This window comes from Streptomyces sp. NPDC093568 (assembly GCF_044764945.1).
Taxonomy (GTDB): domain Bacteria; phylum Actinomycetota; class Actinomycetes; order Streptomycetales; family Streptomycetaceae; genus Streptomyces.
Genome location: NZ_JBIWJD010000001.1, coordinates 1,597,070 through 1,654,740, shown reverse-complemented (window position 1 = coordinate 1,654,740; position 57,671 = coordinate 1,597,070). Strand labels below are relative to the sequence as shown.

12 protein-coding genes (2 of these 12 running past the window's edge) are annotated in these 57,671 nt (G+C 74.7%); all 12 read right to left on the bottom strand.

What is annotated here, in order from left to right:
• A protein-coding gene (locus ACIRD7_RS06490) for an SDR family NAD(P)-dependent oxidoreductase (protein ID WP_403450515.1) crosses the window boundary here: on the bottom strand, positions 1-7,116 show its 5' portion. 10,530 nt of this gene lie to the left of the window's left edge; 7,116 of the gene's 17,646 nt are visible here — the first part of the coding sequence; its start codon is at positions 7,114-7,116; its stop codon lies beyond the left edge, outside the window.
• Between the two features lie 64 nt (positions 7,117-7,180).
• A complete protein-coding gene (locus ACIRD7_RS06485) occupies positions 7,181-29,206 on the bottom strand; it encodes a type I polyketide synthase (RefSeq protein WP_403450512.1) in 22,026 nt (7,341 codons plus the stop codon).
• A gap of 238 nt (positions 29,207-29,444) precedes the next feature.
• Positions 29,445-30,653, bottom strand: a complete 1,209-nt coding sequence (locus tag ACIRD7_RS06480; RefSeq protein WP_403450510.1) for a glycosyltransferase — start codon at positions 30,651-30,653, stop codon at positions 29,445-29,447.
• A gap of 40 nt (positions 30,654-30,693) precedes the next feature.
• Positions 30,694-32,022, bottom strand: a complete 1,329-nt coding sequence (locus ACIRD7_RS06475; RefSeq protein ID WP_403450507.1) for a UDP-glucose dehydrogenase family protein — start codon at positions 32,020-32,022, stop codon at positions 30,694-30,696.
• A gap of 36 nt (positions 32,023-32,058) precedes the next feature.
• Entirely contained in the window at positions 32,059-33,597 is a 1,539-nt protein-coding gene (locus tag ACIRD7_RS06470) for a GMC oxidoreductase (RefSeq protein ID WP_403450504.1), read from the bottom strand.
• A 55-nt stretch (positions 33,598-33,652) separates the two neighbouring features.
• Positions 33,653-35,116, bottom strand: a complete 1,464-nt coding sequence (locus ACIRD7_RS06465) for an NAD(P)/FAD-dependent oxidoreductase (RefSeq protein WP_403450501.1) — start codon at positions 35,114-35,116, stop codon at positions 33,653-33,655.
• Between the two features lie 83 nt (positions 35,117-35,199).
• Positions 35,200-36,408: a DegT/DnrJ/EryC1/StrS family aminotransferase gene (locus tag ACIRD7_RS06460; protein WP_403450498.1), complete on the bottom strand. Its 1,209-nt coding sequence runs from the start codon at positions 36,406-36,408 to the stop codon at positions 35,200-35,202.
• 40 nt (positions 36,409-36,448) lie between these two features.
• Positions 36,449-37,111, bottom strand: a complete 663-nt coding sequence (locus ACIRD7_RS06455) for a class I SAM-dependent methyltransferase (protein ID WP_403450495.1) — start codon at positions 37,109-37,111, stop codon at positions 36,449-36,451.
• Between the two features lie 26 nt (positions 37,112-37,137).
• On the bottom strand, positions 37,138-38,412 hold the full coding sequence (locus tag ACIRD7_RS06450; protein ID WP_403450492.1) for a glycosyltransferase: 1,275 nt from the start codon (positions 38,410-38,412) through the stop codon (positions 37,138-37,140).
• 183 nt (positions 38,413-38,595) lie between these two features.
• A complete protein-coding gene (locus ACIRD7_RS06445; RefSeq protein ID WP_403450490.1) occupies positions 38,596-41,259 on the bottom strand; it encodes a BTAD domain-containing putative transcriptional regulator in 2,664 nt (887 codons plus the stop codon).
• Positions 41,260-41,499: 240 nt separating this feature from the next.
• On the bottom strand, positions 41,500-43,440 hold the full coding sequence (locus ACIRD7_RS06440) for an ABC transporter ATP-binding protein/permease (protein WP_403450487.1): 1,941 nt from the start codon (positions 43,438-43,440) through the stop codon (positions 41,500-41,502).
• A 127-nt stretch (positions 43,441-43,567) separates the two neighbouring features.
• Positions 43,568-57,671 carry the 3' portion of an SDR family NAD(P)-dependent oxidoreductase gene (locus ACIRD7_RS06435; RefSeq protein ID WP_403450485.1) on the bottom strand. 6,380 nt of this gene lie beyond the right edge of the window, so only the last 14,104 of its 20,484 coding nucleotides appear in the window; the start codon falls outside the window, past its right edge — the gene reads right to left on this strand; its stop codon occupies positions 43,568-43,570.

Here is a 57,671-nt window from a genome sequence, read left to right as displayed (position 1 = left end):
GGCGCGTGCCGCCACCAGCTCTACCGCGTCCGGCAGTTCGAAGACGCCGGCGGTGTGCGCGGCGGCGAACTCACCCACCGAGTGGCCCAGTACGGTCTCCGGGGTCATCCCCCACGACCGCAGCAGCGCGACCAGTGCCACCTGCACCGCGAACAGCGCCGGCTGCGCGTATCCGGTGGTGTCGAGCAGAGGGGCGGTGTCGTCCGCGAACAGCACGTCCTTGAGGGGCCGTTCGAAGCCGAGCCGGGCGTCCAGCAGGCCGCACACCTCGTCCAGGGCGGCGGCGAAGACGGGGTGCGCGTCGTACAACTCGCGGCCCATGCCGTGCCGTTGGCTGCCTTGCCCGGTGAACATCCAGGCCGTACGGCCCTCGGTGGCGGACCCGGTGATCGCGGGCTCGGCGAGTTGCGCGCGCAGGGCGTCCAGGTCGGGGCCCAGCAGGACGGCACGGTGTTCCAGTGTCGCGCGGGTCCTGGCCAGCGACAGGCCGGTGTCCAGCGGGTCGGCGTCCACGGTGGCGAGTCGCGCGAGTTGGGCGCGCAGTGCCGCGGCGGAGCGTGCGGTGACCGGCCACGGCACCGTCGGCAGCCCGCGCTCCGCTCGGGTCGCGGGGGCGGGGCGTGCGGCCGGGGCCTCTTCGATGACGACGTGGGCGTTGGTGCCGCTGATGCCGAAGGACGACACGCCCGCCCGGCGCGGCCGCTCGCCCTGCGGCCAGGCGCGCTCCTCGGTCAGCAGGCGCACCGCGCCGGACTCCCAGTCCACGTGGGAGGACGGCTGGTCGGCGTGCAGGGTGCGGGGCAGGGTTTCCGCGCGGAGCGCCAGCACCATCTTGATGACGCCGGCCGCGCCCGCGGCGGCCTGGGTGTGCCCGATGTTGGACTTCACGGCGCCCAGCCAGAGCGGTTCGTCGCGGTCCTGGCCGTAGGTGGCGAGGAGGGCCTGCGCCTCGATGGGGTCGCCGAGCCGGGTGCCGGTGCCGTGCGCCTCGACCGCGTCCACCTCGGCCGCCGTCACACCGGCGTTCGCCAGCGCCTGACGGATCACCCGCTGCTGGGACGGACCATTGGGGGCGGTGAGGCCGTTGGAGGCGCCGTCCTGGTTGACCGCGCTGCCCCGTACGACGGCGAGCACCGGACGGCCCTGGCGGCGGGCCTCGCTGAGCCGCATCAGTACGAGTACACCGGCCCCTTCGGCCCAGCCCGTGCCGTCGGCGGTGTCGGCGAAGGCCTTGCAGCGTCCGTCGGCGGCGAGTCCGCCCTGGCGGGAGAACTCCACGAAGGTGGTCGGCGAGGCCATGACGGTCACGCCGCCCGCGAGGGCCGTGTCGCACTCGCCGGACCTGAGCGACTGGCACGCCAGGTGCAGGGCGACGAGGGAGGAGGAACACGCGGTGTCCACCGTGACGGCCGGTCCCTCGAAGCCGTAGACGTAGGAGACCCGGCCGGAGAAGACGCTGCCCGCGTTGCCGTTGGCGAGGAGCCCCTCGACCTCGCTGGGGACGGTGTGCAGACGGGCGTGGTAGTCGTGGTACATCAGGCCCGCGAAGACGCCCGTGCGTGAGCCGCGCAGCGACAGCGGGTCGATGCCCGCCCGCTCCAGCGCCTCCCAGGACGTCTCCAGCAGCAGGCGCTGCTGCGGGTCCATCGCGAGGGCCTCGCGCGGGCTGATACCGAACAGTTCGGCGTCGAAGTCGGCGGCGTCGTGCAGGAATCCGCCCTCGCGGGTGGCGGAGCTGCCGGGGCCGTCGCCGTGCAGGGCGGTCAGGTCCCAGCCGCGGTCCGCCGGGAACCCGGACACTCCGTCGCCGCCGGACGCGACCAGGTCCCACAGTGCCTCGGGCGAGTCCACCCCGCCCGGGAAGCGGCACCCCATGCCGACGATCGCGACGGGTTCGTCGGTGCCGGTCGTGGTGCGGGCGGCGGTGGCCGGGTGGTCCGCCGTGCCGAGGAGTTCGGTGTGCAGGCGGGTGGCGAGGGCGAGGGGGCTGGGGTGGTCGAAGACGAGGGTGGCGGGGAGTTGGAGGCCGGTGACGGTCTTGAGGCGGTTGCGCAGGTCGACGGCGGTCAGGGAGTCGAAGCCGAGGTCCTTGAAGGCGCGGGCGGGTTCGACGGCCGCGGTGGCGCTGTGGCCGAGGACCGCGGCGACCGCCGTCTGGACGAGGTCGAGCAGGAGCCGGTGCTGTTCGTCGTCGGGGAGGGTGCGCAGGCGGCGGGCGAGGGCGTTGCCGGCGGCGGTGGCGGCGGTGGCCTGGCGGCGGGCGGGGGGCAGCAGGCCGTGCAGGAGCGCGGGGGCGGTGTCGCGGTGGGCGGCGAGGGCGGTGGTGTCGAGGGCGAAGGGCAGGGCGACGGGGTGCTCGGTGCGCAGCGCCGTGTCGAAGAGGGCGAGGGCTTCGTCGGTGGGCAGGGGCGGGAAGCCGTGGCGGCGCAGGCGTGCCAGGTCGGCGTCGGCCGTGCGGCCGCCCATGCCGTCGGCCGTCTCCCACAGGCCCCATGCCAGTGACAGGGCGGGCAGGCCCTGGGCGTGGCGGGCGGTGGCGAGGGTGTCCAGCACGGTGTTGGCGGCGGCGTAGGCGGCCTGGCCGGGGTTGCCGAAGACACCGGCGACGGAGGAGAACAGCACGAAGGCGTGCAGTTCCTGATCGGCGGTCAGCTCGTGCAGGTGCAGGGCGGCGGTGGCCTTGGCGGCGACGACGCGGGTGAGCCGGTCGGGGGTGAGGTCGGTGAGGAGTGCGTCGTCGAGGACGCCGGCGGCGTGGATCACCGCGCTGAGCCGTTCCCCGTCCAGGGCCGCGGCCAGAGCGGTGCGGTCGGCGGCGTCGCAGGCGACGGCCCAGACGCGGGCACCTGCCGCGGTGAGGTCGGCCAGGAGGTCGTCGGCTCCCGGTGCCTCGGGGCCGCGCCGGGACATGAGCAGCAGGTCGCGCACGCCGTGCGTGGTGACCAGGTGCCGGGCGATCAGGGCGCCTAGGCCGCCGGTGCCGCCCGTGACGAGGACTGTCCCGGTCTCCGGCCAGGCGGTGGGCTCGGTGGCCGTCGGTTCGGCGGTGCGGACGACGCGCGGCAGCAACACCTGCTCGCCGCGCACCACGAGTTGGCCGGTGTCGAGGCCGGGCAGGGTGGTGACGAGGGTGCGCAGGGCTTCGGGCGTGCCGTCGGTGTCGGCGACGCCGAAGCGGCCGGGGTGCTCGTTGGCGGCGGTGCGCAGCAGACCCCAGACGGCGGCGCCGGCGGGGTCGGTGGCGTCGTCGCCGGCCGCTTTGGTGGTGACCGGCACCAGGCGGGCCCGCGCGAAGCGTTCGTCGGCGAGCCACGCGTGCGCGGCCGCCAGGACGTCGGCGGCCGTGCCGGGCCCGACCGGGAGGAGAACCGTCGCCGGGTCTGTGGCGGCGAGGGCGTCGAGGGTGGTGCCGTGCGGGAGCGCCGGGTCGGCGGCGGTCCACGGCGCCGGGTCGTCGGTCAGTACGGCCAGGGCGCCGTCGCCGGACGGCCGGCCGCTCACCGGCGTCCACTCCAGCCGGAAGAGGGACCCGGCGCGCGGGGTGTCGTCGCTCAGGGCCGCCAAGGGCCGCAGGACAAGACCCTCGACGTCGGCGACGGGTGCGCCGGTCTCGTCGGCCGCGTACAGGGCGAGGGTGTCGTCGGTGTGCCGGGTGAGCCGGACGCGCAGGGCGGATGCTCCGACGGCGTGCAGGCGTACGCCGCTCCACAGGAACGGCAGCCGGGCCCGGTCGTCGGTGTCCTGGGGCAGGGCGAGGGCGTGCAGGGCGGCGTCGAGGAGGGCGGGGTGCAGGCCGAAGGCGGTGGGGTCGCCGGCGCCGTCCGGCAGGGCGGCCTCGACGAGGACGTCGTCGCCGTCCCGCCAGGCGGCGCGCAGGCCCCGGAAGGCGGGGCCGTACTGGAGACCGGCGGCGGCGAGGCGGTCGTACAGGTCCTCCAGCGGGAGCGGTTCGGCTCCGGCGGGGGGCCAGGCCCGCAGGTCCCAGGAAGGGGCGGGACCCGCGGGGGCGAGGGTGCCGGCGGCGTGCAGCGTCCAGGGCGCGTCGGCGGGCGCGCCGCCGGGACGGGCGTGGACGCGGACGGCCCGGGTGCCGTCGGCCGCGGCGGATTCGACGGCGATCTGGAGGTGTGCGGTGTCGTGCTCGGGCAGCACCAGCGGGGTGTGCAGGGCGAGTTCGGTGAGGGTGCCGCAGCCGGCCTGGTCGCCCGCCTGGACGGCGAGTTCGACGAGGGCGGTGCCGGGGACGACGACCCGGCCGGCGACGGTGTGGTCGGCGAGCCAGGGGTGGGCGTCGGCGGACAGGGCGGCGGTGAGCAGGACGGTGTCGGTGCCGGCGGGGCGCACGGTGGCGCCGAGCAGGGGGTGGCCGACGCTGCCGAGGCCGAGTCCGCCGACGTCGGTGACGGTGCGGGTGGGCCGTAGCCAGAACCGGCGGTGGTGGAAGGCGTAGGTGGGCAGGTCGACGCGGCCGGCGCCGGTGCCCTCGAACAGGGTGGCCCAGCCCACCGCGGCGCCGTGGACGTACATCTCGGCCAGTGCGGTCAGCAGCGACTCGGGCTCGTGGGTGCCTTTGCGCAGGACGGACGCGGCGGGGGTGCCGGCGCTCGCGTGGGCGAGGCCGGTGAGGACGGGGTCGGGGCCGATCTCCAGCAGTCGGCTCGCGGACTGGCGGCCGGTGGCCGTGGTGAGGGCGTCGTGGAAGCGGACGTGGCGGACGATCTGGTCGGCCCAGTAGGCGGGGCTGGCCCAGTCGGCGGCGGTGACGGGGGCCCCGGTGACGGTGCTGACGGCGGCGAGGGCCGGCGGGCGGAAGGTGACGGTCTCGGCGACGCGGGTGAACTCGGCCGCGGCGGGGGCCATGTGGGGCGAGTGGAAGGCGTGCGAGACGCGCAGCCGGGTGACGCGCCGGCCACGCTCGCGGGCCGCGTCCATCACGTGTGCGACGGCGTCCTCGGTGCCCGAGACGACGACGGCCCGGGGGCCGTTGACGGCGGCGATCGTGGCTTCGCCGCCCTGGAGGAACTCTCCCGCTTCGGCCTCGCCGGCCTCCACCGCGGCCATGGCGCCGCCCTCGGGCAGCGCCTGCATGGCGGCGGCGCGTGCGGCGACGAGGCGTGCCGCGTCGGCGAGGTCGAACACCCCGGCGACGTAGGCGGCGGCGTACTCGCCGATGGAGTGGCCGAGGACGATGTCGGGCCGGGTGTCCCAGGAGCGGAGCAGTTCCGCGGTGGCGGTCTGCAGGGCGAACAGGGTGGTCTGGGCGTAGCCGGTGCGGTCGAGGAAGGCCGCCTCGGGCGTGCCCTCGGCGGCGAACATGACGTCGCGGACGGGGAGTTCGAAGCCTGGGGCGTCCGCTAGGGCGGTGTCCAGGGCTTCGCAGACGACGTCCAGGACGGCCGCGAACATCGGGTGGGCGTCGTACAACTCCCGTCCCATGCCGGGGCGTTGGCTGCCCTGGCCGGTGAACATCCAGGCCGTACGGCCGTCGGCGGCGGTTCCTTCGACGACCCCGGGGCCGGAGTCGCCGGCGGCGAGGGCGGCGGTGCGCTCGCGCAGGACGGCGGGGTCGGTGCCGAGGACGACGGCGCGGTGTTCGAGGCGGGCGCGGGCGGTGGCGAGGGAGAGGCCGGTCGCGGTGTGGTCGGCGTCGTGGGCGGCGAGGCGGGCGGCCTGGCCGGTCAGTGCCTCGTGGCTGCGGGCGGACAGCACCCAGGGCACGACGGGCGGCGCGGTCACGGCGCGCGGCTCGGGCGCTTCGACCGCGGGGGCCTCCTCGACGATCACGTGGGCGTTGGTGCCGCTGATGCCGAAGGCGGAGACACCGGCCCGGCGGGGGCGTTCGCCGCGCGGCCAGGGGCGGGCCTCGGTGAGCAGGCGGACGTTGCCCTCGGTCCAGTCGACGCGGGTGGAGCGGGTCTCGGAGTGCAGGGAGCGGGGCAGCAGTTCGGCGCGCAGCGACAGGATCGTCTTGATGATCCCGGCGACGCCCGCGGCGGACTGGGTGTGGCCGATGTTCGACTTCACGGAGCCGAGCCACAGGGGTTCGGTGCGGTCCTGCCCGTAGGTGGCCATGAGGGCCTGGGCCTCGATGGGGTCGCCGAGCCGGGTGCCGGTGCCGTGTGCCTCGACGGCGTCGATGTCGGCGGTGGTGAGCGCGGCGGCGTCGAGGGCGGCGCGGATGACGCGTTGCTGGGAGGGGCCGTTGGGCGCGGTGAGGCCGTTGGAGGCGCCGTCCTGGTTGACGGCGCTGCCGCGGACGACGGCGAGCACGGGGTGGCCGAGCCGCTGGGCGTCGGAGAGGCGTTCGAGGACGAGGACGCCGGCGCCCTCGGACCAGCCGGTGCCGTCGGCGTCGTCGGCGAAGGACTTGCAGCGCCCGTCGCCGGCGAGGCCGCCCTGGCGGGCGAACTCCAGGAACATGCCCGGGTTGGCCATGACGGTGGCGCCGCCGGCGAGGGCCGTGTCGCACTCGCCGGAGCGCAGCGCCTGGCAGGCGAGGTGCAGGGCGACCAGGGCGGAGGAGCAGGCGGTGTCGACGGTGACGGCGGGGCCTTCGAGGCCGAGGGTGTAGGCGACGCGTCCGGAGGCGACGCTGGGGATGCTGCCGGTGAGCAGGTAGCCCTCGGTCTCGGGGGTCGCCTCGTGGAGGTGGCCGCCGTAGCCGTTGCCGGAGACGCCGGTGAAGACGCCGGTGCGGGTGCCGCGCAGCGAGGTGGGGTCGAGGCCCGCCCGTTCCAGCGCCTCCCAGGACGTCTCCAGCAGCAGCCGCTGCTGCGGGTCCATGGCCAGTGCCTCGCGTGGGCTGATGCCGAACAGGTCCGGGTCGAACTGGGGTGCGTCGTGGAGGAATCCGCCGTTGGCGGTGGTGTCGCCGAGGGCGCTCAGGTCCCAGCCGCGGTCCTCGGGGACGGGGGTGATGCCGTCCCGTTCACCGGTGACGAGCTCCCACAGGGCCTCGGGCGTGGCGGCGCCGCCGGGGAAGCGGCAGCCCATGCCGACGACGGCGACGGGTTCCCGGGACGCCGTGACGAGGTCCTGGTAGCGCTGCCAGAGCCGGTCGTTCTCCTTGAGGGACTCCCTCAGGGCTTCGACGAGCTCTTCGGACGATGCAGTCATGTCGTTCTCCACGGTCGCGGTGAGCGAGTTGCGCGGTCCTGGGGTGCCGTCGGGCACGGGCGGGTCACGCCGGCCGCTGCACGCGCTTCAGGGCCAGCTGGATGAGGCTGTCGGCGCCCATCGCGTCCAGGGATTCGGGCTGTCGGGGCGGCGCGGCGGGGGTGACGGGCCGCGGGTCCTCGGGGCCGGCGGGGCGGTCGGCGAGCCGGCGCAGCAGGTCCAGGACGCCGGACTCGCGGAGCCGGGCCGCCGGGATCGCGGTGAGCAGGTCCCGGACCTGTGGGTCGATGCCGTCGTCGGCGACGGCCGGTGCGGGCGCGGCGGTGCCGGCGAGGAGCCGGTCCCGCAGCAGCCGTACCAGGTCCTCGGGGGTGGGGTGGTCGAAGACGAGGGTGGCCGGGAGGGTGAGCGCGGTGGCGGCGCCGATCCGGTTGCGCAGGTCGACTGCGGTGAGCGAGTCGAAGCCGATGTCCTTGAAGGCACGGGTGGCCTCGACGGAGGCGGGTGAGGAGTGGCCGAGTACGGCGGCCACCTGGGTGCGGACCAGGTCCAGCAGGAGCTGGTCCTGCTCGGGGGCGGTCAGTGCGGCGAGCCGCGCGGTGAGGTTCTCGGCCGTGCCGGCCGCGTCCCGTGCGGCGGCCCGTCGCCTGCGGGTCGCGGGGACGAGGTCGCGCAGGACACCGGCCAGGTGGTCGGCGTGCTCGGCGAGGCCGGCCGGGCGCAGCGCGACGGGGACCGCGACGGGCTCGTTGACGCGCAGGGCGGCGTCGAGCAGAGCGAGAGCCTTCTCGCCGGGCAGGGCGGGGAAGCCCTGTCGGCGCATGCGGGCGAGTTCGGCCCGCGACAGGGTGCCGCCCATGCCCGCCTCGGTCTCCCACATGCCCCAGGCGAGGGACACGGCGGGCAGGCCCTGGGCGCGGCGGGCGGCGGCCAGCGCGTCGAGGGAGGCGTTGGCTGCGGCGTAGGCGGCCTGTCCGGCGGAGCCGATGACTCCGGCGACGGACGAGTACAGCACGAAGGCGTCCAGGAGGTGACCGGCGGTCAGTTCGTGCAGATGCCGGGCCGCGTCGGTCTTGGCGGCCAGGACCCGGGCGAGGCGCTCGCCGGTGAGGCCGGTGAGGACGCCGTCGTCGAGGACGCCGGCGGTGTGCACGACGGCGCTCAGCGGGACCCCGTCGAGGGCGGCGGCGAGCTGCTCGCGGTCGCTCACGTCGCAGGCGACGACGTCGACCCGGGCGCCCGACTCGGTGAGCGCGGCGCGCAGTTCGGCGGCGCCGGGTGCCTCGGGTCCCCGGCGGGAGAGCAGCAGCAGGTCGCGGACGCCGTGCCGTTCGACGAGGTGGCGGGCGAGCAGCGCGCCGAGGCCGCCGGTGCCGCCGGTGATCAGCACGGTGCCCGGCCGCGACCAGGGCGCGGGCACGGTCAGGACGACCTTGCCGATGTGCTTGGCCTGCTGCAGCAGCCGTAGCGCCTCGGGCGAGCGGGCGATGTCGAAAGCGGTCACCGGAACAGGCCGCAGCACACCCCGCTCGAACAGCTCCAGCAGTGCCGCGAGCATCTCACCGATGCGGTCGGGCCCGGCCTCGACGAGGTCGAACGCCCGGTACGACAGCCCGTGCTCGGCGGCGACCACGCCCGCGTCCCGGATGTCGGTCTTGCCCATCTCGACGAACCGTCCGCCGGGTCCGAGCAGACGCAGCGAGGCGTCGACGAACTCGCCGGCCAGCGAGTCGAGCACCACGTCCACCCCCGGCCGGAACCGGTCCTCGAACTCGGTCGTGCGGGACGAGGCGAGGTGGTCGGCGGGCACGCCGAGTGCGCGTACGGCGGGCCACTTGGCCTCGCTCGCCGTCGCGTACACCTCGGCCCCGAGATGCCGGGCGAGCTGTACGGCGGCCATGCCCACGCCACCGGCGGCGGCGTGGATCAGCACGGACTCGCCCTCCTGGAGCCCCGCGAGGTCGACCAGCGCGTAGTAGGCGGTGAGGAACACGATCGGCACGGACGCGGCCTGCTCGTACGTCCAGCTCCGCGGGATCGGCGCGAGCTGCCGGGCGTCGGCCACGGCGGTCGGGCCGAACGCCGCGTCGAGCATGCCCATCACGCGGTCACCGACGGCCAGGCGGTCCACGCCGGGGCCGGTCTCCACGACGATCCCCGCGCCCTCCAGGCCCATCCGGCCGGCGTCCCCGGGGTACATGCCCAGCACGTTCAGCACGTCTCGGAAGTTGACGCCGGCCGCGCGCATCGCGACCCGGACCTCGCCGGGGCCGAGCGGGCGGCGTTCCTCGGGGACGAGCGCGACACCGTCGAGGCGGCCCTGGTCGACGATGTCCAGCCGCCAGGCGTCACCGGCACCCGCCGGCGGGGCCAGCACCCCGTCACCGGCCATCCGGGCGAGACGTGGCAGCCACACCCGGCCCGCGCGTACCGCGAACTGCGTTTCACCGGTGTCTCGCAGGACGGCGGCGAGCGCGTCCGGTGAGGCGGGTTCGGCGTCGACGTCGGCGAGGGCGAACCGGCCGGGGTTCTCACTGATCGCGGTGCGGACCAGGCCCCACACACCGGCCGCGGCGACGTCCGGAGCCCCCTCGTCAGCGCCGACCTGTACGGCTCCAGCGGTCAGGACGACGAGACGGGATCCGGCGAACCGCTCGTCGGCCAGCCACTCCTGGAGCCGGGTGAGGACGCCGGTGACCGTGGCGGCCACGTCCTCGCCGTCGTGCGGGACGACCGGCAGCAGCACCGTCCCGGGTACGTCGCCCGCAGCGGCCAGCGTGTCGAGGTCCGGGTGCACGGTGGCGGGGACACTGGCCGGCGCGGTCCCCACGGCCGTCCACACGGTCCGGTCCGACACCGCCGCGAGCTCGGGGGCCGGGGTCCACCGCAGCCGGTACAGGTCATCGGGCCCGTTCGCGGCGGCGGTGAGCCGGTCCGGGGACAGCACGCGCAGCACGAGCGAGTGGATCTCCGCGACCGGCTCGCCCGCCGCGTCCGCGATGCGCAGGGCGACGTCCCCGCCGCCACGCGGGGTCAGCCGGGCCCGGACGGTGCCCGCGCCCACGGCGGTCAGCCGCACCCCGGACCACAGGAAGGGCAGCGAGCCGTCGGTGGTCTCAGTGTGCAGGCCGAGGCCGTGCAGGACGGTGTCCAGCAGGGCCGGGTGCAGCCCGTACGCCGCGGCGTCACCCGCGACGGGCTCCGGCAGCTCGGCCTCCACGAACAGATCGCCCTCGTGCCGCCACACCCTGCGCAGCCCGCGGAATGCGGGCCCGTAGCGGAGGCCGGCCGCGGTGAGCCGGTCGTACAGGTCGCCGAACTCCACGGGCTCGGCTCCGGCGGGTGGCCAAGCCGTCAAGTCCCAGTCGGGCGCGGCCGGTTCGGCGGCCTCCAGGGTGCCGGAGGCATGCAGCGTCCAGGGCTCGTCGGGCCCGGCCTCCTGCGCGCGGGCGTAGACGTGGAGCGTACGGCCGCCGTCCGGGGCGTCCTCGGCGTCCTCCGTCCCCACGGCGATCTGAAGCTGCACGGCACCGTGCTCGGGCAGCACGATCGGCGTCCGCAGCGCCAGCTCGGCCAGCTGCCCGGCACCGACGCGCTCGGCGGCCTGCAGCGCCAGTTCCACGAGGACCGTCCCCGGCACCACGACGGAGCCTGCCACGGCGTGGTCGCCCAGCCACGGATGCGTCCGCACCGACAGACTCGACGCGAGCAGCACCGCGTCCGAACCGGCCACCGGCACGGCGGCACCCAGCAGCGGATGGTCGGCCCTGACCAGTCCGAGCCCGTCGGCGTCGGAGAGCACGGGCGGGGCGTCGAGCCAGTACCGCCGGCGCTGGAAGGGGTAGGTGGGCAGGTCGACGCGGTGGGCGCCGGTGCCTTCGAAGAGGGCGGCCCAGTCGATGTCGCCGCCCTGGACGAAGAGTTCCGCACACGCGGTGAGCAGGGTCTCCGCTTCCGGGCGGTCCTTGCGGAGCGTCGAGACGGCCGAGACGTCACCGGCCAGCGCGGTCAGCACCGGATCCGGACCGATCTCCAGGAAGCGGGAAGCGCCAAGGTCGCGGGCGACGGTCAACGCGTCGTGGAAACGGACCGGCTTGACGATCTGATCGGCCCAATACTCAGCTGTCGTCCAGTCATTCTCACCGACAGTCGCGCCCGTCAGCGTGCTGACCGCCGCCACCGCCGGTCGGCGATACGTCACCTGCTCCGCCACGGCCGTGAACCCGGCCAGTATCGGCTCCATCAACGGCGAATGGAACGCATGCGACACACGCAGCCGCGTCGCCCGCCGACCCGCATCCCGAGCCCGCTCGGCAACGGCCTGAACAGCGGCCTCGGTCCCCGACACCACCACGGCCGTAGGCGAGTTGACCGCCCCCAGCACGGCACCGTCGACCAGCCACTCAGCAACCTCGGCCTCGGATGCCTCGACGGCGGCCATCGCACCGCCGGCCGGAAGCCCCTGCATCAGACGCGCACGAGCCGCCACCAGCCTTACGGCATCGGCGAGTTCGAACACTCCGCTCGCATACGCGGCGGCGAACTCACCCACCGAATGCCCCAGGACGACTCCCGGAGCCATCCCCCACGACCGCAGCAACGCGATCAACGCCACCTGCAACGCGAACAACCCCGACTGCGCATACCCCGTCGAGTCCTCCGCCTCCTCCGCGAACAACACCTCACGCAAAGACCGGTCAAACCCCAGCTCGCCGTCCAGCAGCCCACACACCTCGTCCAACGCCCCCGCGAACACCGGAAACGCCTCATACAACTCCCGGCCCATACCAGGCCGTTGACTCCCCTGGCCGGTGAACATCCACCCCGTACGGCCCTCCACGGTCGCCCCGGCGACGACCGGCTCGGCGAGTGCGGCGCGCAGGGTCTCGTGGTCGGGGCCCAGGACGACGGCTCGGTGTTCGAGCTTGGCCCGTGTCGTCGCCAGGGAGAGGCCGATGTCGAGCGGAGTGCCGGTCGCGGAGGCCAGGCGTTCGGCCTGGGCGTGCAGGGCGTCGGCCGTGCGGGCGGAGACGATCCAGGGGATGAGCGGGAGCCCGGTGGACGGGGTGAGGTCGGGCGCCCGGTGGGCGATCGGAGGTTCCTCGACCAGGACGTGGGCGTTGGTGCCGCTGATGCCGAAGGAGGAGACGCCGGCCCGGCGCGGACGTGCGGTGCGCGGCCACGGGCGTTCCTCGGTCAGGAGTTCAACGGCGCCGGCCTCCCAGTCGACGTGCGAGGAGGGGCCGTCGACGTGCAGGGTGCGCGGGAGGGTCTCGGCGTGCAGCGCCATGACCATCTTCATGACGCCGGCGACACCGGCGGCCGCCTGGGTGTGCCCGATGTTCGACTTGATGGAGCCGAGCCACAGGGGTTCCTCGCGGTCCTGGCCGTACGTGGCGAGCAGGGCCTGCGCCTCGATCGGGTCGCCGAGCCGCGTACCGGTGCCGTGCGCCTCCACGGCGTCCACGTCACCCGGCCGCAGACCCGCGGCGGCCAGGGCCTGCCGGATCACCCGCTGCTGCGAGGGACCGTTGGGAGCGGTGAGGCCGTTGGAGGCGCCGTCCTGATTGACGGCGGTGCCGCGGATCACGCCCAGCACCCGGTGGCCCCGGCGGCGGGCCTCGGACAGGCGCATGAGCACCAGCACGCCCGCGCCCTCGGCCCAGCCCGTGCCGTCGGCGCCCTCGGCGAAGGACTTGCACCGGCCGTCGGCGGCCAGGCCGCGCTGGCGGGAGAACTCCACGAAGGTCTGCGGGCTGGCCATCACGGTCACGCCGCCGGCCAGCGCGGTGCCGCACTCGCCGGACCGCAGGGCCTGGCAGGCCAGGTGCAGGGCGACGAGGGAGGAGGAGCAGGCGGTGTCGACGGTGACGGCCGGTCCCTCGAAGCCGAAGACGTAGGCGATCCGGCCGGAGAAGACGCTGCCCGCGTTGCCGTTGCCGAGGTAGCCCTCGACCTCGTCGGGGACGGTGTGCAGCCGGGCCGCGTAGTCGTGGTACATCAGGCCCGCGTAGACGCCGGTGTCCGAGCCGCGCAGCGAGGTCGGGTCGATGCCCGCCCGCTCCAGCGCCTCCCAGGACGTCTCCAGCAGCAGCCGCTGCTGCGGGTCCATCGCGAGGGCCTCGCGCGGGGAGATGCCGAACAGCTCGGCGTCGAAGTCGGCGGCGTCGTGCAGGAATCCGCCTTCCCGGACGTACGCGGTGCCCGGCCGGTCGGGGTCGGGGTCGTAGAGGCCGTCGAGGTCCCAGCCGCGGTCGGCCGGGAAGCCGGTGATGCCGTCGCCGCCGTCGGCGACCAGCCGCCACAGCTCCTCCGGGGAGGTGATGCCGCCGGGGTAGCGGCAGCCCATACCCACGATCGCGATGGGTTCGTCGCTGCCGGCCGGCCGTGCGGTGACGGCGGCGGCCTCGTGGGCCGGGTCCTCGCCCAGGAGCTCGCGGTGCACGAACGCGGCGAGGGCCGCCGGGCTGGGATGGTCGAAGACGAGGGTGGCCGGGAGGCGCAGGCCGGTCACCTTCCCGAGGTGGTTGCGCAGGTCCACGGCGGTCAGCGAGTCGAAGCCGATGTCCTTGAAGGCGCGGGTGGGGTCCACGGCGGCGGCGTCGACGTGGCCGAGCACTGCGGCGACCTGCGTCTGCACCAGGTCCAGCAGGGTCCGGTCCTGCTCTGCGCGGGGCAGGCCGCGCAGCCGGGCGGCGAGCGGCATGTCCGCACCGCCCGCGGTGCGCCGCGCCGGGCGCCTGCGGCGGGCGGCGGGCACCAGGCCGTGCAGTACGGCGGGCAGTGCGTCACCGCGTGCCGCCAGCGCGGCGGTGTCCAGGGCGGCCGGTACGAGGGCCGGTTCACCGATGCGGAGGGCGTCGTCGAGGAGGGCGAGCGCGTCGTCGGTGGCCAGCGCCGGGTAGCCGAGGCGGCGCATGCGCGCCACGTCCGTGTCGGTCAGGCGGCCGCCCATGCCGGCCGTGTGCTCCCACATGCCCCAGGCCAGGGAGGTCGCCGGCAGACCGCGCGCGTGGCGGCGGGCGGCGAGGGCGTCGAGTGCGGCGTTGGCGGCGGCGTAGGCGGCCTGGCCGGAGGAGCCGACGACTCCGGCGACGGCGGAGAACAGCACGAACGCGCTCAGGTCGCGGTCGGCGGTCAACGCGTCGAGGTGCAGGGCGGATTCGGTCTTCGCGGCGAGCACACGGGCCAGCCGGTCGGGGGTGAGGTCGGTGAGCACGCCGTCGTCGAGGACGCCGGCCGTGTGCACCACGGCCCTCAACGGCACGCCGGACAGGGCGGATTCGAGCGCGGTGCGGTCGGAGACGTCGCAGGCGGTGACGGTGACCCGGGCTCCGTGGGCCGTGAGGTGCCGGACCAGTTCGCCGGCGCCGGGCGCCTCGCCCCCGCTGCGCGAGAGCAGCAGCAGATCGCGTACGCCGTGCGCGGTGACGAGATGGCGGGCGACCAGGGCGCCGAGGCCTCCGGTGCCGCCGGTGATCAGTACGGTCCCCTCGCCGGTCCGGCCCGCCTCGCCGTCCGCCGCATCGGTCACCCGGGCGAGCCGGGGCTGGAGCACCTGCCCGTCGTGGAAGGCGAGCTGGGTCGCTCCGCCGTCGACGAGCGCGGCGACCCGCTCGGTGAGCGCCTGCCACGACTCCGGCGTTCCCTCGGTGTCAGCGAGGGCGAACCGGTCGGGGTGCTCGCTGATCGCCGTACGGACCAGACCCCATACGGCGCCGCCGGCCGGGTCGGTGAGGGCGCCCGTGGTGACGACGACCAGTCGGCTGTCGGCGAGTTCGGGTTCGGCCAGCCAGCCCTGGAGCACGTCGAGAACCCCGGAGGCGGCTTCGGCGGGAGCCTGCCCGGCGGCGACGGGCAGCAGGACGGCGGCCGGAGGAGTCGTCTCGGCGCCGGTCAGCGCCTGGAGGTCGGCGAACACGGTGACGCCGGCCGGCAGGGGATCGGTGTCCCCGAGCGCGGCCAGGTCCGTGGCCGACCCCGCAGGCACGGCCGGGACCGGGGTCCACCGCAGCCGGTACAGCTGACGGGCGTCACCGGCGCCCACCTCACCCGCCGCCACCGGACGCAGCACCAACTGGGCGATCTCGGCGACCGGTTCACCGACGGCGTCGGCGATGCGCACGGCCACCGCGCCCGGGGCGCCGACGCTCAGCCGGGCTCGTACGGCGGACGCGCCGACGGCGGCCGGGAAGACACCGGACCACAGGAAGGGCAGCAGCGCCTTACGACGCCCCTCCCCCGCCTCCACATCGGCCTCGGTGTCGTCGATGCCGAGCGCGTGCAGCACGGCGTCGAGGAGGGCGGGGTGCAACGCGAAGGCGGACGCGTCGTCGGCCGTGGGCTCGGGCAGCTCCGCCTCGACATACAGGTCGTCGCCGTCCCGCCACAGGGAACGCAGCCCCTGGAAGGCCGGGCCGTACACCATGCCGGTCTCGGCGAGGCGCGCGTACAGACCGTCGACCGCCACGGGCTCGGCGCCGGCCGGCGGCCAGGCGCGCAGGTCCCAGTCGTGCCCGGCGGACGGCGCCACGGCGAGGGTGCCGGTGGCGTGCAGCGTCCACGGCTCGTCGTCGGGCACCCCGTCCGGCCGGGCGTGGATGAGCACGGCACGGCTGCCGTCGGCCCCGGCCGGCTCGACCGACGTCTGCACCTGTACGGCACCGTCGTGAGCCACCACCAGCGGGGCGCGCAGCGTCAGCTCGTCCACGCCGTGGAGACCGGCGTGATCGGCGGCCTGGACGGCGAGTTCGAGCAGCGCGGCACCGGGGACGACGACCGTGCCGTCAACCGTGTGGTCGCCGAGCCAGGGGTGCGTGCGCACGGACAGCCGCGAGGTCAGGACGGCCGTGTCGGAACCGGCCAGCCGTACGGCAGCGCCGAGCATCGGATGCCGGGTCGCGCCGAGTCCGAGCCCGCCGGCGTCCATGACCGGCCGGGCGGGTTCGAGCCAGTAGCGGCGGTGCTCGAAGGGGTAGGTGGGCAGGTCGACGCGGTGGGCGCCGGTGCCTTCGAAGAGGGCGGCCCAGTCGATGTCGGCGCCCTGGACGAAGAGTTCCGCGCAGGCGGTGAGCAGGGTCTCCGCTTCCGGGCGGTCCTTGCGGAGCGTCGAGACGGCCGAGACGTCACCGGCCAGCGCGGTCAGGACCGGATCCGGACCGATCTCCAGGAAGCGCGAGGCGCCAAGGTCGCGGGCGGCGGTCAACGCGTCGTGGAAACGGACCGGCTTGACGATCTGATCGGCCCAATACTCAGCTGTCGTCCAGTCATTCTCACCGACAGTCGCGCCCGTCAGCGTGCTGACCGCCGCCACCGCCGGTCGGCGATACGTCACCTGCTCCGCCACCGCCGTGAACTCGGCCAGCACCGGCTCCATCAACGGCGAATGGAACGCATGCGACACACGCAGCCGCGTCGCCCGCCGACCCGCATCCCGAGCCCGCTCGGCAACGGCCTCAACTGCCGTCTCCGTACCGGATATCACCACGGCCGTAGGAGAGTTGACGCCCGCGATCACGGCGCCCTCCGCCAGCCAGCCGTCGACCTCGGCCTCGGACGCCTCGACGGCGGCCATGGCGCCACCCTCGGGCAGCGCCTGCATCAGACGCGCGCGAGCCGCCACCAGCCGTACCGCATCAGCGAGGTCGAACACCCCACCCGCATACGCGGCGGCGAACTCCCCCACCGAATGCCCCAGCACCACCCCAGGAGCCATCCCCCACGACCGCAGCAACGCGATCAACGCCACCTGCAACGCGAACAACCCCGACTGCGCATACCCCGTCGAGTCCTCCGCCTCCTCCGCGAACAACACCTCCCGCAAAGGCCGGTCAAAACCGAGCTCGCCGTCCAGCAGCCCACACACCTCGTCCAACGCCCCCGCGAACACCGGGAACCCCTCATACAACTCCCGGCCCATACCGGGCCGTTGACTCCCCTGGCCGGTGAACATCCACCCCGTACGGCCTTCGCCGACCGATCCGGTGATCGCCCCCTCGGTCACGCCGAGGACGGCTCGGTGGTCGAGCGTGGCTCGGCCGCCGGCCAGGGAGAGGCCGATGTCGAGGGGGTTCGCGTCGAGCGAGGTGAGGCGTTCGATCTGGGCTCGCAGGGCGGTGGCGGTGCGGGCGGAGACCGCCCAAGGGACCGGTCCCCGGTGAAGTCGCCGCGGTTCCGGCAGGGAGGAGGCCGCCGGGGCCTCTTCGAGGATGACGTGGGCGTTGGTGCCGCTGATGCCGAAGGAGGAGACGCCGGCCCGGCGCGGTCGCTCGCCGCGCGGCCAGTCGTGCTCGTCGGTGAGCAGGCTCACCGCGCCGGCGGTCCAGTCGACGTGCGAGGACGGGGCGTCGACGTGCAGGGTGCGCGGGAGGGTCTCGGCGTGCAGCGCCATGACCATCTTGATGACGCCCGCGACGCCGGCGGCGGACTGGGTGTGGCCGATGTTGGACTTCACGGAGCCGAGCAGCAGGGGCTGGTCGCGGTCCTGGCCGTAGGTCGCGAGGAGGGCCTGCGCCTCGATCGGGTCACCCAGGCGCGTGCCCGTGCCGTGCGCCTCGACGGCGTCCACGTCACCCGGCCGCAGACCCGCGGCGGCCAGGGCCTGCCGGATCACCCGCTGCTGCGAGGGACCGTTGGGAGCGGTCAGGCCGTTGGAGGCGCCGTCCTGGTTGACGGCGGATCCTCGGACGACTGCCAGCACCCGGTGCCCGCGCCGTTCGGCCTCGGACAGGCGCATGAGCACGAGCACGCCGGCGCCCTCGGACCAGCCGGTGCCGTCGGCCGCCTCGGCGAAGGGCTTGCAGTGGCCGTCGGGGGCGAGGCCGCGCTGGCGGGAGAACTCGACGAACGCCGTGGGGTTGGCCATGACGGTGGCGCCGCCCGCGAGGGCCGTGTCGCACTCGCCGGAGCGCAGCGCCTGGCAGGCCAGGTGCAGGGCGACCAGGGCGGAGGAGCAGGCGGTGTCGACGGAGACAGCCGGGCCTTCGAGGCCGAGGACGTAGGAGAGGCGGCCCGAGGCGACGCTGGGGGTGCTGCCGGTGAGGAGGTAGCCGGCGGACTCCCCGTCGGCCTCGTGCACGGAGCCGCCGTAGCCGTTGGCGGAGACGCCCGCGTAGACGCCGGTCGCGGTGCCGCGCAGGGAGGTCGGGTCGAGGCCGGCGCGCTCCAGTGCCTCCCAGGCCGTCTCCAGCAGCAGGCGCTGCTGCGGGTCCATCGCGAGGGCCTCGCGCGGGCTGATGCCGAACAGCTCCGCGTCGAAGCCCGCGACGTCCGGGATGAAGCCGCCGCGTCCGGCGAACGGGGTACCGAGGGCGGTGGAGGTGGACTCCAGGAGGCCGGGGATGTCCCAGCCGCGGTCGTCGGGGAACGGCGACATGCGGTCCTCGCCGGCCGTGAGGACGTCCCAGAGGTCCTCCGGGGAGCTGATGCCGCCGGGGAAGCGGCAGCCCATGCCGATGACGGCGACGGGTTCGTCGTCGGCGGTGCGGGCGGCTGCCGTGACGGCGGTGCCCGTGCCGAGGAGGCGGTCGCGCAGGTGGGTGGTGAGGGCCGCCGGGGTGGGGTGGTCGAAGACGAGGGTGGTGGGCAGGGCCAGTTCGGTGCGTGTGGCGAGCCGGTCGCGCAGGTCGACGGCCGTGAGGGAGTCGAACCCGAGGTCCTTGAAGGCGCGTTCGGGGTCGATGCCGGCCGGGGAGCCGTGGCCGAGGACGGCGGCGACCTGGGACCGTACGACGTCGAGGAGAGTGCGGTCCTGTTCGGCGGGGGGCAAGGCGCGCAGGCCGCGGGCGAGTTCGCCGTCGGGTGTGTCGGGTGTCGTTGCCTGGGCGGCGGTGACCTCGGGCAGGTCGGCGATGAGCGGGCTGGGCCGGGTGAAGGTGAAGGTGGGGGCGAAGCGCTCCCAGTCCACGTCGGCGACGGTGACGCAGGTGCGGTCCGCGAGGAGTGCCTGCTCCAGCGCGGTGAGGGCGCTGTCCGGCGCGAGGAGGGCGAGGCCCCGTTCGGTGAGGTGTTCGGCGACGCCTTCGTCGGCCGCCATGCCGCCGCCGTTCCACGGCCCCCAGGCGACGGATGTGGCGGGCAGACCGGTGGCGCGGCGGTGCTGGGCGAGGGCGTCGAGGTAGGCGTTGCCGGCGGCGTAGGCGGCCTGGCCGCCGCTGCCCCAGACGGCGGCCACGGAGGAGAACAGCACGAACAGGTCGAGGTCGAGGTCCGCGGTCAGTTCGTGGAGGTGCCTCGCCCCGGTGACCTTGGCGGCGACCACCTGGGCGAGGCTGTTCTGGGTGGTGTCGGCGAGCGGTGTGTTCTGCGGGAGCCCGGCCGTGTGGACGACGCCGGTCAGGGGCGTCTCGGCGGGGATCGAGGCGATCAGATCGGCCAGTGCGTCACGGTCGCCGACGTCGCAGGCGGCGAGGGTGACGCGGGTGCCGTGCGCGGTGAGTTCCGCGCGCAGGGTGTCGGCGCCGGGGGCGTGGGCGCCGTTGCGGGAGACCAGGAGCAGGTGTTCGGCGCCCCGGGCGGCGAGGTGCCGGGCGACATGGGCGCCGAGCGCGCCCGTGCCGCCGGTGATCAGTACGGTGCCGGGGCGTGCCGGGAGCGCGCCGGTGGTGTCGCCGCGCGGGTCGCGGGCGAGGCGGGCGGCATGGACGCCGGAGGCGCGGACGGCCAGCTGGTCCTCCGTGCCGGGGGCGGCGAGGACGGCCGCGAGGCGCTGCCAGGCGTCGGGGCCGGCCTCGTCGGGGAGGTCGACGAGGCCGCCCCACAGGTGGGGCAGTTCGAGGGCGGCGGTGCGGCCGAAGCCCCAGATCTGCGCCTGGTCGGGGCGGGTGAGCGGTTCGCCGGAGGTGACGGCGACGGCGGAGCGGGTGACGGACCAGACGGGGCTTTGCGGTCCGGCGGCGGTCAAGGCTTGAAGGAAGTGCAGGTGAAGCGTGGGGAGGCCGTCGTCCGCGGGCAGCAGGACGATGCCGTCCGGGGCGTATTCGCGGATGCGGGCGGTGAGTTCGCCGGCCTCGGGCGAGCCGGGCACAGTGAGGAGCTCGGCGTCGGCGCCCGCCGCGCGCAAGGCGTCGAGGCAGGCCCCGCTGTCCTGGTTGCCGGCGGGGGCGGCGATCAGCCAGCGGCCGGTCAGGCGGGCCGTGCGGGGTATCGGTACCGGCTTCCACACCACGCGGTAGCGCAGGCGGTCCAGCGCGGTGCGTTCCTCGTGCCGTCGCCGCCACCGCGTCAGGGCCGGGAGCAGCGCGTCGAGTGAGGCGCCCTCGGGCAGGCCCAGTTCGCCGGCCACGGTGGCGGGGTCGGCGGTGTCGAGCAGGTGCCAGAAGACGTCCTCGGAGCCCTCGCCGGTGGGGTGGTGGGCGGTGCGGTCGGCGAGCCAGAAGCGTTCGTGCTGGAAGGCGTACGTGGGCAGGTCGGTGAGGTGGGCGCCTGTGCCGCGGAAGATCTGCGTCCAGTCGACGTGGGTGCCGCGTGCGAAGAGTTCGCCCACGGCGGTGAGCAGGGTCTGCGGCTCGGCGCGGCCCGCGCGCAGGGCGGCGACGGCCGCGGTCAGGTCGGGGGCGGTGCGCTGGGCGAGGGCGGCGAGGACCGGATCGGGGCCGAGTTCCAGCAGGCGGGTGACGCCGAGTTCGCCGGTCGCGGTGCGCACGGCGTCGTGGAAGAGCACGGGCCGCTGTACCTGGCGTACCCAGTAGTCGGCGCTCGCCCAGTCGTCGTCGCCGAGGGGCCGGCCGGTGACGGTGCTGACGGCCGGTATGCGGGGCCGCCGGTAGGTGAGTTCGCCGGCGACGGCGGCGAACTCGGCCAGCATGGGCTCCATCAGCGGCGAGTGGAAGGCGTGCGACACCTTGAGCCGGGTGACGCGCCGGCCCTGCTCGCGCGCGAGGGTGAGGACGGCCTCCACGGCGGCTTCGGTGCCGGAGACGACCACGGCCGATGGTGCGTTGACGGCGGCGACGACCACGTCGTCGGTCAGCCAGGGCGCGATCTCGTCGGGGTCCGCCTCGATCGCCGCCATGGCGCCGCCTTCGGGCAGCCCCTGCATCAGCCGGGCTCGGGCGGCCACCAGCCGTACGGCGTCGGTCAGTTCGAGGACGCCCGCGGTGTGGGCGGCGGCCAGCTCGCCGATGGAGTGGCCGACGAGCGCGTCGGGGGCGAGTCCCCATGAGCGCAGCAGCTCGGCGAGGGCGACTTGCAGAGCGAACAGGGCTGCCTGCGCGTAGCCGGTGCGGCCCAGCAGCGCGGACTCGGGGCCGTCCTCCGGGGCGAACATCACGGTGCGCAGGGGCGTGTCGAAGCCCAGCTCGGCGTCCAGCAGCGCGCACACCTCGTCCAGCACGGCCGCGAACTCCGGGAACGCCTCGTACAACTCCTGTCCCATACCGAGGCGTTGGCTGCCCTGACCGGTGAACGCCCACACCGTGCGCCCCTCGCCCGCCACCGAGGTGACCAGCGCGGTCGTGTCGCCGTCGGCGAGGGCGGCGGCGGCCGCGGTCAGGGTGTCGGTGTCGGCGCCGACGAGGACGGCTCGGTGGTCGAGGGCGGCTCGGGCGGTGGCGAGCGTGCGGCCGACGTCGGCGGGGGCGAGGCCGGGCCGGTCGGCGAGGTGGGTGACGAGGCGGGCGGCCTGGGCGCGCAGGGCCTGGCGGGTGCGGCCGGAGAGGATCCAGGGCACGGTGCCGGCCGCGCGGGCCGGGGCCGCGGTCTCGGCTCGCGGCGGCTCCTCCAGGATGAGGTGGGCGTTGGTGCCGCTGATGCCGAAGGCGGAGACACCGGCCCGACGGGGACGCCCGCCGGGCGCCCAGGGCTGGGTCTCGGTGAGCAGGCGCACGGCGCCGGAGTCCCAGTCGACGCGGCTGGAGGGGGCGTCGACGTGCAGGGTGGGCGGGAGCTGGCCGGCGCGCAGGGCCAGCACCATCTTCATCACGCCGGCCGCGCCCGCCGCCGCCTGGGTGTGGCCGATGTTGGACTTCACCGAGCCGAGCCACAGAGGCTCGTCGCGGTCCTGGCCGTAGGTGGCGAGCAGGGCCTGCGCCTCGATCGGGTCGCCGAGGCCGGTGCCGGTGCCGTGCGCCTCGACCGCGTCGACGTCGCCGGGCCGCAGTCCGGCCGCGGCCAGCGCCTGCCTGATCACCCGCTGCTGGGAGGGCCCGTTGGGGGCGGTGAGGCCGTTGGAGGCGCCGTCCTGGTTGACGGCGGAGCCGCGCAGCACGGCGAGCACGGGGTGGCCGGCGCGGCGCGCGTCGGAGAGGCGTTCCAGTACGAGGACGGCGGCGCCCTCGGACCAGCCGGTGCCGTCGGCGCCCTCTGCGAAGGCCTTGCAGCGGCCGTCGGCGGACAGGGCGCGCTGCCGGGAGAACTCGACGAAGATGCCCGGCGTGGCCATCACGGTCACCCCGCCGGCGAGGGCGGTGCGGCACTCGCCCTGGCGGATGGCCTGGGCGGCGAGGTGCAGGGCCACCAGCGCGGAGGAGCAGGCGGTGTCGACGGTGAGGGCGGGGCCCTCCAGGCCGAGGGTGTAACTGACGCGGCCGGACAGGACGCTGGCGGCGGAGCCGGTGGCGACGTAGCCCTCGACGTCCTCGCCCGGGGTGTGGGCGGTCTCGCGGTAGTCCTGTCCGTTGGTTCCGGCGAACACGCCGGTGGCCGAGCCGCGCAGGGACAGCGGGTCGATGCCCGCCCGCTCCAGGGCCTCCCAGGACGTCTCCAGCAGCAGGCGCTGCTGCGGGTCCATCGCGAGGGCCTCGCGCGGGGAGATGCCGAACAGTTCGGCGTCGAAGTCGGCGGCGTCGTGCAGGAATCCGCCGACGCGGGCGTAGGTGGTGCCGGTGTGGCCGGGGTCCGGGTGGTAGAGGCGCTCGACGTCCCAGCCGCGGTCCTCGGGGAACGGCGTGAGGCCGTCCGCGCCGGAGGCGAGCAGGTCCCACAGCTGGTCGGGGGTGGTGACGCCGCCGGGGAAGCGGCAGCCCATGCCGACGATCACGACCGGGTCGTCGTCGGCGCCGACGGGGGCGAGGGCGGGGCCGCCGCGCTCGATCTCGTCGGTCGTGACACCGAGGAGCTGGGTGCGCAGGAACGCCGCGAGCGCGGTGGGGGTGGGGTGGTCGAAGACGAGGGTGGCGGGCAGGGACAGGGCGGTGGCGGCGGCGACCCGGTGGCGCAGGGCGACGCCGGTGAGCGAGTCGAAGCCGAGGTCCTTGAAGGCGCGTCCGGCGTCGACGGCGGTCCGGTCGGCGTGCCCGAGGACGGCGGCGACCTGGTCGAGGACGAGGTCGAGCAGCAGCCGGTCCTGTTCCGCGGGGGTACGGCTGGAGAGTTCGGCGCCGAGGGCGCTCGCTGCCGGTGCGGCCGGTCCGCCGTCGGCGGCGGGCCGGCCGGCTTCCGGCAGGTCGGCTTCCGGCAGGTCGGCGAGGAGCGGTCGAGGGGTGTACGCGGCGGCGGCGAACCGCTGCCAGTCGACATCGGCGACGGTCGTGCGGGTGACGTCCTCGTCGAGGGCGCACTGGAGCACGTCGAGGGCACGGGACGGCTCCAGGGGTCGTATGCCCTGGCGGCGGAAGTGCTCGGCGACGGTCTCGTCGGCCGCCATGCCGCCCCCGCCCCAGGGGCCCCAGGCGATCGAGGTCGCCGGCAGTCCGGCGGCGCGGCGGTGTTCGGCGAGCGCGTCGAGGCGGGCGTTGGCGGCGGCGTAGGCGGCCTGGCCCGCGTTGCCCAGTACCGCGGTGATGGAGGAGAACAGGACGAAGGCGTCCAGTTCCCTCTCCCGCGTCAGCTCGTGCAGGTGCTCGGCGGCCTCGGCCTTCACGGCGAGGACGCGGGCCAGCCGCTCGGGGGTGAGGTCGGCGGCGAGCCCGTCGTCGAGGACGCCCGCGGCGTGGACGACGGCGGTCGGCTCGTGGGCGGCCACGACGGCCGCGAGGGCGTCGCGGTCGGCGACGTCACCCGCGACCCAGGTGACGGCGGTGCCGCACTGGCGGAGTTCCGCGGTGAGTTCGGCGGCTCCCGGGGCGTCGGGTCCGCGCCGTGACATCAGGACGAGGTGCCGCGCGCCGCCGGTCGCGAGCCACCGGGCGAGGTGGCCGCCCAGGGCGCCGGTGGCGCCGGTGAGCAGGACGGTGCCGCGCGGGCGCCAGGCGCGCGCGGGAGGTGCCGGGCGGTCGGGCACCAGCCGGGCGGCGTGGACGCCTGTGGCCCGCACGGCGAGCTGGTCCTCCCCCGCTCCCCCGGCGGCGAGCACGGCCACGACCCGCTGCCAGAGCCGGGGTCGCGGCTGGTCCGGCAGGTCGATCAGGCCGCCCCAGCGGTCGGGCTGCTCCAGCGCCAGGACCCGGCCCAGTCCCCATACGGCGGCCTGCTCGGGATGCGCGGGACCCGTACCGCCGGACACGGCCACGGCGCCGAAGGTCACGCACCACAGCCGGGTCTGCGCAAGCGCCTGCGTCAGCGCGAGCACCTGTACGGGGTCGGTGAGCAGGGACAGCACGCCCGCGTACGACGTCTGCGCCCCGGCGGGGCCGGTCGCGACCGTCACGTCGGCGCCGGCCGCGCGCAGCGCCTCTTCGGCCGCGTCGACCAGTTCGGCGGGCGCGTCCTCGTCGACCGCGAGCAGCCAGGCTCCGTGCAGGGCGCCCGACGCGGGCGTACGGACCGGCCGCCAGGTGACGCGGTAGCGCAGGCCGGCGAGCAGCGACTCCTCGCGGCGCTTGCGGCGCCAGTCGGCGAGCACCGGCAGCACGGCGTCCAGCGGGGCGCCGCTGTCCACGCCCAGCTCTCCGGCGAGCGAGTCGGCGTCGCCCTGGTCGACCAGGTCCCAGAACCCGCCGTCGGCGACGCCGTCGCTGCCGGCCGGGCGTGCGGCCCGGACGTGGTCGGGCAGCCAGTACCGCTGTCGCTGGAAGGCGTAGGTGGGCAGGTCGACGCGGCGGGCGCCGGTGCCTGCGAACAGCGCGGACCAGTCGACCGCGGCGCCCCGGACGAAGAGTTCGGCGACGCAGGTGAGCAGCGTCTCGGCCTCCGGGCGGTCCCTGCGCAGGGTCGCGGCGGCCGGTACGCCGTCGGCCAGCGCGGTGAGCACGGGATCGGGACCGATCTCCAGGAAGCGCCCGGCGCCGAGGTTTCGGGCCGCGGTCAACGCGTCGTGGAAGCGCACCGGCTTGACGATCTGCTCCGCCCAGTAGGCGGGGGTCGTCCAGTCGCCGTCGGACAATGGGGCGCCGGTGGCCGTGCTGACCGCCGCGACGGACGGCCGGTGATAGGTGACCCGCTCGGCGGCCGCCGTGAACCCGGCCAGTGCCGGCTCCATCAGCGGCGAGTGGAACGCGTGCGACACGCGCAGTCGCGTGGCACGCCGGCCGGCGTCCCCGGCTCGCTCGGCGACGGCGTCGACCGCCTCCTTCGTACCGGAGACCACCACGGCCGACGGCGAGTTGACGGCGGCGATCACCGCGCCGTCGGCCAGCCAGCCGGTGACCTCCGACTCCCCGGCTTCGATCGCCGCCATCGCACCGCCCTCGGGCAGCGCCTGCATCAGCCGTGCCCGGGCGGCCACCAGCCGTACGGCGTCGGAGAGTGCGAACACCCCGGCCGCGTACGCGGCGGCGAACTCGCCCACCGAGTGGCCCAGCAGCAGCTCCGGCCGCATGCCCCAGGAGCGCAGCAACTCCACCAGCGCGACCTGAAGGGCGAACAGGGCGGACTGCGCGTATCCGGTGCCGTGCTCCGGTTCCTCGGCGAACAGGACGTCCTTCAGGGGCCGTTCGAAGCCGAGTTCGGCGTCGAGCAGCTCGCACACCTCGTCCAGTGCCGCCGCGAACACGGGGAAGGCAGCGGCGAGTTCGCGGCCCATGCCGGGCCGCTGGCTGCCCTGGCCCGTGAACATCCACGCCGTACGGCCCTCCGCCACCGCCCCGGTGACGACGGGGCCGGGGTGGAGGGCGACGGCGCGGTGTTCGAGGGTGGCGCGGGTGGTGGCGAGGGACAGGCCGATGTCGAGGGGGTCCGCGTCGAGTGCGCTCAGGCGCTCCAGTTGGTCACGCAGCGCCTGCTCGCCGCGCGCCGAGACGGCCCACGGGACCACGGGCGGCCGGGTGACCGGCTCCTTTGCGGACTCCTCGGTGGCGGGGGCCTCTTCGAGGACCAGGTGGGCGTTGGTGCCGCTGATGCCGAAGGAGGAGACGCCGGCCCGGCGCGGGCTTGTGCCGCGCGGCCAGGGGCGTTCCCGCTGGAGCAGCCGCAGCGAGCCGTGCGACCAGTCGATGTGCGGGGAGGGCTCGTCGGCGTGCAGGGTGCGCGGCAGCCGCTCCTCGCGCAGGGCCATGACCATCTTGATGACGCCGGCGACACCCGCGGCGGCCTGGGTGTGGCCGATGTTGGACTTCAGCGAGCCCAGCCACAGGGGTTCGTCGCGGTCCTGGCCGTAGGTCGCCAGCAGCGCGTGCGCCTCGATGGGGTCGCCCAGGCGCGTGCCGGTGCCGTGTGCCTCGACGGCGTCGACGTCCGCCGGGGACAGGCCGGCGGCCGCGAGGGCCTGGCGGACGACGCGCTGCTGGGCGGGGCCGCTGGGGGCGGTCAGGCCGTTGGAGGCGCCGTCCTGGTTGACGGCGCTGCCACGGATCACCGCGAGCACTTCGCGGCCCTGGCGTCGCGCCTCGGACAGCGGCATCAGGACGAGCATCCCGGCGCCCTCGCTGAGCGAGAACCCGTCGGCCCGCGCGGAGAAGGCCTTGCAGCGACCGTCAGGGGCGAGAGCGCGCTGGCGGGAGAACTCGGCGAACATCTCCAGGCTCGGCAGGACGGTCGCGCCCCCGGCGAGGGCGGTCGTCGCGGCGCCGCCGCGCAGGGCCTCGCAGGCGAGGTGGAGGGCGACCAGGGAGGAGGAGCAGGCGGTGTCGACGGTGAGGGCGGGGCCCTCCAGGCCGAGGGTGTAGGAGATGCGGCCGGAGGCGACGCTGACGGAGTTGCCGGTGAGGACGTGCCCGGCCACGTCGGTGGAAGCGGTGGCGGCCGCCCGGTCGTAGTCGACCGTCATCAGGCCGAGGTAGACGCCGGTGGCGGTGCCGCGCAGTGTCTGCGGGTCGATGCCCGCGCGTTCCAGGGCCTCCCAGGCCGTCTCCAGCAGCAGCCGCTGCTGCGGGTCCATCGCGAGGGCCTCGCGCGGGCTGATGCCGAAGAAGGCGGCGTCGAAGTCGGCGGCGTCGCGCAGGAACCCGCCTTCGCGCTGGAGGAACCCGCCGGGTGCGGTGCCGCTGGGGTCGTAGCGTCCCTCGATGTCCCAGCCGCGGTCGTCGGGCAGCGGGGTGACGGCGTCGGTGCCGTCCAGCAGGAGCTGCCACAGGGCCTCGGGCGAGTCGGCGTCACCGGCGAAGCGGCAGGCCATGCCGACGACGGCGATGGGTTCGCCGGCGTGCGTGTGCGCGGCAGGGGTGGCCGGGGCGGTGGTGCCGTGGAGCTGGTCGTGGAGGTGATGGCCGAGGGCGGCGGGGGTCGGGTAGTCGAAGGCGACGGTGGGGGCGAGGGACAGTCCGGTCGCGGCGCGCAGCCGGTCGCGGATCGCGACGGCGGTGGCGGACTCGACGCCCTGGTCGCGGAAGGAGATGTGGGCGGGCGCGGTGCCGGTCAGTTCGAGCAGCTCGGCGACCTGGGTGCGGACGAGTTCGACGAGGGCGGTGCGCCGGTCGGGTTCGGGCAGGCCGGCGAGGCGGTCGCGGAGGGCGGCGGCCTGGACGCCGAGGGGTGTCCCGGCGGTGTCGGGGTCCTCGACGGCGGCGGCGTCGGCGAGTTCGGTGGGCAGGTCGGCCGGGTCGGTGGCCGGGTCGTGCAGGGCGGCCCAGTCGGGTTCGCCGCCGTCGGCCCAGTATGCGGCGACGGCTCGGTGGAAGCGGTCGGCGTGCCCCGCGTCCCGGCGCAGCGTGCTGTGGACGGTGCCGGTGACGCCCGCGCGGGTGAGGAGGGTTTCGAGGCCGGGGGCGAGCAGGGGATGCGGGCTGACCTCCAGGAAGTGGCGGTGGCCCGCGTCGAGGGCGGTGCGGACGGCGGCGACGAACTCGACCGTGTCGCGCAGGCAGGCGGCCCAGTGGTCGCCGTCGAGGGTGACGCCGTCGACGGCCGTGCCGGCGGAGGCCGCGTAGAAGGGGACGCGGGCCGGGCGCGGGGTGAGGCCGGTGAGGTCGGCGCGGATACGGTCGGTGATCGCGTCGATGTGCGGCGAGTGGGCGGCGACGCCGTAGTCGACGGTGCGGGCGCGGATGCCGTCGGCGGTCAGCTCGGCGAGGAGTTCGGCCGCCGCGTCGGCGTCGCCGGAGACGACCCCGTTGTCGGGGCCGTTGACAGCGGCGAGGACGAGCCGGCCCCGCCAGGGCGCGAGGCGTTCCCGCAGCCGTTCGACGGGCAGCAGCACGGACACCATGTCGCCGCGGCCGTGCAGGGCGCGCTGCGCGGTGCCCCAGCTCGCGGCGACGCGGGCCGCGTCGTCCAGGGTCAGGGCGCCCGCGACACAGGCGGCGGCGATCTCGCCGAGGCTGTGCCCGACGACCGCCGAGGGCCCCACCCCGACGCTCTCCCAGAGGGCGGCCAGCGACACCATGACGGCGAACAGGGCGGGCTGGGTGAGCTCGGGCGTGTCCAGGTCGGTGGCCCCACGCAGGACTTCCACGACGTCGTGGTCGAGGTGCGGGGCGAGAGCGTCGGCGCACTCGGCCATGCGGCGGGCGAACACCGGCGAGGTGTCGAGGAGTTCGCGGGCCATACCGGGCCACTGGGAGCCGTGGCCGGGGAAGACGAGGACGGGTCCGCTGTCCCGGGCGAGGGGCCGGCCCTCGGTGACGTGGTCGCTGGGGCTGCCGTCGGCGAGCGCGTCCAGGGCCGCGGTGAGGTCCTCGGGGGTGGTCGCGGTGAGCGCGGCACGGCAGGGGTGAGCGGGGTCGGCGCTGTTCAGCAGGGCCGCCGCGACGCGGTCCGGCGGCGCTCCGTCACGGACGAGGGTCCGCAGGACGTGGGCCTGCTCCCGAACGGCCCGGGTGCCGCGTCCGGTCAGGAGCCAGGGGCGTGGGGTGCCCGCGAACGGACGGGTGGCCGAGGTGGAGCGAGCTTGTTCGGACACGTTCTCTCCCGCGGATGACTCGTCGCCACGTTTTCGGAATCTGGACCGGACCTGTGGGGGGGCGTCGGGCGCACGGCGGCCGGGAATGTGGGGGTGTGGCCTGATCCGTTCGCGCTTCGGGTTCGATTATTCGGACGGTCGACTGGGGGAAACACAAGGACTGGACCGCGCTGCCGGCATCATGACTGCGCCGACGGGCCGCTGGGGCCGCGTCGGCGGTGTCCGGGAGAGGGGCCTGTCACAAGGCGGCGAGGCCCTCCAGGTGGGCGACGGCCGCGTCGACGCCCGGCAGGGCGAGCATCTCCTTGCGGGCGCGCCGCGCCTCGTCGGCGACGGCTTCGTCGGCCAGCAGCCGGCGGCAGGTGTCCAGCATGGGTTCGGCGCCGCGGGAGGCGATGTGCTCGCCGAGTCCGAGGCCGGCGACGCGCAGCGCGTTGTACTGCTGGTCGCCGAACATGGGCCGCACCGCCATGGGGACGCCGGCCCGCACGGACTCGCGGATGCTGTTGTAGCCGCCGTGGGTGACGAACAGATCGGCGTGTTCGAGCAGGAGTTGCTGCGGGAAGCGGTCCACGACCCGGACGTGAGGCGCGGCCTTGGTGGTGTCGACGGGCATGCCGAGGGTGGAGACGACGGCCGCGCAGTCCAGCGCGGAGAGGGCCTCGACGACCGTGTTCAGGGGTTCGGCGGGGTCGTAGACGGGGATGGGGGCGCCGAACTCGCGGGCCTTGTCGAGGAATTCGAGGACGGTGCCGGGCAGTCCGGTGCCGAGGGAGGCGAGCACGAGGGGTCGGTCGGCGGGCAGTTCGGCGAACCAGTCGGGCAGGGTCTCGCCGCGGGTGACGGTGCGGGGCTGGCGGTAGGCGACGGCGTCGGGGGCGAGGGGGCGGGCGAAGGTGTAGGGGGCGGGCATGCAGTCGAGCCGGCCGTGCCGGTAGACGGCGACCGGGTCGTCGGTCTCGGGCAGGCCGAGTCCGCGGCGCCGCTCGTTGAGCAGCGGGAGCAGCAGCTCCGGGTCGAGGAACTGGCCCGAGCCGGACGGCGCGGGCACATGCGGTACGCCGAGGGTCTCGGCGACGAGGAGGGCGGCGAACTCGTAGCCGTCGCGCAAGATCACATCGGGCCGGAAGTCCCGGGCGAGTGGCAGCAACAGGTCGTAGGCGTCGGCGAGTTGGGGGCCGCAGCCGAGGGTGGCCCACAGCTCGTGGGCGAAGCGGCTGAACTCCTTGGGGATGGGCAGCTTGCCCTCGAACAGCAGCCGCATGCCCTGGGCGGTGATGTCGGTGTACACACCCTCGACGCGGGCCCGCTCGCCCCCGAGCACGGGGGCGAGCTTGTCGGCGGTGACGACGAGGACGTCGTGCCCGGCCTCGCCGAGGGCGCGCACGAGCGGCAGGCAGGCGCGCGCGTGGGAGGGCGAGCCGGTGATGCTGCACAGCACCCGCATGGTGAGGGACCTTTCCGGAAGGCTCTTGGGCTCTCGTGGTCTATACGGCGGTCAGGGCGGGCTCGACCGGGCCGGTGCCGGTGCCGTGCCAGGCGAGGCCCGCGGCGCTGAGGGTGGCCGGGTCGAGGTGGTTGCGGGTGTCGACGACGAGCGGGCGGTGCAGGTCGGCCGCGATCCGGGTCCAGTCGAGGCCGCGGTAGTGCGGCCACTCGGTGCACAGGACCAGCGCGGAGGCGCCCTTGGCGGCCTGGTGGGGGTCGTCCACGACGGTGATGTCGGCGGGGAGTTCGGTGTGCCGGGTGAGCGGGACGGCCGGGTCGTGGGCGGTGAGTTCGGCGCCGCGGCGGGCGAGTTCGGCGGCGAGGGCGAGGGCCGGTGAGTCGCGCAGGTCGTCGGTGCCGGCCTTGAAGGTGAGCCCGAGCAGCCCGATCCGTACGCCCGCGAGGGAGCGGTCGCCGTCGCCGCACAGCCGGGCGATCTTGTCGGCGATCCGGGTCCGCTGGTGGGCGTTGGTGTCGATGGCCGCCCGCACGAGCGGGAAGTCCACGCCGAGGGCGTCGGCCGTGCCGAGCAGGGCACGGGTGTCCTTGGGCAGACAGGAGCCGCCCCAGCCGGGTCCGGGGCGCAGGAACGCGCCGCCGATCCGGTGGTCCTGGCCGAGCGCGGTGGTGACCCGGCCGATGTCGGCGCCGACCTCCTCGCACAGCTCGGCCAGGGTGTTGACGTAGGACAGCTTGACGGCGAGGAAGCAGTTCGCCGCGTACTTGACGACCTCTGCGCTGGCCGCGTCGGCGATGACGACGGGCGCGTCGACCCCGGCGTACAGCTCGGCGACCTGGGCGGCGGCCCAGGGGCTGTCGGAGCCGATAACGACCCGGTCGGGCTGGAGGAAGTCGGCGACGGAGGTGCCCTCGCGCAGGAACTCCGGGTTGCTGACGACGCCGACGTCGGGCCGGCCGAGGGCGGCGGTGACGCGGGCCGCCGTGCCCACCGGCACCGTCGACTTGGTGACCAGCACGCTGTCGGGCTCCAGCAGGGTGCGGATCTCCTCGACGACGGCGTCCACGGCGGTCAGGTCGGCGCGGCCGTCGGAGGCGGTGGGCGTGCCGACGCAGATGAACACGGTGCGGGCGCCGCGCACGGCGTCGGCGGCGCCGACGACGAAGCGCAGCCGGCCCGCGTCGAGCCCGGCACGCACCAGCTCGGGCAGCCCCTCCTCCAGGATGGGCACTTCGCCGCGGTTGAGTTCCGCGACCTTGACCGGGTCCAGGTCGGCGCAGACCACCCGGTGCCCGAGCTGCGCCAGGCAGGCACCGGCGGTGAGTCCGACATAGCCGGTGCCGATGACGGCGATGGTGTGGCGGTGCACGGCTGCCACCTCGTTCTCTCGGTTGCTTCGCTGCGGTCAGACGCCGATGAGCCGGGCGCTGATGGACGCGGCGGCCCGGACGGCCAGCGCCACGCTGTACAGCGTCGGGTTGACGGCGGTGGCGGTCGGGATGATCCCGTTGCCGCCGACGTAGAGGTTGTCGAAGCCCCAGACGCGGCTGTCGGTGTCGCACACCGAGGTGCCGTCGTCGACGGGGCCCATGCGCACGGTGCCCTGGTAGTGCTTGGAGCTGCCGGCGGGGAACAGTTCGGGTCGCTCCAGGAACTCGCCGCCGAGGGCCTCGGCGACGGCCTCCTGGTCCGCGCGGGCCTGTTCGGCGCCCGCGCGGTCGCGTTCGGTGAGGTCGTAGTGGACGGTCATGTCGGGCATGCCGTAGGCGTCGGCCTCGCTGGTGGAGAACTCGATGCGGTCCTCGGCGCGGATCTCCTTGGCGCCGTACCAGACCATGCCGACGAACAGGGCCGGGTCCACGCCCTCCAAGGGTGAGGTGTCGATGGTCATGACCTGGCCGTGGTTGCGGCGGCCGGGGTCGGCGAACGGCACCCAGAAGCGGCCGGTCTCCAGGTCGCGGATGTCGCCGCCGAACTCGACGGTGCCGCGCGCGGCGACCCCGGCGACCGGGCCGTCCTTGACATGGACGGAACTGACGGTCTTGGGCTGGTCGTTGAGGTAGCGGCCGAGGGCGTCGGGGCGGATGCCGGAGGCCCACAGCAGCTGCGGGGTGCGCAGCGCGTCGGCGCAGACGGCGACCGCGGAGGCGCGTACGGCGAACTCGGTTCCGGTCGGGAGGTGTTCGAGCAGGGCGCCGGTCACCTTGCGTCCGCTGAACAGCAGGCGCCGGCACATCGTCTCGTCGGCGATGCGGAAGCGTCCGTCGCCCGCGCCGGCGCCGGCGTTCGCGAGCGGCCCGAGGACGGTGTCCGGTCCGGCCCACCGCGGTCGGCGGCCCGGGCGGGGGGTGCAGGCGAGCGGCATGGTGCCGACGCCCTGGCCGGCCGGGTAGTCGCCGTCGAAGAGCTGGCCGAGCGTCTTGAGGACGAGATCGCCGGCCTCGGTGGCCGGGTAGGCGTCGCGGGTGACGCTCAGCAGGTGCTCGGCGACGGACAGGGCGGCGTCGAGGTCGTCGCCGGGCAGGAACGGCAGCCGTTCGGTGTCCAGTGGGCGGGGGGCGGTGCAGGCCCAGTGCACGCCCATCCCGCCGATGTTGCTGGACATGACGGCGGCCGGCATGCCGGACTGCTCCGGCTCGTCGTCGCGGCGGGCGCGCAGCAGATGGGTGCCGCGGTCCGCGTACTTCTTCACCAGGGCGCCGTCCTCGCCGGGCGCGGTCCCGGGATCCCGCCCCTGGGAACGGGTTTGGGCCGCGGCCCGTTCCGCTGCGGGCAGGTTGCCGAGATGCAGCCCGGCCTGCCCGGTCAGGCGCGGCCCGAGGTCGGCCATCAGGATCCTGGCGTGCGGTACGGCGTCGTACACACGGCGGGCGACGGCCGACCCCACGGGGCCGCTTCCGACGACGAGCAGGTCGACCGTCGGCGGAAGTTCGGGACAGCTCATGGTGGCGCGACTCTCCTTCTGTGCGGTGCTGTGGGGGGTGGCGGGGCGAGTCGGATCAGTGGGCGGCGCGGCTCGCGGCGTAGTAGTCGCGGACCTGCTGGGCGAAGGCGGGGTTCATCTGGGCCTTGGCGAGGATCTCGGCGGGCGGGGTGAACTCGTCGTCGATGGTGTCGGCGAACTTGGTGAATCCGGCGCGCAGTTGGGCCTCGATGACGGCGGGCCAGGCGTTGGGGATCCGCCACTCGTCCTCGTAGCCGGTGGCCAGGAGGTGGGTGACGGCGGTCTCGACGACGTCGGCGCGGCTGTGCGCCTGGGTGGGCTTGCGGACGGGCTGGAACACGGACAGGTCGTGACGGGTGTCCTCGCCGAGGACGCGGCGGGCCATCTCGTCGGCGAGCAGCGGCGACAGGTGCAGTCCGTCGCGGTAGGTGCCGGTCATCAGCCACAGGCCGTCCAGGCCGGCGCTGCCGACCAGCGGGAAGCCGTCGAAGGCGACGGGGCGGTTGCCGACCTGGATCTTCTCGATGCCGGCGGTGTCGAGGTCGCGGCGCAGCTGGCGCAGGGCGCAGCCGAGCAGGAACGTGGCGTCGCGGATGGAGGGCACGTCTGCGGGCTCGGGCTCGATGGCGTTGGTGGCGCCGAGGTAGACGTGGCCCTGGCCGCGCGGCACGAGGTGCAGGCCGCAGGCGAAGGCACGGTTGGGGGTGCGCAGCACGCTGGTGGGGCCGGGCACGTCGGGGTTGACCCGGGCGACGACCGAGACGCCGACGCCGGCGCACAGCCGCGGGATGGAGCCGCTGAGGGCGGGCACGGTGTCGAGCAGGGTCTGGGAAGCGGCGCCGGCGGCGAGCACGACCTGGCCGGCGGTGAGGGTGTCGCCGCTGGTGAGCCTGACGCCGGTGATGCGCTCGCCCTCGGTGACCAGGCTCTCGCCGAAGCCGTCGAGGAGGGTGCCGCCGGCCTTCAGCAGCGCGGTCTGCAGCCGGGCCAGCAGACGGCCGGAGTCGACGGCGTGCTCACCGGGGATGAACATGCCCATCAGGGGCCGGGCCAGCGGGTCGGGGTCGAGCCAGCCGAGCTCGGCCGGGTCGATGTCCTCGTACGGCTCCTTGTAGTCGTCGAGGGTCGCCCGGATCGCGGCGTAGTTGGCGGAGTCGATGCCGGGCACGCCCACCGAGTTCAGCAGCATCACGGTGCCGTCGGCACAGCGCAGGTCGTCGCTCTCGCCGGTCTCCTCGGACAGCTGGTCCAGCCAGTCGTCCCACAGGCGGGTGGCCTGGACGCCGAGGTCGAGCTTGGCGCGGCCCTGCTCGCTGGCTATGAGGGTGGAGGTGACCTCGCCGAAGGTGCCGAGCATGGCGCCGGCCGCGGTGGAGGCGGCCCAGGGCCGGTCGGTGCGGCCGAGGACGGCCACCTTGGTGCCACGGCGGGCGAGGGTCAGGCCCAGGGACAGGCCGAGCACACCGTTGCCGACGACGAGGACCTCGAAGGTCCGGCCGGCCGGGTTGTCGCTGGTCATCGCTTTCGTTCCCATCCTGTGAACCGCCGCGCCGGGCGCGGGGTGTGCGGGGTCGGTGTCGGGGGTGGCCGGGTCCGGGCGCGTCAGGCGGCCGGGCCGGTGCCGGTGCCGGTGCGGGGAAGTTCGTCCAGGACCTTGGCCACCGCGGTGGCGACGTCGTCGACGTCCTGGCGGGTGCCGAGCAGGGCCTGGTGGCCGATGAGCACGCCGTCGCGGCCGACGCGTTCGGCGTGGGGGCAGTACTCGGCGAGTTCCTCGGGCCGGACGTCGCGGGTGGCGCCGGTCCAGAAGGCGTCGGTGCGGTGCAGGGGCTGGTGGCTGCCGAAGGCGGGGATGCCCTCCATCAGCAGCGCCAGGGCGACGGTGTCGCGGTCGAGGCCGCCGAGCTCGTCCTGGTCGAGGACGAACGTGGTCATGTAGTGGGGGGTGCTGGTGCAGCGCGGGTCGCGGCCCTGGAGCCGGATGCCGGGGATCTCGCCGAGCGCGGCGGCCAGTTCGGTGTAGCGGGCGGCGCGGCGGGCGTTCTGGTCGGCGAACCGGGCGAGCTGGGCGCGCAGCAGGGCGGCGGTGAGTTCGGAGACGCGGAAGTTGGAGGCCGCGACGGCCAGGTGCAGTTCGCGGGTGCGGCCGCAGTTGTGCCGGACCCAGGCGTCCTCGTAGGTGTCCGGGTCGGGCAGCAGCAGGGCGCCGCCCTCGCCGGCGGTGATCACCTTGGTGCTCTGGAAGGAGAAGGTGGAGATCGAGCCGAGCGCGCCGAGCCCCTTGCCGTGCCAGGTCGCTCCGTGGGCCTGGGCCGCGTCCTGGATGACGGTGACGCCGCGGGCGTCGGCCCAGGCGGTGATGGCGTCCATGTCGGCGACGTGGCCGCCGATGTGGACGGGGATCACCGCGCGGGTGCGGTCGGTGACGGCGTCCTCCAGGGCCTCCGGGTCGAGGCAGAAGGTGTCGTGGGTGATGTCGACGGGCACCGGGACGCCGCCGCGCCGCTGGACGGCGGTGGAGGTGGCCACGAAGGTGTAGGCGGGGACGATCACCTCGTCGCCGGGTTCGATCCCGGCCAGTTCCAGGGCGAGTTCGAGGGCGTGCGAGCCGTTGGTGACGGCGAGCGCGGCGGGCGCCTGGCCGAACTCGGCGAACTCGCGCTCGAAGGCCTGGACCTCCTTGCCGCCGTGCCGGCCCCATTCGCCCTGCTGGAGGGCGCGGGCGAGGGCGAGGTTCTCGGTCTCGTCGTACTCGGGCCAGCGCGGAAAGGGTTGTGTCCGCACCTTCGGCCCGCCGTTCAGGGCCAGCATGGCCCCTCCTTCCGGGGGTGTTCGCCGCGGGGGTCCGGGGTCAGCCGGGGTAGGTGCCGAACGCGGTCCGGGTGCCGTACGGGTCGAGTTCCATGACGAGTCCGACCTCGTCCTCCCAGCGCTTGGTGATCTCCACGCCCTCGGATCGGTTGACGTCGTCGAGCATCACGGTGGCGCCGGGCGCGAGGTGGTCCTTCAGGGCGGGTACGGCCGGGTAGCGGGCCATCTTGCGGCCCTGCTCCCAGCCGGGAGGGCCGTCGACGAGCAGCAGGTCGATCTTGCCGTGCTTGTCGGTGAAGGCGCCGATCTCGTCCTCGACGGTGCCGGGCTCGTACCACTCGACGCGCTTGACGGCGGCGGGGTGTTCGGCGAGCGGGGCGTGCACGACGCGGGCGACCTCGCTCAGGCCCTCCTGCGCCAGCTGGTCGTTGACCCACCGGGCCCACTTCTCGTCGTGCTCCAGGGAGAGCACGTTGCCGTGGCCGCGCTGGGCGAGGTAGCGGGCGAAGACGATCGTCGAGGTGCCGCTGCCGCACTCGACGAGGACCTTGCGGTCGCCGAGGGCGATGTCGTCGAGCAGCTTGATCAGTGCGCCGGGTCGCAGCGACCACGCGGAGAACGGCAGGTAGGGGCCGTTCAGCAGCGGGGTGAGCCGGATCCACGAGGCCAGGTCGTAGAACGCCCTGAGGAACTGCGTGTCCATCTGCCTGCTCCTTGTCCGGATCCCGGTCAGTGCCCGGCGAGGGCGGTGAGGTGGTCGACGGCGGCGGTGACCTGCGGCAGCGCGAGCATGTGGCGCTGCGCGGTGCGGGCCGCGTGGGTGTGGCCGGCCTCGCCGAGCAGCCGGGTCACGGTGTCGGCGACGTCGTCGGCGGCGGCGCTCGGCACCCGCAGCCCGAGTCCCAGTTCGGTGACGCGGGTCGCGTTGTGCGCCTGGTCGCTCAGTTCGGGCAGGACGGCCATGGGGACGCCGGCCCGGACGGCCTCGCGGACGCTGTTGTAGCCGCCGTGGGTGAAGAGGAGCTGTGCTGTTTCCAGCAGCAGCGGCTGCGGGATGCTGTCGAAGAGGTGCACGTTGTCGCCGACGGCGGCCGGGTCGACGGGCATGCCGCGGGTGGCGACGACGGCGGTGCAGTCCACCTGGGACAGGCCCTTGACGATGGTGGTGAGCGGGTTGGCGTCGCCCGGCATGAGGGCGCCGACGACGAGCGCCGGGTCGGCCTCGATGTCGAGGCCCTCGAAGAGGTGACCGGCGACCACGCCGTCGAAGAACAGGTCGAGGATGCGCGGGAAGACGGCGTGGTGCATCAGCGAGGCGAACACGTTGGTGCTGGAGACCACCACGAGCGGCCGGTCGCCGGGGAGGTCGCGCAGCCACTCGGGTCCGGTCTCGGTGCGCACGATGGCGGACGGCTGCTGGTAGGCGAAGGTGTCGACCGTCTCGTGGGCGGTGAAGGCGTACTCGGGCGGCATGCAGTCGAAGCGGCCGTGCGCGTGGATCGCCTCGGCGGAGTCGCTCTCGGGCAGGCCGAGTTCGGCGCGGCGCAGGTTCAGTTCGGCGAGGGCGAGCTTCGTGTCGAGGTACTGGCCGCCGCCGGAGGGCGCGGTGACGTGCGGGACGCCGAGGGTCTCGGCGACGAGGTAGCCGGCGAACTCGACGCCGCCGCGCAGGATCACGTCGGGCTTGAACTCCTCGGCCACGTCGAGGAGTTGCCGGTAGGCGTCGGTGACGTGGGGGCCGCAGGCGGTGGCGAGGAGGGTCTGCGGGGAGAACGGGTCCGAGGGGGCGAACTCGATGCGCTTTTGCTGCAGCAGGCTGAGCACGATCTCGGCCATGTCGGTGAACAGCGGCAGGACGCGGATGTTCTCGCCCTCGAAGACGCCGGCCATCTCCGGCGGGGAGACCACGGTGACCTCGTGGCCGGCCTCCACCGCCGCGCGGGCCAGCGGCAGCAGGGCGCGTGCGTTGGAGGGCGACAGCGCGAGACTGCAGAGAATGCGCACAACCATTCCTTTCCATCCGGAAGCGGCGTTCGGCCACGTCATGATGGGCCGTCGTTCTCGGTGTTTTCCCGAGTCTTCGGTGCGCTTTCCGCGCCGCTCGGAAACGAAGTTATGGGATGGGCGCGCCGGTACCCAGTTGGGTATTTCCATCGGCGGGTAATCGGAAATTCCCGCGGCCGGTGGTCAGGCGGTCAGGAGGGCGGCCGTGTTCTCGGTCCAGGCCTCGGCGCGGCGCCTGCGGTCCTCGCGCACCGTGCGGGGCACGAGCGCGTCGACGGCCTCGCGGGTGGCCGGGTGCCGGAAGGCGTAGCGCAGGGCGCCGGTGGCGCTGGGATGGCGGGAGCGGCGCAGGAAGTCCCGGCGTTCCAGATGGTCGAGCCAGTGCGCGGCGTCGGCACGGTGCACGCCGCCGACCGCGGCCACTCCGTCGGCGCAGCACACGCCGCCGAGCGCCGAGGCGCACACGAGGACGGCCTTGGCGAGCGGCGGCAGCGTGTCGAGGTGGGCGGCGACGACCTGACGCACATGGCGCGGCATGGGCGGCGGGCCCACCGGGCGGCCGGCGCCGGTCAGCTCCCGTGCGTACTCCACCGCGTAGAGCGGGTTGCCGCCGATCCTGGCGAGGACGTCGCGGCGCACGTCGGCGGGCAGTTCCTCGTGGCCGAGGAGGGCGTCGAGCAGGGTGGCCGAGGAGGGCTCGTCGAGCGGGTCCAGGGTGAGGGTGAGGCCGTCGCGCCGGCCGCCGCCCCAGGTGGGCCTGCGGTCCAGCAGTTCGGGCCGTGCGGTGACGGCGAGCAGCAGCGGTACGGGCCCGGCGGCGTCGGCGAGTTCGGTGACGAGGTCCAGGACGGGGTCCGGCGTGGTGTGCAGGTCCTCCAGGACGAGCAGCAGCGGTCGTTCGGCGGCGAGGCCGGTGAGCAGGAGCCGCCAGGCGGTGGCGAGGTCGGGCCAGTCGGCGGGGGCGGGCGGCTCGGGACGCAGCAGCGGGGCGAGCCGGTCCAGCAGCCAGGTGCCGCGCTCGCCGGTGCCGAAGAGGGCGTGGACGGTGCGGGCGAGGGCGTCTTGCGCGGCCTCGTCCGGGCGGCCGCTTCCGGTGACTGACGCGAGGGTCCGTTCCAGCAGGGCGAGCGGCCGGTCGCGGTCGCACCAGGAGCTGTGGCCGCCGGCGACCCGGTATCCGTGCGGTGAGCGGCGTGCGTGCCGGGCCAGTTCGGCCATGAGGCGGGACTTTCCGGCGCCGGGTTCGCCGAGGACGGTGAGCAGGCAGGGGCGCTGCCGGCGGCCTACGTCACCGAGCGCTCCGGCGAGTTGTTCCAGCTCGCGCTCCCGGCCGACGAGTGCGGGCGGCGGGTCCTGGCAGAGGGTGCGGGGGCCGAGCGGTTCGGAGGAGCCGTCGGGTTCGGCGGGGCCGTAGGCGAGGGAGCGTTCGGTGCCGGCGCGGGTCGCGGCGCACACCCGGATGCCGCCGGGCGGCACGGTCTCCAGCAGGTCGGCGCAGCTCTTGGGTACGGCGCCGTTCACGATCGGCACGGCGCCGGTGCCGTCGGCGGCGCAGGTGACGACGACGTCGCCGGTGGCGACGGCCACACGGGGCGCGGAGCCGCCGTGCACGGGCACGGGGCCGCCTCCGCCGTACTGGCGCAGCCGGCGCAGGATGGCCCGGCCGGCCCGCACCGCGCGTTCGGCGTCGTCCTCGCGGGTGCGGACGACGCCGAACAGGGCGAAGGTGACCGGTCCGAGCACGCCGGAGACCTTTCCGCCGTGCCGGGCTACCTCGTCGCGGATGGCGGTGGCCAGTTCGCCGGACAGCCGGGCGGCGTCCTCCGGGTCGCCGCCGAGTCCCTTTCCGAGGGTGGTCCGCACCAGCAGCATGGACAGTTGCTTGTGCTGCTCGGTGAGGACGCCGGCCGGCGCGCCGGGGTACGGGAAGGGGGAGCTCGGCGTGGGGAGCGTCGCCGGCCGGGCCGCGGGGCGGGGCTCGAAGCCGACGACCGGCGCCGGGGCGGTGGTGGCCGGGCTGGGTTCGACCGGAGCAGGGGTGGTGCGGCGGGGTTCGCCGTCGAGGGCCATGATGGCGAGCGCGTCGGGCTGGCCGAGGACCGGGTCGTGGTCGAGGACCGCGCGCTCGACGGCTCGCAGCACCCGGCCGGGTTCGAGGCCGAGGCGGGAAGCGAGGGCGGTCCGGGTCCTGCGGTAGGCGTCCAGTGCGTCGGCCTGCCGGCCGCGGCGGTAGAGGGCGAGCATCAGCTGGGCGCACAGCCGCTCGCGCGTCGGTTCGCGCTGGGCGTGGGTCTCCAGTTCCTCCAGGACTTCCTGATGCCGTCCGCAGGCGAGTTCGGCCTCGTAGAGGTCCTCGTGGGTGGCCGAGCGGGCCTGGGCGAGGGTGCGCAGTTCGGGCCAGTCGGCGCCCGACTCGGCGAGGTCGGCGAGGACGGGGCCGCGCCACAGGCCGAGAGCGGTGCGCAGGGTGCGGGCGGCGGCGGGCCAGGCGCCGGCCGCGAGGTCGGCGCGGCCCCGGTCGGCGAGGGTGCGATAGGTGGCCAGGTCGAGGTCGTCGCCGTCGACGCGCAGCAGATAGCCGGGGGCGTGGGTGAGGAGGACGGGGCCGCCGCGGGTGCCGTCGGCGGCGAGGAGGCCGCGCAGCGCCGACACCGCGTTCTGGAGCATCTTGCGGGCCGTGGGCGGGGGTTCCCCGTCCCACAGGGCCCCCATGAGGGCGCTGGTCGCGACGACCTCGTTGGCGTGCAGCAGCAGATGGCCGAGGGTGGCCCGCTGTTTGATGCCACCGAGCACGACCGGGCCGCTGTCGCCGTGGACCGTCAGCGGGCCCAGCACCTGGAATTTCATGCGGATTCCCCGAATGCGCCGAGCCTGTTTTCCGGTGCCGTTCCTTTTCCGTTCCTGCCGCGATCCGAGGGTATTCCGGAAAGGCCCACACGGCCGTTCTCCGGGTCTCGCACCAGGCTCGGAGAACGGCCGTCGGACATTCACCCCTCTGGATCCGGAAAGGATGCTATCGGCGCGGAGGCGGGGCGGTCACTGGGGAAAACACTGGTCCTGGACGGGGGCCGGGGGCCCGGACGGGCGTCAGGAGGCGCGCCAGCGCAGCGCCCTGTCGGCGATCCACAGCGACGCCACCGAGGCGGCGGCGAGGACGGCCACGTCGAGGGCGAAAGTGCCGTCGATGTCGCCGGTGACGCTGTGCCGGATGGCGTCGGCTCCGTAGCTGGTCGGCATGGCGTAGCTGATGACGCGCAGCGCCAGCGGCAGCGACTCCAGCGGGATGAGCAGCGGGGCGCCCAGCAGCAGTAGGAAGTTGAGCATGTAGGTGACGATGGAGATGAGCTCGATCTTGTCGATGAGGCTGCCGATGACGAGGCCGAGCGCGGCCAGCGGCAGGGCGGTCAGCGGATACACGAACAGCAGCGTCGGCGACAGCGTGAGCTGGATGTCGTACAGCACCTCCACGGCGAGCAGGGAGGTGACCAGGCCGGGGGCGATGAGCAGGAGGCGGGCGGCGACGAACGCCGTCACGAAGGCCACTTTGCTGATGGGCAGCGAGGCGTAGTACATCATCGAGCCCTCGGCCTTGATGGCTCCGATGCGCTGGGCGATGGCCGTGGTGCCGAGCGCGGCGATGGAGAACACGCCGGAGCCGCTGGCGATGTACAGCAGGCTGGACTGGTCGGTGAGTCCGCTGCCGATGCGGGAGAAGCCGAACACCATCGTCAGCGGCATGAAGATGCCGAAGACCATGTGGACGTGCCAGGAGGTGCGCACGATCAGCATGTGCTCGAACCACAGGTACTTGAACGAGGTGCCGAAGGTGGCCAGCCGTGACCCGAGGGTGCGCCGCGGGGCCCTGGTGGGGGCGGGGGCGGGCGGTGCCGGACGGGGGGTGCGGGCGGCGGGCAGCGGGGCGTGCCGGACGGGAGCGGGCGCGGCGGCCTCGGGGGCCGTCTCGGGTTCGGCCGCGGGGGCGCCGACGGCGGCGAGTTCCTTGACGGGGGGCTGCGGTTGGGGCGGCTCGGTGGCCTCCGGTGACGTCTCCGGTGGGTCGACGGGTGTCGGCTTGAGACTGAGGTAGACGTCCTCCAGGGTGGGCCGGGCGAACCGGAAGTCGTCGACGCGGGTCACGCCGACGTCGGTGACCAGGGTCTCCAGCAGGGGCTGGATCCGGTCGGGCGGCGCGGTGACGAGGTAGCTGCCGTTGCGGTCGCCGGGCGTGACGACGCCGATCCGGCCGAGCCGTGCGGTCTCCGCCTCGGTGAGGCTGCCGCCGTCACGGACGAACAGCTCCAGGCGGGCCTGCGCGCCGGTCTGCTCCTTGAGTTCACCGGGCGTGCCCATGGCGGTGATACGGCCGCCGTGCATGACGGCGACCCTGTGGACGGCCTTCTCCGCCTCCAGCACGTTGTGGGTGACGAGAACGATCGTCGTGCCGTCGTCGGCGGCCCGGCGCTGCACGATGTCCCAGATCAACCGCCGGTTGTGCGGGTCGAGTTCGTTGGTGGGCTCGTCCAGCACGATGAGTTCGGGGCGGCCCATCAGCGTCATCCCGAAGTTCACCAGCCGCATCAGGCCGCCGCTGAGCCGCTCCACCTGCCGGTCCGCGTAAGGCCCGAGACCGAGCTCGTCGATCAGTTCGTCGGTCTGGCGCCGGGCGTCCGCCTCGCTCTGGCCGCGCAGCCGCCCCGTGTAGTGCAGGGCCCTGCGCGCCTCGATGAGCCGCATCGACAGACCGCGCTGCGGCAGGAAACCGACAGTGGACTTCACCAGCTCCGGGTGGCGCACCACGTCGATGCCGTTGACGGTGATCGCTCCGGAAGTGGGGCGCACCAGCCCCAGCATCTGAAGGACGAGCGTCGTCTTGCCCGCGCCGTTGGCGCCGAACAGGCCGAACACCTGCCCGCGCGGCACATTGAACGTCAACCCGTCGTTGGCCTTGATGAGTTCACCGCCCCGGCCGCGATAGGCGCGTATCAGATCACGCACCTCGATGGCCGGACCGTCGTCCGTCTTGACCATGCCCACGTCTCATCGCCTCTTCGGCTCAGGGACCCGGCCGTGCCGCTGGTCCGCCGTTCGTGTACCGGTTCGCCCACGCTAGGCGGGGCGTGACCGGGGACATCAGTGGAAGCTCTCCACCCCTCGGTCACCCATGGCCGAGTTCGTCGTCGAGGAAGGCGAACATCTCGTCGTCCGACAGGCTGTCCGTGTCGAACTCCGGCGCCCCCTCGGGGTCGTTGCCGTCCGGGTCCGGAGCGGCGAGGGCCGACCAGCGGGTGCGCAGGACGTCGAGCCGTCCCGCGATCTGCCGGTGGGCCGCGCCGTCGGCGGACGGCTGCGGCAGGGCCGCGATCATCTGCTCGACGTGTTCCAGGGCGGCCAGCAGGCCGTCGGCCCCGGTCCGCTCGGCCTCGGGCGCGAGCAGCGTGTACAGGTGCCGGGCGACCGCCTCCGGGGTGGGGTGGTCCAGCGCCAGGGTGGCCGGCAGCCGCAGGCCGGTGGCGGTGCTCAGCGCGTTGCGCAGCTCCACCGACATCAGCGAGTCGAACCCGAGGTCGCGGAAGGCCCGCGCCGGTCCGACGTCCGTGGTGCCGCCCGGCCGGTGCCCGAGGACACGGGCGGCCTGGTCCCGCACCAGCTCCAGTACGGCCGTACGCCCATCGGAGGGGTCCAGCGCCGCGAGCCGGGCCACGAGCCCCGCATCGGTGGAGCGCGCCGCGGACCGGCGTACCGGGACCAACTCCCGCAGCAGTTCCGGCACGTCGTCGCGGGCACGCAGCGCGGCCACGTCGATCCGCACCGGCAGCAGCACGGGGTCGGTGGCCGAGACGGCCCGGTCGAACAGGGCCAGGCCCTCGTCGGTGCGCAGCGGCGGGAACCCGGCCGCCCGCATCCGCTCGACGTCGCGTCCGCCGAGCGCGCCGGCCATTCCGTCCGACCGCGACCACGGTCCCCAGGCCAACGAGCGGCCCGGCAGTCCGAGCCGGTGCCGGTGCCGTACAAGGGCGTCGAGGAAGGCGTTCGCGGCGGCGTACGCGCCCTGTCCGGCGTTGCCGAAGGTGCCGGCGGCGGAGGAGAAGACGGTGAACGAGCGGACGTCCGGCAGCAGTTCGTGCAGATGCCGGGCGCCGTCGGCCTTGGGCCGCAGCACCGCGGCGAGACGCTCGGGCGTGAGGTGTGCGGTGGTCGCGTCGTCCAGGACGCCCGCGGCGTGGACGACATGACCGACCCGCCGTCCGGCCAGGGCGGCCGCGAGGGCGTCCCGGTCTCCGGCGTCGCAGGCCACCGCCTCGACGCGGGCGCCCTGCCCGCTGAGCTCGGCGACGAGGTCCTCGGCGCCGGGCGCCTGCGTGCCGCGCCGCGAGAGCAGGAGCAGGTCGCGCACGCCGTGCCGGGCGACGAGATGGCGGGCGAGGACGGCACCGAGCCCTCCGGTGCCGCCGGTGACGAGCACGGCTCCCCCGCCGTCGAGGGGCACGCCGCCGTCCGGCCCGCTGTCACCGGAGTCGCGGGGCAGCCGCTCCAGCCGCGGCACCAGCACCTCACCGTCCACCACGGCCACTTCGGGCTCCGTGACACTCAACGCAGGGACCAAGCCGCCGAGTTCCCCGGGAACATCGAGCAGGCTGATCCGGCCGGGATGCTCGCTCTGCGCCGAGCGCAGCAGCCCCCACGCGGCGGCCGCACCGGGATCCGCCCCGGTGGTGGCCCCGCGCACCAGCACGACGAGCCGTGCCCCGGCGAGCCGTTCGTCGGCCGGCCAGCTCTGGGCGAGGGACAGCGCGGCACGCGCAAGGGCCTGAGCCGAGCCGACCGGATCGGCGCCGCTCTCGTGCAGCAGCGCGAGCACGAGGGCGTGGTGCGCGGACACGGCGGCGAGGTCGTCGTACGCCACCGCCTTGACGTCGGCGGCGGCCAGCTCCGCGGCGAGATCGTCGGGCAGCGCTCCGAGCACGGCGATCTCCGTGGGCGGCCCGGCGGGGAGGTCGCCGAGCGGCGTCCACGCCGTCCGCAGCAGCGCGTCCGGCGCGGCGGCGGACCCGGCACCGGCCATCCCGTCACCGTCGACGGGCCGTACGGTCAACCCTCCGACGGTGAGAACGGCGCCGCCCTCGCCGTCGGCGGCCTCGATACGGACGGTCCGCTCCCCCGTCCGCACCAGCCGGGCGCGCACCGTGCGGGCGCCGGACGCGGCGAGCACCACGTCCTCCCACGCGAACGGCAGCGCCGCCCCCTCGTCGCCGCCCGCGCCCGTGAAGCCGGCCGCGTGCAGGACCGCGTCGAGGAGGGCCGGGTGGACGCCGTAGCCGTCGGCGTCCGTCTCCGCAGCCAGGGACACCTCCGCGAACACCTCGTCGCCACGCCGCCAGGCGTGCCGCAGCGCGCGGAAGGACGGCCCGTAGTCGAAGCCGGCGTCAGCCAAGTTGTCGTAGTGGGAGGCGAGTTCGATCGCCTCGGCGTCCTCCGGCGGCCACACTCCGGTGCCCGTGACGGGCGCCTCGGCGGAGGGCCGCGTCAGCGCGCCGTGAGCGTACGCCGTCCACGGGGCGTCCGTTCCGTCCCGCTCGGGGCGGCCGTGCACGGTGAAGGTGCGCCGCCCGGTGTCGTCGTCGGCGCCACCCACCCGGACCTGCAGCCTGACGGGCCCGCCGTCGTCGGGCAGGACGAGCGGGGCGACCGTGGTGAGTTCGTCGATGCGCGGGGCGCCGACCTCGTCGCCGGCCCGGATCACCAGCTCGACCAGGGCCGCGCCGGGCACCAGGGTCCGGCCGAGCACCGTGTGGTCGGCGAGCCAGGGGTGCGTGCCCGGCGAGAGCATGCCGGTGAACACCGCGCCGTCGCCGTCCGCGAGCAGCATCGCCGCGCCGAGCACGGGGTGCCCGGCGGGCACGAGACCGGCGGAACGCACATCGCCGGGGGCCCGGCCGGCCGGCTCCGGCCAGAAGGGGCGGTGCTGGAAGGGGTAGGTGGGGATGTCGGTGAGCCGGGCGCCGGTACCGGCGAAGTACGCCGCCCAGTCGACGGGCACACCGTGCACGAAGAGGTCCCCCAGCGCGCGAGCCAACGCCTCTTCCTCGGGGCGGTTCCGACGCAGAGCCGCGACCGCGAGGGCCGTCTCTGGGGCGGACCGCTGCACCAGGGCGGCGAGGACGCCGTCCGGGCCGATCTCCAGGAAGCGGGTGACGCCCTGGTCGGTGAGGGTGCGGATGCCGTCGGCGAAGCGGACGGTGTCGCGAACGTGGCGGACCCAGTAGTCGGCCGTGTCCGGGGATGCGAGCTCCCCGGTGAGGTTGGAGACAAGGGGGATGCTCGGCTCGCGCAAGTGCAACTCAGCGATCGACGCGCGGAACTCGTCGAGCATCGGGTCCATGAGCGGCGAGTGGAACGCGTGCGAGACGTGCAGGCGTGTCGTACGACGGTCCGGCAGGGCTGCGGCGACGGCGAGGACGGCCTCCTCGGCCCCCGAGAGCACCACAGAGGACGGCCCGTTGACCGCCGCGATGCTGACCCCGGCGGTGAGATACGGCGTGACCTCATCCTCGGCCGCCTCGACCGCGAGCATCAACCCGCCCTCAGGCAGCGCCTGCATCAGCCGCGCCCGCGCCGACACCAGAGCGCACGCGTCCGCCAGCGACAGCACACCCGCGACATGAGCGGTAGCGATCTCACCGACTGAGTGCCCGGTCAGGTACTTCGGCGTGACACCAAACGAGGTCACCAACCGGTACAGCGCCACCTCGACGGCGAAGAGGGCCGGCTGAGCGAACTCCGTACGGTTCAGGACCTCCTCGTCGTCACCCCACATAACGTCTCGCAGGCGCGGATCCAGTTCGGCCAGGACCTCGTCGAGCGCTCGCGCGAACACCGGGAAACGGGCGTGCAGTTCGCGTCCCATGCCGAGACGCTGGGCGCCCTGCCCGGAGAACACGAACGCCAGCGGCCCCTCCACGGCCACTCCCCTGGCGCCCTCCCCCACACCGTCCGCCGACGGCAGCAGCACCGCGCGGTGATCGAAGAAGGCCCGGCCGGTGGCCGCGGTGAAGCCGACGTGCACCGACGGCTCGTACGACTGGAGTTGCCGTACCCGAGCGTCCAGGGCCTCTTCCGAGCGAGCCGTGACGACCAGGGGAACGAGGCGTTCGACGTCTTCCGGCACGGGCTCCTGCTCGGGGCCGGCTTCGAGGATGACGTGGGCGTTGGTGCCGCTCAGGCCGAAGGAGGAGACGGCGGCTCGGCGCGGGTGGTCGGTGTCCGGCCAGGACATGGGCTCACGGACCAGCTCCACCGCTCCGGCCGACCAGTCCACGTGCGAGGACGGAGCATCCACGTGCAAGGTGCGCGGAACGGTGCCGTGCCGCATCGCCAGCACGCTCTTGATCACGCCCGCCACGCCGGCGGCGGCCTGGGTGTGGCCCAGGTTGGACTTCACCGAGCCCAGCAGCAGGGGGCGTTCCCGATCCTGACCGTAGGTGGCGAGCAGCGCCTGCGCCTCGATCGGGTCGCCGAGTGTTGTGCCGGTGCCGTGTGCCTCGACCACGTCGACGTCCTGCGCGTTGAGTCCCGCCGAGGCCAGCACCTGCCGGATGACGCGCTGCTGCGACGGACCATTCGGCGCGGTCAGCCCGTTCGAGGCACCGTCCTGATTGACCGCGCTGCCGCGTACAACCGCCAGAATCCGGTGCCCGTTCCGCACGGCATCCGACTGCCTCTCCAGCAGCAGCACGCCCACGCCCTCGGCCCAGCCGACGCCGTCGGCCGCATCCGAGAACGCCTTGCACCGACCGTCCGGCGAAAGTCCGCCCTGCCGGGAGAACTCCACGAAGGTCGTCGGCGTCGACATCACCGTCACACCACCGGCCAGCGCGAGTGAACACTCCCCACCACGCAAGGCCTGCGCGGCGAGATGCATGGCCACGAGCGACGACGAACACGCCGTGTCGATCGTCACCGTCGGACCCTCCAGGCCCAACGCATAAGCCACACGCCCCGACGCGATACTCGGCGCGCTGCCGTTGCCCCGGAAGGCCTCGTGCTCCTCCCCCGGCAGCAGCTCCCGGTAGTCGTTGTACATGACGCCCGCGAAGACACCGGTCCGGCTGCCGCGCAGGGCCGTCGGGTCGATGCCGGCCCGCTCGATCGCCTCCCACGCGGACTCCAGCAGCAACCGCTGCTGCGCGTCCGTCGCCAACGCCTCCCGAGGGCTCATCCCGAAGAACTCGGGATCGAATCCGGCGACATCGGCGAGAAAGCCGCCGGCTCGAGTGGACGACGTACCGGTGTGCTCCGGGTCCGGGTGGTAAAGCCGTTCCAGGTCCCAGCCCCGGTCCTCCGGGAAGCCGGAGACGGCGTCGACGCCGTCGGACACCAGCCGCCACAGATCCTCCGGCGACTCGACCCCGCCCGGGTACCGGCAGGCCATGCCCACGATCACGACAGGGTCGTCCGTGAGCGGGGTCGCGGGCCGGAGGTCGGCAGGGTCCGCCGTCGTGCCCGACAGGCGCTCGCGCAGGTAGGTCGCCAGTGCCTCGGGCGACGGGTGGTCGAAGACGAGGGTGGCGGGCAGCCGCAGGGCCGTCGCGGTGGCGAGGGCGTTGCGCAGTTCGACGGCGGTCAGGGAGTCGAAGCCCAGGTCCCGGAAGGGGCGCCGGGGTTCGACGGCCCCGGCGTCGTCGTGGCCGAGCACGGCGGCGGCGCGTGCGCGGACGACGTCGAGGAGCAGCGCCCGCTGTTCCTCCGCCGTCCTTCCCGCGAGCCGGTGAGCAAGGTCGCCGTCGGTCGTCGTACGGCTCCGGAACAGGGCGCGCAGCAGGGGCGGAACCTCGGCACGCGCCCGCAGGACCGCGTGGTCGAGCCGTACGGGCACCAGGACCGGTGCTTCGCCGGCCGTGGCGGCGTCGAACAGGGCCAGGCCCTCCTCGACGGTGAGGGGACGCAAGCCCGAGCGTGCCAGGCGTTCGTGGTCGGTGCGGTCGAGGTCGCCGGTCATGCCGTCGGTCAGCTGCCACGGCCCGTAGGCGAGGGAGGTCGCGGGCAGATCGAGGGCGCGGCGGTGGGCGGCCAGGCCGTCGAGGTAGGCGTTGGCGGCGGCGTAGTTCGCCTGGCCGGTGCCGCCGAAGGTGCCGGCCGCCGACGAGAGCAGGACGAACGCCCGGACGTCGGGGAGGAGTTCGTGCAGGTGCTGGGCGGCGTCGGCCTTGGGGCGCAGAACCGTGGCGAGGCGTTCGGCGGTGAGGGCGGTGAGCACGCCGTCGTCGAGGACGCCGGCCGTGTGGACGACGGCTCCGACGGTCCGGCCGGTGAGCAGGTGGGCCAGTGCGGCGCGGTCGGCCACGTCGCAGGCGGCGATCTCCACCTCGGCGCCGAACTCGGCGAGCTCGGCGCGCAGTTCGTGCGCGCCCGGGGCATCCGCGCCGCGCCGGGACACCAGCAGCAGGTCGCGGGCGCCGTGGTGGGTGACGAGGTGGCGGGCGAGGGCGGCGCCGATGCCGCCCGTGCCGCCGGTGATCAGCACGCTGCCCGGTCCGGTCCAGAGGTCTCGGGGCTCGGGGATGCCGGGCTCGTGGCGGGTCAGGCGCGGTGCGAGCAGTTCCCCGCCGTGTGCGGCGATCTCCGGCTCACCGCCTGTGTCGTAGGCGGCCAGAAGCCTTTCCGGGGCGGGGAGTTGGCGCTCGTCCGGGTCGTGGGTGAGGAGGGCCAGGCGGCCGGGGTGTTCGTTCGCCGCCGAGCGGACCAGGCCCCGGACGGCTTCGAGGACCGGGGTGTCCTCGTCGGCCGTCACGACGACCAGGCGGGACGACGCGTACGGCGTGGCGGCCAGCCAGGTCTGGAGGAGGTCCAGGGTGTGGCGGAGCGTGCTGTGCGGGTCCCTGGCGGTGATCTCGGTGAGGACGAGGTCCGGTGCCGCTGTGGTGCCGGTCTCGAGGCCGCGCAGGATGTCGGCGCCCGGTGGGGCCCAGGCCGGGGGCTCCCCCGGGGTGAGGACGGCCGTGCGGGCGGTCGGTGCCGCTTCGAGGGCCGGTACGGGCGTCCAGGTGCGTCGGAACAGCGCGTTGGGGACCGTTGTTCGGATCTCGGACGGAGGCCTGGTGAGGAGGGAGCCGACGGAGGCGACCGGGGTGCCCGAGGGGTCGGTGACGGTGAGCCGGACGGCGGCTGTGTCCGTGGCCGTGTCGGCGGCGCGGACGATGTGGGCGCGCAGTGTCCGTGCGCCGGTGCCGCCGTAGAGGTCCAGGTTCTGCCAGCTGAACGGGAGCCCGGGCGTGCCGCCCGTGAAGACGGCCGCGTGCAGGAGGGCGTCGAACAGGGCGGGGTGCGGGCCGAAGCCGTCGGTGTCCGTGTCGTCCGGCAGGGCGGCCTCGGCGAACACCTCCGTGCCGCGCCGCCAGACGCCGGTGAGCGTCCCGAACGGCGGGGTGTAGTCGAGGCCCGCGTCGGTCAGTTCGGCGTAGAGGCCGTCGAGGTCGACCGGTTCCGCGTCGACGGGGGGCCACGGGACGGCCGTACCGGGTGCGGGGGCGTCGGTGGTGGCGGCGAGCAGGCCGGCCGCGTGGCGCAGCCAGGAGGCGTCCGGGTCGTCGTCGGGCCGGGAGGAGACGGTGACGGGGCGCAGTCCGGAGTCGTCGGGCTCGGCGACGGACACCTGGAGGGTCAGGGCTTCGCCGTCGGGCAGGACCAGCGGCTGTTCGAGGGTGAGTTCGCCGACGTGGCCGTGACCGAGTTCGGCGCCGGCTCGGGCGACGAGTTCGGCGAGCGCGGTGCCGGGGAGCACGACTCGGCCGGCGACGCGATGGCCGGTGGTCCAGGGGTGGGTCGTGGTCGAGACGCGGCCGGTGAACAGGGCGGCGTCGGAGCCGGCGAGGCGGACGGCCGCTCCGAGGAGCGGGTGGTGTACGGCGGTCAGGCCCGAGCCCCGGACGTCACCACGGGCGGGCCCGGCGGCCGGCCAGTAGCGCCGGTGCTGGAAGGGGTAGGCAGGCAGCCTGGTGCGGCGGGCCGCGGTGCCGGTGAACAGGGCGGGCCAGTCGACGGGCACCCCGGCGGTGAACAGCCGGGCCAGCGCCGTGACCAGCGTGGTCTCCTCCTCTCGGCCCGACCGCAGCAGCGGCACGGCGAGCGCGTCGGCCTGCTCGGGGAGGTTCGACTCGACGAGCGCGGTGAGGGCGGCGGTGGGGCCGACCTCGACGTACGTCCGCACCCCGGTGTCGGCCAGCGAGCGGACGGCGTCGCCGAAGCGGACGGTCTCGCGCACTTGCCGGACCCAGTGGTCCGGGTCGGTCAGCTCGGCTTCCCCTGCGGCGGCTCCGGTCAGGGTGGAGACGACGGGTAGGTGGGGCGGGCGGAGGTCCAGGCCGTCCAGTGCCTCGCGGAAGGCGGGCAGCATGGGGTCCATGTGCGCCGAGTGGAAGGCGTGGCTGACCGGGAGGCGGGTGGTGCGCCGGCCGGGGAGGGCGGCGAGGGTGGCCTCGACGGCGGTGGGGTCGCCGGAGACGACCACGGCGGCGGGCCCGTTGACGGCGGCGAGCGTCGCCCCGGCCGCGAGATGCGGCCGCACGTCGTCCTCGTCTGCCTCGACGGCGACCATGACGCCGCCCTCGGGCAGCGCGTCCATCAGGGTGGCCCGCGCCGTGACCAGGCGGCACGCGTCGGGCAGGGTGAGGACGCCGGCGACATGGGCGGCGGTGATCTCGCCGACGGAGTGCCCGGCCACGATGTCGGGGCGCAGGCCGAGGGACTCCAGCAGCCGGTACAGGGCGACCTCGACCGCGAACAGGGCGGGCTGGGCCGCGCCGGTCCGGTTCAGCGCGGCCTCGTCGGCGCCCCACAGCACGTCCCGCAGAGCGGGGTCGAGCAGGGCCAGCGTCTCGTCGAGGGCGGCGCGGAACACCGGGAAGCGGTCGTACAACTGCCTTCCTGCGCCGAGGCGTTGGGCGCCCTGGCCGGAGAAGAGGAAGGCCGTGGGGCCGGGTTCGGCGGCGACTCCCCGGGCGATTTCGCGAGGGCTGCCCGTGCCGGTGGCCAAGGCCACGGCTCGGTGCGGGAAGGGGGTGCGGGTGGCGAGGGTGAGTCCGACGTCCAGGACATCGGCGCGGTCGCCGAGGTGGGCCGCGCGGGCGTCGAGGGCGGCGGCCGTACGGGCGGAGAGCACCCAGGGAACGACTGCCGGCGTCACCCCGGCGTGGCCCGGCCCGGGGTCGTCCTGCGGCGGGGGCGCGGCGGCCTCCAGGATGAGGTGGGCGTTGGTGCCGCTGACGCCGAAGGAGGAGACGGCGGCCCGGCGCGGCCGGTTCGTCTCGGGCCAGGGCGTGTCCTCGCACACCGGACGTACGGCGCCCGACGCCCAGTCGACGTGCTTGGACGGGGTCTCGGCGTGCAGGGTGCGCGGCACGACGCCGTGCCGCAGGGCCAGCACCGTCTTGATGACGCCGGCGACGCCCGCGGCGGCCTGGGTGTGCCCGATGTTGGACTTCACCGAGCCGAGCAGCAGCGGCCGTTCGCGGTCCTGACCGTAGGTCGCGAGGAGGGCCTGCGCCTCGATCGGGTCGCCGAGCCGGGTGCCGGTGCCGTGGCCCTCGACGGCGTCCACGTCGGCCGGGGAGAGCCCGGCGGTGGCCAGCGCCTGGCGGATGACGCGCTGTTGGGCGGGTCCGTTGGGGGCGGTCAGACCGTTGGAGGCGCCGTCCTGGTTGACGGCGGAGCCACGCAGCACGGCCAGCACCGGATGCCCGTTGCGGCGGGCGTCGGACAGGCGCTCCAGCACGACCAGACCGACGCCCTCGCCCCAGCCCACGCCGTCGGCGCCGTCGGAGTAGGCCTTGCAACGGCCGTCGGCGGCGAGCCCGCCCTGGCGGTCGAACTCGACGTACGTCGAAGGGGTGGCCATCACCGTCACGCCGCCGGCCAGGGCGAGGGTGCACTCGCCGCCGCGCAGCGCCTGGGTGGCCAGGTGCAGGGCGACGAGGGAGGAGGAGCAGGCGGTGTCGACGCTGACGGCCGGCCCCTGCAGGCCGAGGGCGTACGCCACCCGGCCGGAGGCCACGCTGTGGGCGCTGCCGGCGCCGCGCAGGCCAGCGTAGCGCTCGTCGGTGAGGAGCGTGCCGTAGTCGCCGTACATGACACCGGCGAAGACGCCGGTCCGGCTGCCCCGCAGCGACACCGGGTCGATGCCCGCGTCCTCGACGGCCTCCCAGGAGACCTCAAGGAGCAGGCGTTGCTGTGCGTCCGTGGCGAGTGCCTCGCGCGGACTCATGCCGAAGAAGTCGGCGTCGAAGTCGCCCGCGCCGGCGAGGAATCCGCCGCGTCGGGCCTCCTCCCAGCCGCGCTCCGCGGGGACGTCGCCGATCGCGTCGACGCCGTCGGTGACGAGCCGCCACAGGTCGTCCGGTGAGCCGACGCCGCCGGGGAAGCGGCAGGCCATGCCGACGATCGCCACGGGGTCGTCGTCGGTGGCGGCGGGCCGGGCGGCGGGTTCGCGGGTGTCCGGGGCCCGGTCGCCGGTAAGCCGCTCGTGCAGGTGGGCGGCCAGTTCGGCTGCCGTCGGGTGGTCGAAGACGAGGGTCGCGGAGAGCCGAAGCCCGGTGGCGGCGGTAAGGCCGTTGCGCAGCTCGATGGCGATCAGCGAGTCGAATCCCAGCTCGCGGAAGGGCCGTTGGGGGTCGACGGCGTGGGCGCGGCGATGCCCGAGCACCCGGGCGACCTGCCCGCGTACCAGGTCGAGCAGCTCACGCCGTCGCTCCTCGGGCCCGAGCCGGCCGAGTGCCGCCGCGAGCCCCTCACCGGCGGGCGCGGCAGCGGTGCGGCGCCGTTCGCGGACGAACCCGCGCAGCACGGCGGGGGCGGCGGCCCCGGCGGCCCCCAGCGCCTGTGTGTCGAGGCTCAGCGGCAGCACGACGGGTTCGTCCTGGGCGAGGGCGGCGTCGAAGAGGGCGAGTGCCGTCGCGGTGGGCAGGGGCAGCAGCCCGGTACGGGCCATGCGGGCCCGGTCGGCGCCGGTGAGCTGCCGGGTCATCCCGGCGGAGTCCTCCCACGGGCCCCAGGCCAGCGACAGCGCCGGCCGTCCCGTCGCACGCCGCTCGCGGACGAGGGCGTCCAGACAGGCGTTGGCGGCGGCGTAGTTGCCCTGACCGGCGCTGCCGAGCACACCGGCGGCCGACGAGAACACCACGAACGGTACGTCGGTGTCGACGAGTTCGTGCAGATGGCGGGCGGCCTCCGCCTTGGGCCGCAGCACGGCGGCCACCCGTGCCTCGCTCAGCGCGGTGACCACGCCGTCGTCGAGCACCCCGGCCGTGTGCACGACTCCGCCCAGCGTGCGTCCGGCCAGCAACTCCGCGAGCGCGTCACGGTCGGCCACATCGCATCCGGCGACCTCGGCACGAGCGCCGGCCCGCGTGAGCTCGGCGACCAGTTCGTCGGCGCCGGGCGCGTCCGGGCCGCGACGGGAGACCAGCAGCAGGTCCCGTACGCCGTGCCGCTCGACGAGATGCCGGGCCACGGCGGCACCGAGCCCGCCGGTCCCACCGGTGACCAGGACACTGCCCCGGTCCCAGGCGGGAGTCGGCCCTTCCGGCCCTTCCCCCGCCGTCAGCCGGCTCAGCCTGGGTACCAGCACATCCCCGCCCCGCACGGCGACCTCGGACTCGGCGCCGTCCAGGAGCAGACCGAGCGCGCGGTGCAAGGCGTCCGGCGCCGGACCTTCGGTGAGGGCGAGCACGGCCAGTCGTCCGGGGTGCTCGGCCACGGCCGACCTCAGCAGTCCGCGCACGGCGGCGGAAGCGGGATCGCCGGTGTCGCGCACGACGAGGACCAGCCGGCGTTCGGGCTCGCGCGCGAGAGTGCCCTGGAGCACCGTCAAGGCGTCCGCCACGGCGACCCGCACCTCCGACGGGGGCGACGGCATCACCAGGGCCTCGGCCCCCGCCCCCTCCGGGCTCACGACGAGGCCCGCATCGCGCAGCACCGCGCCGAGCGTGCCGTCGTCGTCACCGGACACCCACAGTGTGCCCGGGCTGTGGGCCTCCTCGGCGGCCGGTACCCAGTCGACGCGGTAGAGCGGACCGGCCGTGGCCGCCGCGTCCAGTTGCCCCGCCGTCATGGCCCGCACCGCCAGCGCGTCGGCGCCGGCCACGGGCTGCCCCGCCGGATCGGCGAGGGTCACCCGGACACGGTCCGGCGCGACGAGCGCCAGCCGCGCCCGCAGAGCCGTCGCGCCCTCGGCGTACAGCGTGAGGCCCTCCCAGGAGAACGGCACCACACCATCCCCCACGAGCAGCGAGGTACCTTGCAGAGCGGCGTCGAACAGCGCGGGGTGCAGGGCGAAGCCCTCCGGCTCCGTCCCCTCGGGCAGCTCCGCCTCGACGAAGACCTCGTCACCGCGCCGCCAGGCGGCACGCAGCCCCTGGAAGGCGGGGCCGTATCCGAACCCGGTCGCAGCACGGTCGGCGTAGAACGTGCCGAGCTCGACCGGCTCGGCACCGGCAGGCGGCCACTCCGCCACCTCCGGCCCGAGCGGCCGCACCTCCTCCGCGCCGTCCAGCAGGCCACTCGCATGGACGGTCCAGGGCGCCTCGGCGTCGGCTTCCGGCCGGGACCGCACGGTGACCGCCCGCCGCCCCTCCGCGTCGGCCGCGCCGACGGTGACCTGCAGTCGTACGGCACCCTCGGCGGGCGCCACCAGCGGCGTGCCCAGGGTCAGCTCCGCCAGCCGTCGGCAGCCGCACTCCTCACCGGCACGCAACGCCAGTTCGGCCAGCGCGGCGCCGGGAAGCAGGGAACGTCCGTGCACCGTGTGGTCGGCGAGCCAGGGCTGCGCGGCGAGAGACAGCCGTCCGGTCAGGACGAGACCGTCGGAACCGGCAAGAGGTACGGCCGCACCGAGCAGCGCGTGCCCGACGGGCTCCAGACCGAGAGCGACGGGATCCTTGGCCGCCAAGGACTGCTGCGGCCAGAAACGCGTGCGCTGGAACGGATACGTCGGTACCTCGGCGGGGCGAGCCGTAGGGCCGGTGAAGAACGCCGACCAGTCGACGGGCACGCCGTGGGTGAAGAGCTGACCGAGGGCCGTGAGGGCTGCGATCTCCTCGGGGCGGTTCTTGCGCAGCGCCGGGACGATCAGGGCGCTCTCGTGGGCGGTTTGCTCGATCAGCGCGGAGAGCACGCCGTCCGGGCCGATCTCCAGGAAACGGGTGACGCCCTGGTCGGTGAGGGTGCGGATGCCGTCGGCGAAGCGGACGGTGTCGCGGACGTGGCGGACCCAGTAGTCCACCGTGTCGGGGGCGGCGAGCTCCCCGGTGAGGTTGGAGACGAGCGGGATGCTCGGCTGGCTGAAGTGCAGCTCCGCGATGGACGCGCGGAACTCGTCGAGCATCGGGTCCATGAGCGGCGAGTGGAAGGCATGGGAGACGCGCAGGCGGGTCGTACGACGGCCCTCGGGCAGGGCGCCGGCGACCGCGAGAACGGCCTCCTCCACACCGGAAAGCACGATCGACGACGATCCGTTGACCGCCGCGATGGACACCTCGTCGGTGAGGAGGGGGGTGATCTCATACTCGCTCGCCTCCACGGCGAGCATCAGCCCGCCCTCGGGCAGCGCCTGCATCAGCCGCGCCCTCGCCGACACCAGAGCGCACGCGTCCGCCAGCGACAGCACACCCGCGACATGAGCGGCAGCGATCTCACCGACGGAATGCCCGGCCACGAAGTCCGGCGTGGCACCGAGGGAGGTCACCCACCGGTACAGAGCCACCTCGACCGCGAACAACGCCGGCTGGGTGAACTCCGTACGGTTCAGAGCCTCCTCGTCCTCACCCCAGATCACGTCCCGCAGAGCAGGGTCCAGCCCGGCTAGAACCTCGTCGAGCGCCTGAGCGAACACCGGGAAACGGCCGTACAACTCCCGCCCCATCCCGATCCGTTGAGCGCCCTGGCCAGAGAACACGAAGGCCAGCGGCCCGTCGGCAGCCACTCCCCTGGCCACCTCGGTGACGCCCTCCGCAGAGGCCAGCAGCACGGCCCGGTACGGGAAGCGCGCACGGCCGTTCGCAAGGACTCGCCCGATGGCTTGGGATTCGCTCTTTGTCCTCAGCCGGTCGAGTTGCACGTCGAGCGCGACGGCCGTCTTGCCGGACACGACCCAGGGAACGATCGCGGACGGGTCGGCGATGTCCTCGAACTCCGGCTCCTGAGCCGCCTGTTCAAGGATGAGGTGAGCGTTCGTGCCACTCACGCCGAAGGAGGACACGCCGACCCTGCGC

Excerpts from the sequence above, each read along its gene's own strand:
- ACIRD7_RS06480 (WP_403450510.1), bottom strand. The coding sequence starts at position 30,653 with ATGCGGGTGCTGTGCAGCATCACCGGCTCGCCCTCCCACGCGCGCGCC.
- ACIRD7_RS06455 (WP_403450495.1), bottom strand. The coding sequence starts at position 37,111 with ATGGACACGCAGTTCCTCAGGGCGTTCTACGACCTGGCCTCGTGGATC.
- ACIRD7_RS06465 (WP_403450501.1), bottom strand. The coding sequence starts at position 35,116 with ATGACCAGCGACAACCCGGCCGGCCGGACCTTCGAGGTCCTCGTCGTC.
- ACIRD7_RS06445 (WP_403450490.1), bottom strand. The coding sequence starts at position 41,259 with ATGAAATTCCAGGTGCTGGGCCCGCTGACGGTCCACGGCGACAGCGGC.
- ACIRD7_RS06440 (WP_403450487.1), bottom strand. The coding sequence starts at position 43,440 with ATGGTCAAGACGGACGACGGTCCGGCCATCGAGGTGCGTGATCTGATA.
- ACIRD7_RS06460 (WP_403450498.1), bottom strand. The coding sequence starts at position 36,408 with ATGCTGGCCCTGAACGGCGGGCCGAAGGTGCGGACACAACCCTTTCCG.
- ACIRD7_RS06470 (WP_403450504.1), bottom strand. The coding sequence starts at position 33,597 with ATGAGCTGTCCCGAACTTCCGCCGACGGTCGACCTGCTCGTCGTCGGA.